Annotated in this window: 59 protein-coding genes (2 of these 59 cut by a window edge); 33 read left to right on the forward strand and 26 right to left on the reverse strand. The window is 45.6% G+C overall.

Going from position 1 to position 57671, the window contains the following annotated elements:
- Both DW694_RS08195 and DW694_RS16885 read right to left on the reverse strand, forming a co-directional pair.
- Positions 1 to 1590 carry the 5' portion of a type I restriction-modification system subunit M gene (locus DW694_RS08195; protein ID WP_118623210.1) on the reverse strand. 18 nt of this gene lie to the left of the window's left edge, so 1590 of the gene's 1608 nt are visible here — the first part of the coding sequence; its start codon is at positions 1588 to 1590; the stop codon falls past the left edge of the window.
- A 111-nt stretch (positions 1591 to 1701) separates the two neighbouring features.
- Positions 1702 to 1872: a hypothetical protein gene (locus DW694_RS16885; protein WP_182465489.1), complete on the reverse strand. Its 171-nt coding sequence runs from the start codon at positions 1870 to 1872 to the stop codon at positions 1702 to 1704.
- Between the two features lie 320 nt (positions 1873 to 2192).
- Between DW694_RS16885 and DW694_RS08200 the strand changes: the two genes are divergently transcribed.
- The 19 genes from DW694_RS08200 to DW694_RS08285 all read left to right on the forward strand — a co-directional run bounded on the left by DW694_RS08200 (position 2193) and on the right by DW694_RS08285 (position 21837).
- A complete protein-coding gene (locus DW694_RS08200; RefSeq protein WP_118142534.1) occupies positions 2193 to 3152 on the forward strand; it encodes a DUF6017 domain-containing protein in 960 nt (319 codons plus the stop codon).
- Between the two features lie 24 nt (positions 3153 to 3176).
- Positions 3177 to 3395: a DUF5348 domain-containing protein gene (locus DW694_RS08205; protein WP_004611927.1), complete on the forward strand. Its 219-nt coding sequence runs from the start codon at positions 3177 to 3179 to the stop codon at positions 3393 to 3395.
- A 93-nt stretch (positions 3396 to 3488) separates the two neighbouring features.
- Entirely contained in the window at positions 3489 to 3971 is a 483-nt protein-coding gene (locus DW694_RS08210) for a PcfB family protein (protein ID WP_118142533.1), read from the forward strand.
- The gene (locus tag DW694_RS08215; protein WP_118142532.1) at positions 3968 to 5758 is read left to right on the forward strand and encodes a VirD4-like conjugal transfer protein, CD1115 family; all 1791 of its coding nucleotides are present in this window, start codon (positions 3968 to 3970) and stop codon (positions 5756 to 5758) included. The genes DW694_RS08210 and DW694_RS08215 overlap by 4 nt, the downstream gene beginning before the upstream one ends.
- Positions 5751 to 5918 carry a hypothetical protein gene (locus DW694_RS16890; protein ID WP_022621600.1) on the forward strand — a complete coding sequence of 56 codons (168 nt, stop codon included), beginning with the start codon at positions 5751 to 5753 and terminating at the stop codon, positions 5916 to 5918. The genes DW694_RS08215 and DW694_RS16890 overlap by 8 nt, the downstream gene beginning before the upstream one ends.
- 203 nt (positions 5919 to 6121) lie before the next feature.
- The gene (locus DW694_RS08220; RefSeq protein WP_009906233.1) at positions 6122 to 6337 is read left to right on the forward strand and encodes a Maff2 family protein; all 216 of its coding nucleotides are present in this window, start codon (positions 6122 to 6124) and stop codon (positions 6335 to 6337) included.
- A gap of 18 nt (positions 6338 to 6355) precedes the next feature.
- On the forward strand, positions 6356 to 7225 hold the full coding sequence (locus DW694_RS08225; RefSeq protein WP_118101080.1) for a VirB6/TrbL-like conjugal transfer protein, CD1112 family: 870 nt from the start codon (positions 6356 to 6358) through the stop codon (positions 7223 to 7225).
- A 21-nt stretch (positions 7226 to 7246) separates the two neighbouring features.
- Positions 7247 to 7651 (forward strand): PrgI family protein, encoded by a 405-nt coding sequence (locus DW694_RS08230; protein ID WP_044477104.1) that lies wholly within the window; start codon positions 7247 to 7249, stop codon positions 7649 to 7651.
- Positions 7599 to 10028 carry a VirB4-like conjugal transfer ATPase, CD1110 family gene (locus tag DW694_RS08235; RefSeq protein ID WP_118142531.1) on the forward strand — a complete coding sequence of 810 codons (2430 nt, stop codon included), beginning with the start codon at positions 7599 to 7601 and terminating at the stop codon, positions 10026 to 10028. Before DW694_RS08230 ends, DW694_RS08235 begins: the two co-directional genes overlap by 53 nt.
- Positions 10025 to 10984 carry a site-specific DNA-methyltransferase gene (locus DW694_RS08240; RefSeq protein WP_118142530.1) on the forward strand — a complete coding sequence of 320 codons (960 nt, stop codon included), beginning with the start codon at positions 10025 to 10027 and terminating at the stop codon, positions 10982 to 10984. Before DW694_RS08235 ends, DW694_RS08240 begins: the two co-directional genes overlap by 4 nt.
- A 26-nt stretch (positions 10985 to 11010) precedes the next feature.
- The gene (locus DW694_RS08245) at positions 11011 to 12942 is read left to right on the forward strand and encodes a CHAP domain-containing protein (RefSeq protein WP_118411222.1); all 1932 of its coding nucleotides are present in this window, start codon (positions 11011 to 11013) and stop codon (positions 12940 to 12942) included.
- Positions 12943 to 12973: 31 nt separating this feature from the next.
- A complete protein-coding gene (locus DW694_RS08250) occupies positions 12974 to 13231 on the forward strand; it encodes a DUF4315 family protein (protein ID WP_118142528.1) in 258 nt (85 codons plus the stop codon).
- Positions 13221 to 13949, forward strand: a complete 729-nt coding sequence (locus DW694_RS08255) for a DUF4366 domain-containing protein (protein ID WP_181984784.1) — start codon at positions 13221 to 13223, stop codon at positions 13947 to 13949. The genes DW694_RS08250 and DW694_RS08255 overlap by 11 nt, the downstream gene beginning before the upstream one ends.
- A complete protein-coding gene (locus DW694_RS08260; protein WP_118142526.1) occupies positions 13946 to 14134 on the forward strand; it encodes a hypothetical protein in 189 nt (62 codons plus the stop codon). Before DW694_RS08255 ends, DW694_RS08260 begins: the two co-directional genes overlap by 4 nt.
- Positions 14135 to 14149: 15 nt before the next feature.
- Entirely contained in the window at positions 14150 to 16240 is a 2091-nt protein-coding gene (locus DW694_RS08265; protein WP_118411221.1) for a DNA topoisomerase 3, read from the forward strand.
- 217 nt (positions 16241 to 16457) lie between these two features.
- Positions 16458 to 20318 (forward strand): antirestriction protein ArdA, encoded by a 3861-nt coding sequence (locus DW694_RS08270; protein WP_118411220.1) that lies wholly within the window; start codon positions 16458 to 16460, stop codon positions 20316 to 20318.
- Between the two features lie 3 nt (positions 20319 to 20321).
- Complete coding sequence (locus DW694_RS08275; RefSeq protein ID WP_118142523.1) at positions 20322 to 21266, forward strand: hypothetical protein; 945 nt, start codon at positions 20322 to 20324, stop codon at positions 21264 to 21266.
- A gap of 2 nt (positions 21267 to 21268) precedes the next feature.
- Positions 21269 to 21475, forward strand: coding sequence for a transposon-transfer assisting family protein (locus DW694_RS08280; RefSeq protein ID WP_015529203.1), 207 nt, complete (start codon positions 21269 to 21271; stop codon positions 21473 to 21475).
- The gene (locus DW694_RS08285; protein ID WP_118142522.1) at positions 21472 to 21837 is read left to right on the forward strand and encodes a cysteine-rich VLP domain-containing protein; all 366 of its coding nucleotides are present in this window, start codon (positions 21472 to 21474) and stop codon (positions 21835 to 21837) included. Before DW694_RS08280 ends, DW694_RS08285 begins: the two co-directional genes overlap by 4 nt.
- Before the next feature lie 144 nt (positions 21838 to 21981).
- Here the strand turns inward: DW694_RS08285 and DW694_RS08290 are convergent, their stop codons facing one another.
- The 5 genes from DW694_RS08290 to DW694_RS08310 form a co-directional block, all read right to left on the reverse strand.
- Positions 21982 to 22275 carry a hypothetical protein gene (locus DW694_RS08290; RefSeq protein ID WP_021423282.1) on the reverse strand — a complete coding sequence of 98 codons (294 nt, stop codon included), beginning with the start codon at positions 22273 to 22275 and terminating at the stop codon, positions 21982 to 21984.
- Between the two features lie 46 nt (positions 22276 to 22321).
- Positions 22322 to 22591 (reverse strand): helix-turn-helix domain-containing protein, encoded by a 270-nt coding sequence (locus DW694_RS08295; protein ID WP_107630390.1) that lies wholly within the window; start codon positions 22589 to 22591, stop codon positions 22322 to 22324.
- A 60-nt stretch (positions 22592 to 22651) separates the two neighbouring features.
- On the reverse strand, positions 22652 to 24001 hold the full coding sequence (locus tag DW694_RS08300; protein ID WP_118752844.1) for a relaxase/mobilization nuclease domain-containing protein: 1350 nt from the start codon (positions 23999 to 24001) through the stop codon (positions 22652 to 22654).
- On the reverse strand, positions 23962 to 24291 hold the full coding sequence (gene mobC / locus DW694_RS08305) for a plasmid mobilization relaxosome protein MobC (RefSeq protein ID WP_025578758.1): 330 nt from the start codon (positions 24289 to 24291) through the stop codon (positions 23962 to 23964). Before mobC ends, DW694_RS08300 begins: the two co-directional genes overlap by 40 nt.
- Before the next feature lie 244 nt (positions 24292 to 24535).
- Positions 24536 to 24907 carry a helix-turn-helix domain-containing protein gene (locus tag DW694_RS08310; protein WP_032509130.1) on the reverse strand — a complete coding sequence of 124 codons (372 nt, stop codon included), beginning with the start codon at positions 24905 to 24907 and terminating at the stop codon, positions 24536 to 24538.
- A 160-nt stretch (positions 24908 to 25067) separates the two neighbouring features.
- On the opposite strand from DW694_RS08310, the gene DW694_RS17195 reads away from it, so the two are divergent.
- The 11 genes from DW694_RS17195 (at position 25068) to DW694_RS08365 (ending at position 33208) form a co-directional block, all read left to right on the forward strand.
- A complete protein-coding gene (locus DW694_RS17195) occupies positions 25068 to 25256 on the forward strand; it encodes a helix-turn-helix domain-containing protein (protein WP_021421430.1) in 189 nt (62 codons plus the stop codon).
- The gene (locus DW694_RS08320; protein WP_118142519.1) at positions 25249 to 25947 is read left to right on the forward strand and encodes a response regulator transcription factor; all 699 of its coding nucleotides are present in this window, start codon (positions 25249 to 25251) and stop codon (positions 25945 to 25947) included. Before DW694_RS17195 ends, DW694_RS08320 begins: the two co-directional genes overlap by 8 nt.
- Position 25948: 1 nt before the next feature.
- A complete protein-coding gene (locus DW694_RS08325) occupies positions 25949 to 26872 on the forward strand; it encodes a HAMP domain-containing sensor histidine kinase (protein WP_021421429.1) in 924 nt (307 codons plus the stop codon).
- Positions 26873 to 26977: 105 nt separating this feature from the next.
- Positions 26978 to 27745, forward strand: coding sequence for an ABC transporter permease (locus DW694_RS08330; RefSeq protein WP_021421428.1), 768 nt, complete (start codon positions 26978 to 26980; stop codon positions 27743 to 27745).
- A gap of 15 nt (positions 27746 to 27760) precedes the next feature.
- Positions 27761 to 28684 carry an ABC transporter ATP-binding protein gene (locus tag DW694_RS08335; protein ID WP_021421427.1) on the forward strand — a complete coding sequence of 308 codons (924 nt, stop codon included), beginning with the start codon at positions 27761 to 27763 and terminating at the stop codon, positions 28682 to 28684.
- Positions 28677 to 29408 (forward strand): ABC transporter permease, encoded by a 732-nt coding sequence (locus tag DW694_RS08340; protein ID WP_118752845.1) that lies wholly within the window; start codon positions 28677 to 28679, stop codon positions 29406 to 29408. The genes DW694_RS08335 and DW694_RS08340 overlap by 8 nt, the downstream gene beginning before the upstream one ends.
- Before the next feature lie 11 nt (positions 29409 to 29419).
- Positions 29420 to 30154 carry an ABC transporter permease gene (locus tag DW694_RS08345; RefSeq protein WP_181984787.1) on the forward strand — a complete coding sequence of 245 codons (735 nt, stop codon included), beginning with the start codon at positions 29420 to 29422 and terminating at the stop codon, positions 30152 to 30154.
- A 463-nt stretch (positions 30155 to 30617) separates the two neighbouring features.
- Positions 30618 to 31058 (forward strand): sigma-70 family RNA polymerase sigma factor, encoded by a 441-nt coding sequence (locus DW694_RS08350; protein WP_021421424.1) that lies wholly within the window; start codon positions 30618 to 30620, stop codon positions 31056 to 31058.
- Entirely contained in the window at positions 31039 to 31299 is a 261-nt protein-coding gene (locus DW694_RS08355; RefSeq protein WP_005933821.1) for a helix-turn-helix domain-containing protein, read from the forward strand. The genes DW694_RS08350 and DW694_RS08355 overlap by 20 nt, the downstream gene beginning before the upstream one ends.
- 432 nt (positions 31300 to 31731) lie before the next feature.
- On the forward strand, positions 31732 to 31935 hold the full coding sequence (locus tag DW694_RS08360; protein ID WP_118142516.1) for an excisionase: 204 nt from the start codon (positions 31732 to 31734) through the stop codon (positions 31933 to 31935).
- Between the two features lie 79 nt (positions 31936 to 32014).
- The gene (locus DW694_RS08365; protein WP_021361572.1) at positions 32015 to 33208 is read left to right on the forward strand and encodes a site-specific integrase; all 1194 of its coding nucleotides are present in this window, start codon (positions 32015 to 32017) and stop codon (positions 33206 to 33208) included.
- 156 nt (positions 33209 to 33364) lie between these two features.
- Here DW694_RS08365 and DW694_RS08370 read toward each other — a convergent pair whose 3' ends face one another.
- The 19 genes from DW694_RS08370 to DW694_RS08460 all read right to left on the reverse strand — a co-directional run bounded on the left by DW694_RS08370 (position 33365) and on the right by DW694_RS08460 (position 52363).
- Complete coding sequence (locus DW694_RS08370) at positions 33365 to 34015, reverse strand: restriction endonuclease (protein ID WP_118752846.1); 651 nt, start codon at positions 34013 to 34015, stop codon at positions 33365 to 33367.
- Positions 34016 to 34351, reverse strand: coding sequence for a hypothetical protein (locus DW694_RS08375; RefSeq protein WP_286186919.1), 336 nt, complete (start codon positions 34349 to 34351; stop codon positions 34016 to 34018).
- Positions 34320 to 35438: a hypothetical protein gene (locus tag DW694_RS08380; protein WP_270426800.1), complete on the reverse strand. Its 1119-nt coding sequence runs from the start codon at positions 35436 to 35438 to the stop codon at positions 34320 to 34322. The genes DW694_RS08375 and DW694_RS08380 overlap by 32 nt, the downstream gene beginning before the upstream one ends.
- Positions 35439 to 35899: 461 nt before the next feature.
- Positions 35900 to 37348 (reverse strand): solute carrier family 23 protein, encoded by a 1449-nt coding sequence (locus DW694_RS08385; RefSeq protein WP_118752848.1) that lies wholly within the window; start codon positions 37346 to 37348, stop codon positions 35900 to 35902.
- Positions 37349 to 37554: 206 nt separating this feature from the next.
- On the reverse strand, positions 37555 to 38931 hold the full coding sequence (locus DW694_RS08390) for a radical SAM protein (RefSeq protein WP_021652466.1): 1377 nt from the start codon (positions 38929 to 38931) through the stop codon (positions 37555 to 37557).
- Between the two features lie 56 nt (positions 38932 to 38987).
- Positions 38988 to 39542, reverse strand: a complete 555-nt coding sequence (locus DW694_RS08395) for a DUF308 domain-containing protein (protein WP_015526279.1) — start codon at positions 39540 to 39542, stop codon at positions 38988 to 38990.
- A 201-nt stretch (positions 39543 to 39743) separates the two neighbouring features.
- A complete protein-coding gene (locus tag DW694_RS08400; RefSeq protein WP_015526280.1) occupies positions 39744 to 40304 on the reverse strand; it encodes a TetR/AcrR family transcriptional regulator C-terminal domain-containing protein in 561 nt (186 codons plus the stop codon).
- A 155-nt stretch (positions 40305 to 40459) separates the two neighbouring features.
- The gene (locus DW694_RS08405; RefSeq protein WP_243269280.1) at positions 40460 to 41788 is read right to left on the reverse strand and encodes a hemolysin family protein; all 1329 of its coding nucleotides are present in this window, start codon (positions 41786 to 41788) and stop codon (positions 40460 to 40462) included.
- A gap of 262 nt (positions 41789 to 42050) precedes the next feature.
- Complete coding sequence (locus tag DW694_RS08410; protein ID WP_330611330.1) at positions 42051 to 43733, reverse strand: ATP-binding protein; 1683 nt, start codon at positions 43731 to 43733, stop codon at positions 42051 to 42053.
- A gap of 186 nt (positions 43734 to 43919) precedes the next feature.
- The gene (gene phoU / locus DW694_RS08415; protein ID WP_022427023.1) at positions 43920 to 44603 is read right to left on the reverse strand and encodes a phosphate signaling complex protein PhoU; all 684 of its coding nucleotides are present in this window, start codon (positions 44601 to 44603) and stop codon (positions 43920 to 43922) included.
- A gap of 4 nt (positions 44604 to 44607) precedes the next feature.
- On the reverse strand, positions 44608 to 45366 hold the full coding sequence (gene pstB, locus DW694_RS08420; protein WP_015526284.1) for a phosphate ABC transporter ATP-binding protein PstB: 759 nt from the start codon (positions 45364 to 45366) through the stop codon (positions 44608 to 44610).
- A gap of 9 nt (positions 45367 to 45375) precedes the next feature.
- On the reverse strand, positions 45376 to 46242 hold the full coding sequence (gene pstA, locus DW694_RS08425) for a phosphate ABC transporter permease PstA (protein WP_059086969.1): 867 nt from the start codon (positions 46240 to 46242) through the stop codon (positions 45376 to 45378).
- A gap of 37 nt (positions 46243 to 46279) precedes the next feature.
- Positions 46280 to 47137: a phosphate ABC transporter permease subunit PstC gene (pstC, locus tag DW694_RS08430; protein ID WP_021652474.1), complete on the reverse strand. Its 858-nt coding sequence runs from the start codon at positions 47135 to 47137 to the stop codon at positions 46280 to 46282.
- A gap of 123 nt (positions 47138 to 47260) precedes the next feature.
- A complete protein-coding gene (locus tag DW694_RS08435; protein WP_021652475.1) occupies positions 47261 to 48124 on the reverse strand; it encodes a substrate-binding domain-containing protein in 864 nt (287 codons plus the stop codon).
- A gap of 154 nt (positions 48125 to 48278) precedes the next feature.
- Positions 48279 to 48713: an RrF2 family transcriptional regulator gene (locus tag DW694_RS08440; protein WP_044962087.1), complete on the reverse strand. Its 435-nt coding sequence runs from the start codon at positions 48711 to 48713 to the stop codon at positions 48279 to 48281.
- Between the two features lie 453 nt (positions 48714 to 49166).
- Positions 49167 to 50099: a cysteine synthase A gene (gene cysK / locus DW694_RS08445; RefSeq protein WP_015526291.1), complete on the reverse strand. Its 933-nt coding sequence runs from the start codon at positions 50097 to 50099 to the stop codon at positions 49167 to 49169.
- Positions 50100 to 50329: 230 nt separating this feature from the next.
- The gene (locus tag DW694_RS08450) at positions 50330 to 51340 is read right to left on the reverse strand and encodes a DUF4097 family beta strand repeat-containing protein (protein ID WP_118752850.1); all 1011 of its coding nucleotides are present in this window, start codon (positions 51338 to 51340) and stop codon (positions 50330 to 50332) included.
- Positions 51333 to 52046, reverse strand: a complete 714-nt coding sequence (locus DW694_RS08455) for a DUF1700 domain-containing protein (protein WP_118752851.1) — start codon at positions 52044 to 52046, stop codon at positions 51333 to 51335. Before DW694_RS08455 ends, DW694_RS08450 begins: the two co-directional genes overlap by 8 nt.
- Entirely contained in the window at positions 52043 to 52363 is a 321-nt protein-coding gene (locus DW694_RS08460; RefSeq protein ID WP_015526294.1) for a PadR family transcriptional regulator, read from the reverse strand. The genes DW694_RS08455 and DW694_RS08460 overlap by 4 nt, the downstream gene beginning before the upstream one ends.
- A 176-nt stretch (positions 52364 to 52539) precedes the next feature.
- Here DW694_RS08460 and DW694_RS08465 point away from each other — a divergent pair, with 176 nt between their 5' ends.
- The 3 genes in view from DW694_RS08465 to DW694_RS08475 are tightly spaced (at most 42 nt apart) and all read left to right on the forward strand, a layout consistent with a single transcriptional unit that may run on beyond the window.
- Positions 52540 to 53565, forward strand: a complete 1026-nt coding sequence (locus DW694_RS08465; protein ID WP_243164942.1) for an N-acetylmuramoyl-L-alanine amidase — start codon at positions 52540 to 52542, stop codon at positions 53563 to 53565.
- Positions 53566 to 53586: 21 nt separating this feature from the next.
- On the forward strand, positions 53587 to 54741 hold the full coding sequence (locus tag DW694_RS08470; protein ID WP_118752852.1) for a serine hydrolase: 1155 nt from the start codon (positions 53587 to 53589) through the stop codon (positions 54739 to 54741).
- A gap of 42 nt (positions 54742 to 54783) precedes the next feature.
- Positions 54784 to 57671, forward strand: the 5' portion of a protein-coding gene (locus DW694_RS08475; RefSeq protein ID WP_118752853.1) for a CAP domain-containing protein. The gene runs 22 nt beyond the window's last position; the window shows 2888 of its 2910 coding nt (coding positions 1-2888); the start codon lies at positions 54784 to 54786; its stop codon lies beyond the right edge, outside the window.

Below are 57671 nucleotides of genomic sequence, written 5' to 3' on the forward strand. Positions count from 1 at the left end.
TTCGATCAGATTGTTTAATGAAGACATTATTTTTTCATCTGGAGATGTCAGTTCCTTTAAAAGAGACATGAACTCTGTCTGTGTCTGCTGCAGTTCTTCATCTGTTTTCTTCATTTTAGATAACAGTTCATTCAGATCTATTTCTTCCTCTTTTTCAAAATTATCTACATAGCGGGGAATGTTCAGGTTAAAATCATTTTTCTCTATGTCATCGAAGCTTGCAAGGAAAGATTCTTTTTCTATTGTTTCACGTTTGCTGTACAGCTCCATAACCTCAGTAATATGCTGATCTGTCATCTCATTCTGTTTCTTTCCTTTGTTGAATTTCTTAGAAGCATCAATAAATAAAACATCCCTCTCCAATAAATCTCTTTGTTTTTTCAGCACGATAATGCAGGTTGGAATGGACGTATTGTAAAACAGGTTTGCCGGAAGTCCGATGACTGCGTAGATATTTCCGGAACGAAGAAGTTTTTCCCTGATTTTTCCTTCTGCTGCCCCACGGAACAGTACGCCATGTGGTAATACGATTGCCATAGTTCCATTACCCTTCAGATGATACAGGCCATGGAGAAGGAATGCATAATCTGCTTTTGATTTCGGTGCCAGTACTCCATAATCACTGAATCTTTCGTCCTGCAAAAATCCGGCTGCTGCACTCCATTTGGCCGAATAAGGAGGATTCATAAGTACCATATTAAAATCTGTTTCTTCTCCTGTTGGCCAGTCTTCATCCAGGGTATCTCCATTGCGGAGGTTCTGATTTTCCGGTGAGATTCCATGAAGAAACATATTCATTCTGGCGAGATTATAGGTAGATGTATTCAGCTCCTGGCCGTAATATTTAATATATTCCGGTTTCTCCGCATATTTTTTTGCATTCAGAAGAAGGGAACCGGATCCCATACAGGGATCATAAACAGACAGACCTCTTTTATCCTCCTGCCCTGCAATAGCAATTTGAGTCAGTATCTTGGATACTGCCTGGGGAGTATAGAATTCTCCTGCTTTCTTTCCTGTCTCTGACGCAAACTGTCCGATCAGGTATTCATAAGCATTTCCAAGAATCTCCGCATCTGTGTTCAACAAGTCTGCTTTATCAATTTCTCTGATCAGACTGGCAATCGTGTCACTCTGTTTCTGATCGCCCGCTCCCAGGCGGTTGGAATACAGATCAATATCCGCAAACAGATCCGCAAATATAGGATCACTCTGTTCAATATTGTTAAATGCCTTTTGTAACTGCTCACGGTTAAATACATTATTTCTGGCTGCATCTGCAAAACAGGTGTACGTAAGTTCCGGCTCAATGATATAATGGCATTCATCCTTCATTTCCTTTATCAGCTCATCGGCATCTTCACCTTGCAATTCTTCCACATAAACGTCTAACGCCTCTTTTAATGATTCCGGTTTATCATCACAGATCATGTCATATACCTTGATCAAAAAAGAATCTGACAAATATTTATAAAAAACAATACCAAGCAAATAATTTTTATATTCATTGGCATCCATTTTGGAACGAAGTATATCCGCCCCACTCCACAATACACTGATCAGATCCTTACTGTTTTCCTGCTCCGCCATGTTATTTATCCTCCAGTTTTCGTAGTCCTCTTATAAAACAAGTATAACATACCTGGGTAAATTATGGCATATATTTCTATTCATTGCCATTCTTGAAAAAAAGAGAAGGGTTTACTGCCCCTTCTCAATAATCATATCTTCTGCTTCATGTCTATCTATATATTGGCGATAATCAATTTCATTCTTTAAAGCAATATATTTCATTAAAATTAGTTGATTGTCTTGAAAAATGCTTGATTTACGGGCATATTCGCAGGGTTGCAGATTGATTTTACTACTCATTTACTACTTTTAACAAATTGAGCCTTGATATGCAAAAAACACCTGCGGGCTGCCGGATAGACCGCTGCACCACCTTACGCGGCACGTCGAAAAGAAAAAATAAAATAAGCACCACCTATAAGGCGGCGTTTCTCACTCCTACACAGGAGAACAGGAACGCTGCTTTTTTTATGCCCTCATGTTACGCAGTAAGGGCAAACAAAGCCTTGATTTATGCGGCTCTTAGCGCGCGGAAATGAGAAGGACAAGGGTTGATACCTTTTCCCTCAAAACCGCGTTTCTACTGCGTAACAAATCCAACGAAAAGGAGTGACGAAGCTATGGCAGTTTTCCGCGTGGAAAAGAACAAAGGTTATACGGTTATGAGCAACCACCATTTACGCAACAAGGAACTTTCCCTAAAGGCAAAGGGCTTGTTGTCGCAAATGCTCTCACTTCCCGAAGATTGGGACTACACCCTTGCAGGACTGTCCCTTATCAACCGGGAAAAAATTGACGCTATCCGGGAAGCAGTACGGGAACTGGAAAATGCCGGATATATACAGCGTTCAAGGGAACGTGATGAGAAAGGACGCTTACGCGGTACAACGTATGTTATCTATGAGCAGCCGCCTAAGTTGGATTTACCTACATTGGAAAAACCAACATTGGATAATCCAACATTGGAAAAACCTACGTTGGAAAATCCAACGCAATTAAATAAAGAACTATTAAAGACTAACTTACCAAAAAAAGAAAAATTAAATACAGATATATCAAGTACCCATTCCATTCCTTTCCGTTCCCTAAATCCCTCTCCCTTAGAGGACGCGGCACAGCCGCCGGAACGGAAGCGAAAGGAAACGGAACCGAGCGCATTTGATATTTATGAGGAAATCATCAAGGACAATATCGAGTATGACATACTCATGCAGGATAACCGCCTTGATAAAGACCTCATCAATGAGATTGTGACCCTCATACTTGAAACGGTCTGCACTAAACGAAAAACTATCCGTATCGCCGGGGACGATTATCCGGCAGGGCTTGTCAAGGCAAGGTTTATGAAACTTGACAGCAGCCACATTGAATTTGTCCTTGCCTGCATGAGCGAGAACACCACCAAAATCCGCAACATCAAACAATACCTGCGGGCAGTGCTTTTCAATGCCCCGTCCACTATGAACAGCTACTATACGTCCCTTGTAGCGCACGACATGGCAAGCGGCGCACTGGCACCGAAGAAGCCGCAGTTTGGCGACCCGGACTATTATTCTTGCAACGAGGGCGAAAGCCTGTAAACCAACCCAAAGGAGGATTTGATTATGACGCAGAAAACAGGAGCTTTGATTTTTGATGAAACCGCTGACCGCTACGACATTCGCTTTGACGTAAACGACTATTACGGGGGCTTGCATTGCGGCGACTGCATGGAAGTCTTTGTGCGGGGCAAGTGGAAGCCGACCCGTATGGAGTACGGGGACAACTGGTATCTTGTGGGTATTCGGGCGGCAGACCTTTCCGGGCTGCGAGTACGGATTTAACAGGGCGGCGTGAAAGCGGACGCTCTTTTTTCATGCCCGCCCCGCTTCCCAGCGGCGGGCATACCACCATAGAACACGAAAGGAGGACACCCATTGCAGGAGGAAACCAACGAAAAGACCATAGCCCTTTACATCAAGACCGGGAAGCTGACCGCGCAGCAGCTCCAAAAGGCTATGAAAGCTCTGCTTGCACAGATGAAAAAGCAGCATGACAAACAGAAAATCCCGCATGGAAAGCAGACCCTAAAGCAGCTTATGAAGCAGAACGCGGGTGTTTCCAACATTGAAATCACAAAGGACAATATCAAAGCCTTTGAGAGTACGGCGAAAAAATACGGGATTGATTTTGCACTAAAGAAAGACAGCACCGAAACCCCACCCCGCTATCTTGTGTTTTTCAAGGGACGGGACGCGGACGCACTGACCGCAGCTTTCAAGGAGTTTTCCGCAAAGAAGCTGACACAGGGACAAAAGCCCTCTATCCGCAAGCTGATTGTTTCCCTCAAAGAAAAGGCGGCGGCTCTGAACGCACAGCGGGACAAAGTAAAAAACAAAGACAGGGGGATTGTAAGATGAACGCTATCAACTGGAAAAAGCTGCTACTTCCCAACATTCCCTATCTGCTCTTTGTGTATCTCTTTGATAAAGTCGGACAGGCGGTACGCCTTGCGCCGGGGGCTGACCTATCCGGCAAGGTGCTGTCGCTTGGGGAGGGCTTTTCTATGGCTTTTGCAACCCCGCTTCCGAGCCTTGCCCCTATGGATTTGCTTATCGGTATTGTGGGGGCTGTCCTTATCCGGCTTATGGTGTACTTCAAAGGCAAGAACGCGAAGAAATATCGAAAAGGTATCGAATACGGTTCAGCCCGTTGGGGCAACGCCGAAGATATAAAGCCCTACACCGACCCGATATTTCAAAATAACGTGCTGCTGACACAGACGGAACAGCTTACCATGAACAGCCGCCCGAAGCAGCCGAAGTATGCAAGGAATAAAAATATCCTTGTTATCGGGGGAAGCGGCAGCGGCAAGACGAGATTTTTTGTGAAGCCCAACTTAATGCAAATGCACTCAAGTTACGTTGTAACCGACCCGAAAGGTACGGTTTTAGTCGAGTGTGGGAAGCTCTTACAGCGCGGCGGGTATCGGATAAAGGTGCTAAACACGATAAACTTCAAAAAAAGTATGAAATACAATCCCTTTGCCTATCTCCGCAGCGAAAAAGACATTTTGAAACTGGTAAATACCTTGATTGCCAACACCAAAGGGGACGGGGAAAAAGCCGGGGAGGATTTTTGGGTAAAATCGGAACGGCTCTTTTACTGCGCCCTTATCGGCTACATTTGGTACGAAGCCCCGGAGGAAGAAAAGAACTTCACGACGCTGCTTGAAATGATAAATGCCAGTGAAGCCCGCGAGGACGACCCGGAATTTCAGTCCCCCGTTGACCTCATGTTTGAACGGTTGGAGGAAAAAGACCCGGAACACTTTGCCGTCCGGCAGTATAAGAAATTCCTGTTATCTGCGGGAAAAACAAGAAGCTCTATCCTCATTTCCTGCGGGGCGCGGCTTGCACCCTTTGACATTAAGGAGCTGCGCGACCTTATGGAAACTGACGAAATGGAGCTTGACACCATAGGCGACCGCAAGACCGCCCTGTTTGTTATCATCAGCGACACCGACGATACTTTTAACTTTGTCGTGAGTATTCTTTACACGCAGCTTTTCAATCTGCTTTGCGACAAGGCAGATGATGAATACGGCGGCAGGCTGCCCGTCCATGTGCGCTGTCTGTTAGACGAGTTTGCAAATATCGGGCAGATACCGAAGTTTGAAAAGCTCATAGCCACCATACGAAGCCGGGAAATCTCCGCGTCGATTATCTTACAGTCGCAAAGCCAGTTAAAGGCAATCTATAAGGACAACGCCGATACCATAGTCGGCAACTGCGACACCACCCTTTTCTTGGGCGGCAAGGAGAAAACCACCCTCAAAGAAATGTCGGAAATCTTGGGGAAAGAAACCATTGACAGCTTCAACACTTCCGAGAACCGGGGGCGCGAGGTATCGCATGGGCTGAACTATCAGAAGTTAGGCAAGCAGCTTATGACGGAAGATGAAATAGCAGTCATGGACGGCGGGAAATGTATTTTACAGCTACGAGGGGTGCGCCCGTTCTTCTCTGATAAGTACGACATTACAAAGCACCCCAACTATAAATATCTTTCCGACTATGACAAGAAAAATACCTTTGATATGGAAAAGCATTTAAGGCGCAGACCCGCCCTTGTGAAGCCGGACGAAGTATTTGACTACTACGAAATCAGCGAAAGCGATTTGCAGGAGGACACCGACCATGAATAGACGTATCAGAAAGAAAAAGGACAAGAAAATCACAGAAGCCATAAACGGACTTATCTCCATTGCCGAGTGGCAGGAAAGACAGCGGCAGGCTGCTATCCAGCAGTTTGTGAAACGGTGTGAAGCCCTGTATGAGCAGCAGCGAAAAGAAAGGAGGAATTGACGCAGTAACAAAATTTATGAGTGGGTGCAGAATACGCGCCCCTACTGGAAAATCCATAACGCCCACACTTAAAAACTGAATACCGCCGCGCGGCAGAATTTTACGCAGCGTGGGGACTTACGACCGCGGCAGTTACAAAACTGACCGCCGTTTTTTATGCCCTTTTTAGGGGGCAAGCCGCATTTGCGGCAGAAAGGAGCTTTATGGAATTTTTTAACTCTGCTATCGACGTATTACAGACCCTTGTTATCGCACTGGGCGCAGGCTTAGGCATTTGGGGCGTTATCAATCTCTTGGAGGGATATGGAAACGACAATCCGGGTGCAAAATCACAGGGCATTAAGCAGCTTATGGCGGGCGGCGGTGTTGCCCTTATCGGCACTATCCTTGTACCTCTGCTTTCCGGTCTGTTCGGATAAGTTTACGGAGGGTAGCCTATGGAGAGCATACTTGACGCGATTAACGAATGGATAAAGGAAATCCTTATCGGCGCGATAAACGGTAATCTGTCAACTATGTTCGGGGACGTAAACGAAAAAGTAGGCACCATTGCAGCGGAGGTAGGCAAGACCCCGCAGGGGTGGAACGCAAACATTTTCAGCATGATACAAAATCTGTCGGAAAATGTGATTGTACCCATTGCGGGGCTTGTCATTACCTATGTCCTCTGTTATGAGCTTATCAGCATGGTAACGGAAAAAAACAATATGCACGACGTTGACACATTCCTATTTTTTAAGTGGTTTTTCAAAGCCTTTGTTGCCGTTTTCCTGGTAACACATACCTTTGATATTACTATGGCGGTGTTTGATATGGCGCAGCATATTGTGTCCGGCGCGGCAGGGGTCATCGGCGGCGATACGAATATCGACGTAACCGAAGCCCTTGCCGCCATGCAGGAGGGACTAAAAGATATGGAAATCCCCGAACTACTGTTACTTGTTATGGAAACGAGCCTTGTAAGCCTTTGTATGAAAATCATGTCCGTACTGATAACCGTTATCCTCTACGGCAGAATGATTGAGATATACGCCTACTGTTCCGTTTCCCCTATCCCTTTTGCCACCATGACAAACCGAGAATGGGGACAGATTGGGAACAACTACCTAAAGGGGCTGTTTGCACTTGGTTTTCAAGGCTTCCTCATTATGATATGCGTCGGCATTTACGCAGTTTTGGTAGGCGAAATGGTCTTAGCGGACAATCTGCACAGCGCGATTTTTTCCCTTGCAGCCTATACCGTTATCCTCTGTTTCTCCCTGTTCAAATCCGGCGCACTGGCAAAATCCATATTCAACGCCCACTAAGGGCAGAAAGGAGGTTTTTTCTTGGCGTATGTACCTGTACCCAAAGACCTTTCCAAAGTCAAAACAAAAGTCGCTTTCAATCTGACAAAGCGGCAAATCCTTTGTTTTTCAGTGGCACTTCTTATAGGACTGCCGCTTTTCTTTTTGCTCAAAGACAGCGCAGGGACGAGCCTTGCGGCAATGGTAATGATTGTCGTCATGCTTCCCTGCTTCTTGGTTGCCATGTATGAAAAGCATGGGCAGCCCCTTGAAGTGGTAATAAAGAACATCATTCAGACAAAATTTACCCGCCCCAAAGTGCGACCATATCAGACAGAAAACCTATATGCACTCTTGGAGAAACAGCGGGCATTAGAAAAGGAGGTATCAGCGATTGTCAAAAGGACAGACAAAAAAGACGCGGGAAGCCGCAGGAAACAGGCGTAAGCTGACCCGCGTGGAAAAGAAACAGATAGCGGCGGTTATCCGGCAGGCAAAGGGGGACGGCAAAGCCCACACCGCACAGCAGACCATTCCCTACCTTGCCATGTACCCGGACGGTATCTGCAAAGTGGCGCAGCGGAAATATTCAAAGAGCATTGCTTTTGAGGACATTAACTATCAGCTTGCACAGGCAGACGATAAGACCGCCATTTTTGAAAACTGGTGCGATTTTCTCAACTACTTTGACGCGAGCGTGAACGTGCAGCTTTCTTTTATCAATCAAGGCTCACAGCAGGAACAGGCAGCGCGGGCAATCCATATCCCGCCGCAAAATGACGATTTTAACTCTATCCGCACCGAGTATTCCGATATGCTGAAAATGCAGCTTGCCAAAGGGAACAACGGGCTTGTAAAGCACAAGTACATCACGTTTTCCATTGAAGCGGACAATCCGGCGGCGGCAAGGGCGCGGCTTTCCCGTATCGAAACGGACGTACTCAACAATTTCAAGGTGCTTGGCGTATCGGCGCACCCCTTATCCGGCTATGAACGCTTAAAGGTGCTGCATGGGGTATTCCACCCGGCAGGCGAGCCGTTCTCATTCTCCTATGACTGGCTGACCCCGACAGGGCTTACCACAAAGGACTTTATCGCCCCGTCCTCTTTCAAGTTTGGGGAGGGACGCTACTTTGCTATGGGGAAAAAGACGGGGGCGGTGTCGTTCCTTGAAATCCTTGCCCCGGAGCTGAACGACCGTATCTTAGCGGATATGTTGGACTTGGAAACAGGGGTTATTGTCAATCTCCACATTAAAAGTATCGACCAGTCGGAAGCAATCAAGACCATTAAGCGCAAAATCACAGACCTTGACAAGATGAAGATTGAGGAACAGAAAAAAGCGGTTAGAAGCGGCTATGACATGGATATAATCCCGTCTGACCTTGCTACTTTTGGGAATGAAGCAAAGAACTTGTTGCAGGATTTACAGAGCCGAAACGAGCGAATGTTTCTCCTTACGTTCCTTGTGGTAAACATGGCAGACACGAAACGGAAACTGGAAAATGACATTTTCGCGGCGGCGGGCATTGCACAGAAATACAACTGCGCCTTGACCCGTCTTGACTATCAGCAGGAAGCGGGGCTAATGTCCTCTATCCCTTTGGGCGAGAACCTTATCCCTATTCAGAGAGGGTTGACGACGAGCAGCACCGCTATTTTTATCCCGTTCATCACGCAGGAGCTATTTCAGACCGGGGCTGCCCTGTATTATGGCTTAAATGCCCTGTCAAACAACATGATACTCTGCGACCGTAAACAGCTTAAAAACCCGAATGGGCTTATCTTGGGAACACCGGGCAGTGGAAAATCCTTTGCAGCAAAGCGGGAAATCACAAATGCCTTTCTCATTACTGACGACGATATTTTTATCTGCGACCCGGAAGCGGAATATTTTGCCCTTGTAAAGCGGCTTGGCGGGCAAGTGATACGGTTATCCCCGACAGGGAAAGGCATGGACGGTACGCCCCAGTATGTGAACCCTATGGATATGAACCTCAATTACAGCGAGGACGACAGCCCCCTTGCACTGAAAAGTGATTTTATCCTTTCCCTCTGCGAGCTTGTCATTGGCGGCAAGGAGGGCTTGCAGCCTGTTGATAAGACCGTCATTGACCGCGCCGTAAGGAATGTGTACCGGGACTATCTTGCTGACCCTGTACCGGAGAAAATGCCTATCTTGGGCGACCTTTACGACGAACTGTTAAAGCAGCCGGAGCCGGAAGCTGCCCGCATTGCGGCAGCATTGGAGCTGTATGTTTCCGGCAGCCTTAATGTATTCAACCACAGAACGAATGTGGAGCTTTCTAACCGCCTTGTCTGCTTTGATATTAAGCAGCTTGGAAAACAGCTCAAAAAGTTAGGTATGCTCATTGTGCAAGACCAGATATGGAACCGCGTTACCATTAACCGGGCAGAGAAAAAATCTACCCGCTACTATATGGACGAATTTCATCTGCTCTTAAAAGAGGAACAGACCGCCGCGTACAGCGTGGAGATTTGGAAGCGTTTCCGTAAATGGGGCGGCATACCCACAGCAATCACGCAGAACATCAAAGACCTTTTGGCAAGCCGCGAGGTGGAAAATATCTTTGAAAACTCTGATTTTGTCCTTATGCTCAATCAGGCACAGGGCGACCGGGCTATCCTTGCAAAGCAGCTAAATATCAGCCCACAGCAGATGAAATACGTTACCCACACCGAAGCGGGCGAGGGACTTATCTTTTACGGAAATGTGGTGCTGCCTTTTGTAGACCATTTCCCGAAAGATACCGAGCTTTACCGCATTATGACGACGAAGCCGGAGGAAGTGAGCAGCCTATGAAAACAGACGTGATTATCAACCGGGACGCGCTTTGTGCTTTGCAGGAATTACCCAGTGAAAGCGTCCATTGCTGCGTTACAAGCCCGCCCTACTTTGCGCTGCGGGACTATGGGCTTGACGCACAAATCGGACAGGAGGACACGCCGGAACAGTATATTGATAGGCTGACCGCTGTTTTTGGCGAGCTTTACCGGGTGCTTAGAAAGGACGGTACGTTATGGCTGAATATCGCAGACACCTATTGCGGTACAGGAAATAAAGGCGGCTATGCTGACCCGAAAAACCCAAAGGGGCGCACCGGACAGCGGATTGCAAGGAACAGCCGCGTTACCGGCTGCAAGCAAAAGGACTTAATCGGTATTCCCTGGCTCCTGGCGTTTTCCCTGCGGGAACAGGGGTGGTATCTGCGCAGCGATATTATATGGCAGAAACAAAATCCTATGCCGGAAAGCTGCAAAGACCGCCCGACCCGCTGCTATGAACATATCTTCCTGCTTTCAAAGGAAAAGAAATATTACTATGACGCTGCCGCCATTGCAGAACCCTTAGCACCTACTACCGCAGAACGGTATCGCAGAGCGCGCAGCACCAACAGCAAATACACACTGGAAATACCCGGACAAGGAAAGGTGCAGGGACTAAACCGACCGCGGGACGGCGGCTACTATGACGACGCGCTCATGCCGACCACGCGGAACAAGCGGGACGTGTGGCTGATTAACACTGTCCCATATAAAGGGGCGCATTTTGCAGCTTTTCCCCCAAAATTAGCGGAAACCTGTATCTTGGCAGGCTGCCCCAAAGGCGGGATTGTCATAGACCCGTTTTTTGGAAGCGGCACCACAGGATTTGCAGCAAAAAGCCTTGACCGCCATTATATCGGGATTGAATTAAATGCAGAGTATTGCGCCCTTGCGAGGGCGCGGATTGGAGGTGCAGGACTATCAAGCAGTTAAAACCACGCGATAAAATCACACAGAAAATGACCCGCGACGGGCTTATTGAGGTAAACGAAACACAGCAGACCGCCGAGCGTATCAGCAGCCGGGAAGCAGACAGCGACTTTTCAAAGCCGGACAGTGCCGCAGCGGAACGCGCCATAGAACATCTTGACGCAGCACATACCCGAAAAACAAACAAAAAGGCAGTCAAAAAAGAGCAGGAAGCTACTGCTTTGCGTACTTCCACTTCCCGCTTACAGTTTACCGACGAGGAACGGGCAACGCCGGAACTGGAAACTTACATCAAAAAATCGGAAAACGCCGCTGACCGACTGGACGCAGTAAAGACAGCAATCCCGAAGCAAAAGAATCTGGTTAAGGAGCGCACCTTTGATGAAGCCGCAGGCAAGGCAAAGACCCGCTTACGCTTTGAAGAACAGGAAAAGCCCATACCCGGCGGCAAAGCCCACAGGAACCCGTTATCCCGCCCCGCGCAGGGAGCGGGTATTTTCGTCCACAACAAGATACATTCCGTTGAAAAGGACAATTCCGGCGTTGAGGGGGCGCATAAATCAGAGGAACTTGCCGAGCGCGGCGCGAAATACGGGGTGAGGAAATTAAAACAGGGCTACCGCAGCCATAAGCTCAAAACCTACCGGGAAGCAGCAAAGGCAGAAAAGGCAGCATTTAAGGCAAACGTCAACTTCCAGTATCACAAGACCCTGCACGACAACCCGCAGCTTACTTCTAACCCTCTTTCCCGTTTCATGCAGAAACAGCAGATAAAACGTCAGTATGCAAAGGCGGCAAAGAAAGGCGGTGCAGCCACCGCCAAAGCTGCCGCCGGAGCGTCCCAAACAGCGGCAAAGAAAGCGGCTGCCTTTGCAGGACGACACCCGGCAGGCGTGATAATCGCTATCGCCGCGCTGCTTCTGTTCATCATGGTATCCGTAGGGCTTTCCTCTTGCGGGGCAATGTTTTCCGGCAGCATGAACAGCGTGTTAGGGACTTCCTACACGTCCGAGGACAGCGACCTTGTGGCAGTTGAAAACAACTATGCCGCATTGGAAAACGGGCTGCAAAGTGAGATTGACGCTATCGAAAGCACCCACCCCGGCTATGATGAATACCGCTATGACCTTGACAGTATCGGGCATAACCCCCACGAATTAGCGTCTTACTTGACCGCCTTCTTGCAGAGCTACACCCCGCAGAGCGCACAGGCAGAGCTTGAACGTATCTTTGCCATGCAATACACCTTGACGCTGACCGAGGAAGTGGAAATACGCTACCGCACCGAAACAAGCACCGACCCGGAAACCGGGGAAACCACCACCGAGGAAGTCCCTTATGAGTATTACATCTTGAATGTGAAACTGACAAACAAGCCGATTTCCGAGCTTGCAGAGGAACTTCTTACGCCACAGCAGCTTGAAATGTTCCATGTGTACTTGGAAACAAGCGGCAACAAACCGCTGATTTTTGGCGGCGGTTCTCCCGACGGAAGCCCGTCCGAGGATTTAAGCGGCGTGGAGTTTGTAAACGGTACGCGCCCCGGAAATCAAGAGCTTATGGAGCTTGCAAAACAGCAAGTCGGAAATGTGGGCGGATACCCTTACTGGTCTTGGTACGGCTTTAACAGCCGCGTGGAATGGTGTGCCTGTTTTGTATCATGGTGCTACAATCAAGCCGGAAAAAGCGAACCCCGATTTGCGGGCTGCGAATGGCAGGGTGTCCCTTGGTTTCAGTCAAGGGGACAATGGGGCGCACGCGGCTATGAGAATATTGCACCGGGCGACGCAATCTTTTTCGATTGGGATTTAGACGGCGTTGCCGACCATGTGGGGCTTGTGCTTGGCAGGGACGAAAGCCGCGTCTATACCGTTGAGGGCAATTCCGGCGACGCCTGCAAGATAAAGAGCTATGACCTTAACTATCAATGTATCAAAGGCTACGGGCTGATGAACTGGTAAAGCAGCCCCAAAAAGAAAGGAGAAATGACCTATGGCAAACAATAAAATCGACCGTATCAATAAGGAAATCGCAAAGACCCGCGAGAAAATCACAGAGTATCAGAACAAGTTAAAAGGACTGGAAGCGCAGAAAACCGAAGCGGAAAACCTTGAAATCGTACAGCTTGTACGAGCTATGCGTCTGACCCCGCAGGAACTGAACGCTATGCTGTCCGGCGGCGGTATTCCCGGCATGACTGCCGCACCCGCAGGAGAAAACGAACAGGAGGAAAATGCAGATGAAGAATAAACTGAAAAAGACCATGACTGCCCTTTGTGCCGCCCTTATCCTTATGGGCGGTTTTTCTGTCCCTGCCTATGCACAGGGCGCAGCCACAGAGCAGCCCGCAGGGGACGCGACCAACGACAGCAACGTAGTTGTGGAGGAAAAAGAGGAAACGCCGCCCCTTACCCCAAAGGGAAACGCAACACTGGTTGACGATTACGGCGGCAATAAGCAGCTTATCACTGTTACCACCAAAAGCGGCAACTATTTCTATATCCTCATTGACCGCGCCGCCGAGGGCGAACAGACCGTACATTTCCTAAATCAAGTGGACGAAGCCGACCTTATGGCACTGACCGAAAACGGTGAAGCTGCCAAAAAGCCGGAAATCTGTAACTGTACGGAAAAATGCGAAGCCGGAAAGGTAAACACGTCCTGCCCGGTATGTGTTACCAGTATGACAGGCTGCACAGGCAAAGAACCCACCCCAACACCAACAGAGCAGTCGGAAGAACCGAAAGAAAAAGGCGGCAATCCCGGTGTGGTGCTTGCCTTAGTCCTCTTTGCCCTGCTTGGTGGCGGCGCAGCGTTCTACTACTTTAAGTTTCTAAAACCGAAGCAGAACGTGAAAGGGAACACTGACCTTGAAGATTTTGAATTTGAGGATTACGACGAGGACGAGCCGGAAACAGATACCGGGGAAACTCCCGAAGATGAAGAAACGGAGGAAGAAACCCTATGACCCTGTTTACCGACAATCCCTTTGAAAAGATGATGATACAGAAACCGGACGGGCGGCGTGATAATGCGCCGCCTGTTCCTTATCCCCCGGCTTGCGCTTCCTGCCCTTACAAGGGACAGTCCACTTGTGTGGGGTACTGTCTGAAACAGGTACAGAAGAAAAAAGAAGCCGAGCCGGAACGCTGAAAGGAGGATTTATCATTGATTTTAGTTATCGCAGAAAAGCCCAGTGTGGCGCAGACAATCGCTGCCGTACTTGGGGCAAAGGAAAAGAAAGACGGATTTCTCACAGGAAGCGGCTATATCGTTTCTTGGTGCGTGGGACATTTGGTAGGGCTTTCCGAAGCTGCCGCCTACGGGGAACAGTATAAAAAGTGGAGCTATGACAGCTTACCGATTTTACCGCAGGAATGGAAGTACACCGTTGCTTCTGACAAAGAAAAACAATTCAAGACCCTAAAAGAGCTTATGCACCGGGCAGATGTTTCCGAAGTCGTCAATGCCTGCGACGCAGGGCGTGAGGGAGAACTCATTTTCCGTTTTGTCTATGAAATGGCGGGCTGCAAGAAACCTATGCGCCGCCTTTGGATTTCTTCTATGGAGGACAGCGCAATCAAAGAGGGCTTTTCCCGTCTGAAGAACGGCGAAGAATACGACGCGCTCTTTGCTTCCGCATTGTGCAGGGCAAAGGCTGACTGGCTTATCGGTATCAACGCCACCCGCCTTTTCTCTGTCCTTTACAATCATACCTTGAACGTGGGACGCGTACAGACCCCGACCTTAAAAATGCTTGTTGACCGGGACGCAGCGATTACCACATTTAAGAAAGAAAAATACTACCATGTGCGCCTTGCCTTATCCGGCGCGGAAGCTGCAAGTGAAAAACTGTCTGACCGTTCCGAAGCTGACAGGCTGAAAGCTGCTTGCGAAGCGTTGCGGGCAGTCTGTACTTCCCTTGTGAAAGAGAAAAAGACCGCAGCCCCGCCGAAGCTCTTTGACCTTACTTCTTTACAAAGGGAAGCAAACCGCCTGTTCGGTTATACCGCAAAGCAGACCCTTGACCTTGCACAAGCCCTGTATGAAAAAAGACTTCTTACTTATCCGAGAACAGACAGCGTATTTCTGACCGACGACATGGGCGACACAGCGGCGGGCATTATCAAGCTGCTTTATAGGAAATTTTCTTTTATGGCGGGAAAAGACTTCACGCCGGAGCTTGGAAAGGTTCTGAACAGTAAAAAGGTATCAGACCACCATGCTATTATACCGACTATGGAGCTTGCAAAGACCGACCTTGCTGCGCTGCCGAAAAGTGAAAGGAATATCCTTACCCTTGCCGGGGCGCGTCTGCTCACGGCGACCGCTGTACCGCATACCTTTGAAGCGGTTACAGCAGTTTTTGAATGTGCCGGACAGTCCTTTACCGCAAGGGGCAAGACCATTCTTTGTGAGGGTTGGAAAGAGATTGACCGAAAATACAGGGCAGCCTTAAAGAACAAGCCCGAAACGGACGACGCAGACAGCGACACAGAAAAGACCCTGCCGCCATTTACCGAGGGACAGACCTTTGAAAAACCGGCGGCAAAGGTAACGGAGCATGACACAACACCGCCAAAACCTCACAACGAAGCGTCGCTGCTCTCTGCTATGGAGCACGCCGGAAGCGAGGACACCGACCCGGACGCAGAACGCAAAGGGCTTGGAACTCCCGCCACCCGCGCCGCCGTCATTGAAAAACTGGTAAAGGGCGGTTTTGTGGAGCGAAAAGGCAAGCAGCTACTTCCCACAAAAGACGGTATCAACCTTGTGTGCGTCCTACCGGACACTTTGACAAGCCCGCAGCTTACCGCAGAATGGGAAAACAATCTGACGCAGATTGCAAAAGGCAAGGCAAACCCCGCCGCATTTATGGAGGGTATCGAGGATATGGCGCGAGAACTGGTAAAGACCTATCCGTTTCTTTCTGATGATAAAGCGCAGATGTTCAAGCCGGAACGGGAAGCGTTGGGAAGCTGCCCCCGCTGCGGTTCTCCTGTCTATGAGGGAAAGAAAAACTACTATTGCAGCAATAAAGAATGTATCTTTACCATGTGGAAAAATGACCGTTTCTTTGAAGAACGAAAAGTAGCCTTTACCACGAAGATTGCCGCCGCGCTCTTAAAATCCGGCAAAGTAAACGTGAAGAAGCTCTATTCCCCAAAGACGGGCAAAACCTACGACGGAACTATCGTATTAGCTGATACGGGCGGGAAATACGTCAACTACCGGGTGGAGCTTCCGAAGAAAAAATAACTGAATAGCAAGCATAGGAAAAGAGTACCCTTTTCCGTAAAATCCCTGCTTTCTCTACCGAGAACGGCGGGGATTTTTGCTTGTTGGGAAGTGTCCCAAACCCTCTGAAATCTTGAAAAAATATCTAAAATTTTTGGCAAAAACGCGGGCGCGGGGTACTGAATGATGAAACCGGAAAATGCAGCGTCCGCGCTGCCGTTTGGAAAGGAGGTTACACATGGAAAGTTTACGGGACACCGTAAAGGACTATCAAGAAGAATTACGGGACGGTATCGCTTGGGTGGCGTTTTGGAAAACGGGACGTTCTTGGAACGCCGAGCATTTTTCCCTTGAAATGGGCGACTACCTTTACCCGGAGGACAGAAGCCGCATGGAGGAAATCAAGCAGGCTGACCCTGCCGCCGTTGTGGTAAACGGCTATTATTCCGGCTATCTTGGCGAGGATATGAGCCTTGACGAGCTGACCGCAGGAGTGCGCCACCATTACGAAAACGGATATAGCAATATCGAGGAATTTATCGAAGCCCACGACGACAGGCTGCCGCCGGAGCTTATCGAGGAAGCAAGAGCCGCCGCCCACGCTGCGGGGCTGCCTTTCTCTGAAAAAGGCTACCGGGACGGCGAAGAACCCGACCCCTATCTATTTGACGGGAGCATGAGCATGGAGGACTACGAACTTATGCACCGCATGATTGAGAAAGAAAGGAGTGAACGCATGGCAGAAACGATTTTAAGCGGGTATCTTTCTAATCTTGGAAAGTACACCGAGGGCAGACCTGCGGGCGAATGGGTATCATTCCCCACGACTGCTAAACATTTGAAAGAAGTCTTTGACCGTATCGGGATTGACGGCAAAAACTACGGGGAGCTGCACATCACAGAATACCAGTCCTCTATTGCGGGACTGGCAGGAAAACTGACCGAGCTTGAAAGCCTTGACGAGCTGAACTATTTAGGCGAGCTTTTGAAAATGCAGTTTGACGACGACCGGAAAAAATTTGCTGCGGCTATCACATACGGCGACCATACAAGGGATTTGCAGGACATCATCAACCTTGCACAAAACCTTGACTGTTACTGGCTTTACCCGTCCGTACAGAGCGAGGAAGATTACGGGCATTATCTGATTGAAGAACTGGACGAGTTGGAGCTACTGGAAGAAGCAAAAAATTATTTCATGTATGAGGAATATGGGCGGGACACTGCTATCAATGACGGGGGCAGATTTACCGAGCAGGGCTATATCTATAACAACCGCAACACCTTTACACAATGGTACGACGGGCGCGACGTGCCGGAGGAATACCGGGTAACGCCGCAGCCGCCAGTACAGGAAAAGGAACAGGCAGACCTTGACGCTTCCGCAGCTATACCGACCACCGCCGCAGAGCAGCCCCCGGTTCTCCCGATTATCCTATCTTCTGAAAAGCCCGCTGACAAAATGAAAGAGATTACCGACCGACTGGAACAGGGGATTTTAGGACTATATGAAAGCGACCGTTACGCCGATTATCTGCGTACCATGTCAAAATTCCATGATTACAGCCTTAACAATACAATCCTTATCGCCATGCAGGGCGGCAATCTTGTAAAAGGCTATAAGCAATGGGAAAAGGAATTTGACCGCCATGTAAAGCCCGGAGAAAAAGCTATCAAGATACTTGCACCGTCCCCGTTTACCGTCAAGAAACAGGTGGAAAAAATAGACCCGGACACCCAAAAGCCTGTTTTCGATAAGGACGGGAAGCCTGTTACCGAGGAAAAGGAAATCAAGATACCCGCTTTTCGTGTGGTATCTGTCTTTGATATTTCACAGACCGAGGGAAAGGAGCTTCCTGCCCTTACTTATGAGCTGACGGGCAACGTGGAACAATACAGGGATTTTTTCGCTGCCCTTGAAAAGACTTCCCCCTTTGCTATGGGATTTGAAGCCCTAAGCGGCGGCGCAAAAGGACGCTGTAATTATGAGGAAAAGCGTATTCTCATCAACGAGGGAATGGACGAATTGCAGAACATCAAGACTGCAATCCATGAAATCGCCCATGCGACGCTCCATGACATAGACAAAGACGCGTCGGAACGCCCCGACCGCCGCACCCGCGAGGTACAGGCAGAAAGCGTCGCCTATGCTGTCTGCCAACATTACGGGCTTGATACGTCGGACTATTCTTTTGGGTATATTGCCGGGTGGAGCAGCGGAAAAGAACTTGCAGAACTGAAAGGCTCTCTTGAAACAATCCGCAGCACTGCCGCAAAGCTGATTGATACCATAGACGGACATTTTGCAGAAATCCAAAAGGCACAGGATAAGGAACAGACCACCGAACAGGCACAGCCCGCACAGGAAACCGCCAAACAGCCCGAAGAAGAAACCGCCGCGCCGGAGCTTCCCGAAGAAACAGCCCCGGCACTGGAAAAAGAAGCACAGACAGAGCCGGAAGCTGATACAGGCGCAAGCAGCGAAGCACCACAGCCCACACAGCCGGAACAGGCTGCACCCGCCGCACCTTATTACACAATCAACGAAGCTGCCGCCAAACGTGCAAAGGACGCAAACAGCTTTTCCGATTATAAGCAAGGCAGCGTAACAGCGGAATACAGGCATTATGTAGATGAAGCCGTACAGCTTGCAGAACAGCAGAAACGCCGGGTAGACCCGATGTACCATGAGAAAATCGACAGCCTGCTTGACACTTACGCCCGAAAACTGGCGGCGAACATGAACAAAGGCTATGAGATTGACGCGCGTGTTCCCTCTATCCTCATTGCAGGCGGCTCTAACTTCCCCACAAGGAAGAAAGAAAAGCAGAACGCAGCCCGCGGCAGCAATTACCGGGAATGGCAGGACATACAAGGACTTCTTGATAAAATCCGCAGCACCGGCATGGGCGGTATCAGCGCAGACGACCCGCAGGCAGTACAGAAGTTGGAAAAGAAACTGGAAAGCCTTGAAAAATCGCAGGAAACCATGAAAGCCGTAAACGCCTATTACCGCAAACATAAGACCCTTGACGGCTGCCCGCATTTACCGCCGGAACAGCTTGAAAAACTGAAATCAGACATGTCGAGCAGTTGGCATTTGGAGGACAAGCCCTTTGCGACTTGGGCGTTATCCAACAACAGCGCAGAAATCCGGCGCGTGAAAGACCGTATCAAATCCCTTTCACAGCAAAAAGAAATCGGTTTTGTGGGTTGGGAATTTGACGGCGGCAAGGTGGAAGCAAACACCGAAGCGAACCGCCTGCAAATCTTCTTTGAGGATAAGCCGGACGAAGCCACGCGGGAAGCCTTAAAAAGTAATGGCTTCCGTTGGTCGCCAAAAGCAGGGGCATGGCAGCGGCAGCTTACCAGTAACGCCTACTATGCGGCTGATTATGTCAAGGCGATTGCACCTCTTACCGGGGAAAAGCCTACCGAGTTACAGCGGGCGCATATCCGGCAGCAAAAGGTAGCTGCACAGGAACAGGAAGCCCCACAGGACAAAGACACCTTTTCCATTTATCAGATAAAAGACGGGAACGAAACAAGGGACTTGCGCTTTGAACCTTATGACCGTCTGACTACCACAGGACAGCGGGTAGACCCGAAAAACTATGCGCTTGTCTATTCCGCACCTCTTACGCAGGGGACTTCCCTTGAAGATATTTACACCCGCTTTAATATCGACCACCCGAAAGATTTTAAGGGACACAGCCTTTCCGTTTCCGACGTGGTGGTGCTTCATCAGAACGGGCAGGACACCGCCCACTATGTAGACAGCTTCGGCTATAAGGACGTGTCGGAGTTTTTGCAACCGGAAAACTATCTGAAAGCTGCCGAGCAGACCACCGAGCAAAATTACAATATGATTGACGGGCAGATAAACAACACCCCGACCGCTGCGGAACTGGAGGAAAAGGCGAAAGCCGGGGAACAGATTTCCCTTGCAGAATACGCCAAAGCATTGAAAACCGATAAGGAACGCGGCAAGTCTGCCAAACAGGAAAAGCCCTCTATCCGGGCGCAGCTTAAAGCAGCGAAAGAACAGACGACGAAGAAACAGGCAAGACAGAAAACACAGGATTTGGAAAGGAGCTGACCTATGAAGTTACAAAAATTTGAAAATGTGGACGTTATCGCTTCCCTTGAAGCCATAATGAAACAGAATACCGCTTTTTATCAGAGCGATTTTGACATAGACAAACAGATTTTACAGAAAGCGGCGGTAAGCCCTGTCCCGGAGGACAAACGGCTTTTGTGGTTTTCCCGCCCGTCCGGGACGTGCTGCTTCCGGGAACGGGACGTTTTTCTAAAGGATACAAGGCAGCATAATACATGGCGGTTTTACGGGGAACAGACCCGCGATACTATCCTTGCCTATGCGGTGGAACTGACAGGCACAGAGCAGGGAAAAATCAAGGGCAATCTTTATGAACTGGATTATTTGCAGCATTTCCGGGAAGTAATCGAAAAATCAATCCCTGCCGACAACTACACGCTGATTTATGAGCATGGGGAGCTGACAAAGCCTGCCGGACAATATTTTGACGGGGACACTGACCCGCAACTTGGAAAGTTTATACGTTTTGAAGCACAGCCAAACGACCCGGAAGCCTTAAAAAGCCTTTTGAGGGAACAGCAGAAAAAACGAACACCGCATACGCAGAGGGATTTTCAGTTACATATCGCCGCCCTGCATGACAGACGGATTGAAGCAGAAGCCCGCCGGATTGTGGAAAATGTAAAAGGGCTTGGGGAACCGGACAGCCCCGAAAAGACCCATTGTGCGGTAGAACTTTCTCCCTACTTTGTTCCACTGGCAACGGATAAGGATATGGAACGGCTGCTTTCCATGCTCCCTTACAAAAGCCTTTCCTTATCTACGTTGGAGGGCAGGCATGGCGTTTATGCGCTGATAGATAAAAGCGAGAGGAATAAAGAGATGAAACAGTCCCCTCCCTCTGTCCGGGCGCAGTTACAAACAGAAAAATCCCAAAAAGTCCCGAAAAAGACAGCAAAAACAAAACATCACGAATTGGAGGTATGAGCATGATTAGACTGACCGTTGAAGAAATGAACCTGTTGAGTATTTACCATGAGGGAAGCAAAGCACAGCTTATGGAAAATATGACGGCTGCGCTGCCGTTCATGGACGAGGATATGCGCCCCTTTGCAGAACGCACCTTACAGAAAATTTCCCCACTAACAGAAAACGAGTATGCGGAGCTTGCCATTTTCGCCGCTGATGAAGTATGACCAGGAGTAAGCGGCTCACGCCGCCACAGAGCCGGAAAGTCAACAGCCTTGTAAAAAAGGAGTGCTGCAACTGCGAGCGCGGACACTGTATCTTACTGGACGACGGGGAGGAATGTGTCTGCCCGCAGCTTATTTCCTGTTCGCTTTTATGCAAGTGGTTTCAGATTGCCGTACTTCCTCTTGATAAGCTGCTGTATGCAGAGCTTTTCAAAACCGAGGACAAAAAGCGTTGTACCGAGTGCGGCACATTTTTTGTATCAAAATCAAATAGCGTCAAATACTGCCCGGATTGCCGGAAACGCATTACCCGCAGACAGGCAGCGGAGCGCATGAGGAAACGACGTGCGGCGGTTACGCAATAAGGGCGAAAAAAGCCTTGATTTACAGGGCATAAACGGCGTGAAACTGGCATAGGCGATACAGAATACCTTTTCCCTTGAAATCAGGGTTCTACTGCGTAACAATTTAAAATTAGTACCTATAAAAGAACAGGGTGCGGGAGGTCATTACTGGCTTCCTGCGCCCTGTTCTTTTTGTGTCTGACTGTCTTTATCCTGCATTTCCGGCTTCGGCTGTAATTCTTTTTCTATCCGGTTCCGGTAATGGGTTTTCCTGCGGTAAAAATATTTTGTTACTTCCTGTTCCGGCAGCCATATCCCCGCAGCTTCTATCCGTTCCATAACAGCGGCAACGATTTCCCGGTTGTTGCGTTTATGCGGCTCCTGTCCCTTTTCTATCCAAAGGCGGCGGTATTCTTCATAAAGCCATGTACTGATAGTTTCTTTTTGCCGTTGTTTCAAATGTCGAAACTGCTTATCTGTCCGCAGCAGCTTCCCGTCTACCTTTTTATGATTTTTTGTCCCGATTTCTTTTTTCCTCTCTTTCCATTTCTTCAAGGGGAAATTGGGGGAGGGCTTCTATCAGCTTCATTGTGATATACTGGCGCATATCTTCATCAATTTCCAGTTTGAATGTTCCGTCCGGTTGACGTTTCTTTACAGTTGCCTGCCTGTCGATTTCGTCCTTGTAGCACATAAGCACCTTTTCCACCGCCCATGTTTCTCCGGTAACGGCGGCGCGTATGGTTTCATAATCGGGTATCGTTTGGTCTGCCATGTTTTCACGCTCCTGTCTATATTGGAATACCTTTATCCTACCACGCTTTTATAGATATTTCTACTGTAAGCGTTCGGTTTCCCTGCCCCGTTCCGGTTCTTTTTCCAGTCTTAAAATACTGTCTATGTTCTGTTTGATAACGTCGTATTCCTTGACCTGTTTTTTCAACTTGCCATAATCAGTGTAAAGGGCTTCTTTCTGCGCTTGGAGCTTCCCGTATTCTTCCTGCATGGCGGCAAGATTGGGGAGCTTGGTAACACCCGCCGCTTTCAATGCCTTTGCCGCCGCTTCATGGAGTATCAGACTGCTTTCCTGCTTTGCCCGGTATGTGTCCTTATCCTTTGCCCTGCGGTATGCTTCATAGACGTTTTTTGTTTTTTGGTAGGTGGTAACGTGCTTCATCAGCACCGCCATATCCGCAAGACGCTTCTCCACACCCTTTAATGCGTCTGCTGTCTTTTCATTTTCCGCATTTACGTCCTCAATCCGACTGACTAAATCTGCATACTGCTCAATCTTATGTTCCGTCAAGAAATTCATAGTCTTTGCAGCCAGTTTCAGATTATGGATTTTCGCCCACTGTTCATAGCCCCGGCTCTCTTGTGCCTTGATACTACTTTCAATGTCGATAAGCAGCGATACGCCGCGCTGCTCTTTGGGAGCTTTCGCTGCCTTTGTGCGCTTGCCTGCAATCCGTTCTTTGATTGCTTCCTCTGTATAATCTGCACCGAGGGTTTTTAAGCGGGTAAAGCGTTCCTGTCCGGGAGCGCGGCAGGAGATATATTTTCCCGGCTTTATCTCATAGCCCGCCGCCTGTAACCGCTGCAATAATTCTTCAAAACTTGCTACTTGGGGGATAAGTGTATCAACGGCAATTTTTAGCTTGCCTTTCCAACTTGTTCCCGTCTTTTCCGCTTGATATTCTGCATAGCTTTTTCCCTTACTGCCTTTACCCGGAATGACAACGGACAGCCCGTTTTCCCTGCACAGCTTATCGCTCATGTTCCGTATGCCGTAGTAACTGCGCTTATTGGAATTGTACTTATGGTAGTCAACAAAGTTGACCGCGCAAAAAATGATGTGGTTATGGATATGCCCCTTGTCTATGTGGGTAGTTAGGACGTATTCGTGCTGTCCCTTTGTTACTGCGTCGGCAAGCTGCTTTCCGATTGCATGGGCTTTCTCACAGTCCACCTCTCCCGGTTCAAACGATTGTATCAGATGAAAGGCTAAGTTGTTCCCTTTCTGCCGAGCCTGCGACAAAGTATATTCAAACTCAATATCTGCCGTTTCATAGCTGCACCCAAAAGAGGACACAAGTGTTTTCCCGTCTGTCTTATCCGGGTTTTGGATATAATCAAGGGCTTTGCTCAACGTGCTTTTAATAGGCTTAATCTTTGTAACCGCCATATCTCCGCAAGCACCCCCTTTATTTCCTCTATGTCCTCTTGGTAGACGCTGCCTGTCGCATTGACGCGCTTTGCAATCTGATTGATGTTGACCCCGATTTTCTGTATCTCCGCTGTCATGGCTTTTATATCGCTATGGTCTGTCTGAATGATATAGCCGTCAATGGCAATCTTGCGAAGATACGCCGCCATGTTTTGGGTAGGAACGAGCTTCATTTTCTGCTCAATCAACGCCCGTTCTTCCTCTGTTACATAGAATTTGATTTGTACTTTTCTTTTGCGTCCGTTCATGCAATCGCTCCTTTCCGCTTTGAGGGTTTGGGACACTTCCCAACAAGCAATTTTCAACCGACGCACCGCAGGGCAAGAGGGCGAAAATACGGAAAAGGGTACTCTTTTCCTATGCTTGCTAAGAAAGTTTTTATCTTTTATGCCCTTATTTCCCTCTACGAAGAAAAAGCCATTTTGCCGAACTTATACAAAAGAAAAACGCTGTAATCTCAAAAAAGATTACAACGCTTCCGAAAATCCATATTCAATTTTGCCGGACGTTTTTATTGTCCTCTTTTTCGACTTCTGAAATTTCCTTTGCGGTTGCTGTTACAATCCGTATGCCGTTATCGCTCATATCATCAAGGAGAGCGTCGAGCTGCCGCCGCTTTGTATCTTTTCCGGCGGGCGTATCTAAAAGAAACTGGTCTACGGATATATTGTAACGGAGCATAAGCTCAAAAAAGATTTGCAGACTGGGGTGTTGTCCTTTATTTTCAATATTCGCAAGGTAGCGAGGGGAAATATACATTTCATCACTTACCTGTTTACGGCTTTCCTTGCGTCCCGTCCGCGCAGCTTTTATTGCTTCTCCAAATGCTTTGAAGTCATATTTTTCTACTGGTCTTTTTGCCATATTTATTCACCCAGTTACATTTTACTGTTCCCCTTTCTTCTTGGATATGTCTATACAGTTCCGCTAATTAGCCATAATAATTCATATCTGTATACTTGCTATTGTTCGTGTATCCGACTATAATTATACTGATATGATTTGTAGAAAGGACTTTAGTGTTATGGAATATATGTCTTGCCCCGAAGCAGCGAAGAAATGGGGGATTTCTGAACGACGTGTACAGATACTTTGCAGAGATAACCGCATACCGGGTGTTTCAAAGCTTGGGTATATGTGGTTGATACCAAAAGACGCAGAAAAACCGATTGATGGGAGAACAAAACAAGGAAAGGAGCTGCACCATGAATAAAGTTTTGATTATAGATGATGATAAAGAGCTTTGCGCTCTTATGAAAAAGTGTATAGAGCAGGAAAAATTATCAGCCGTAACTGTATATAACGGTATTGAGGGGGTTCGTCTAATTGATGAAAATAAAGATAGCTATTCCCTTATTATTTTGGACGTAATGCTGCCGGATATAGACGGGTTTCAGATTCTCCAAAAAATTAGAGATAAAAGCAATATCCCGGTGCTTATGCTTACTGCAAAAAGCAGCGAAGAAGATAAGGTTTTCGGTCTGCGACTGGGAGCAGACGACTACTTGACAAAGCCATTTGGTATTAACGAGCTTTTGGCGCGTGTCAATTCCCTTATCCGGCGATATACCACCTTAAACCCCTTTACGGCAGACATAGACAGCATATCGTTGAAAGATATGGTAATTGACAAATTAAATCGTACAGTTACGGTCAAAGATATTCCCGTTTTGCTTACAGGAAAAGAATTTGATTTACTTCTCTTTCTTGCTTCCAACAAAGGACGAGTATTTACCAAAAAACAAATTTATTCACAGGTATGGGAGGAAGAATACGCTTTTGATGATAGCAATATTATGTCTTTTATTAGCAAATTAAGGAAAAAGATTGAGCCAGACCCCGACCACCCCTTTTACATTTTAACTGTCCGGGGTGTCGGCTACCGTTTTAACAAGGAGGCGTAACATGGATATAAATGTTTATCTTTTCATAGTGATAGCCCTTATGCTGCTTATTATTATGTATCTCCTTTTTGTCTTACGGCGTGTGCGGACACAGCTTGCGCTGATAAAAGACGCCTTAGAGGATATAAAGGGCGGGAATTTGAACCGACGTATTTTAGCAGGCGAAAACGATATGACAAAAACAATTTGCTATGACATTAACAAAATAGCAGTAAACAGTCAGGCGCAGCTTATACGGCAAAGACAATCTGAACAGGCATATAAACGGCTGATGACAAGTCTTTCACATGATGTAAAGACCCCGCTTGCTTCTCTTGTAGGTTATCTGGAAGCGGTTGAAAACAAAATTGTTATTGGAGAGGAAAAGGACGAATATATCCATGTCGCACATGAAAAAGCCCACTATATGAAATCCTTTGTAGAAAATTTGTTTGAATGGGTAAAACTGGATTCCGGAGAGCAGATTTTTCATTTTGAAAAATTTGACCTTAACGAGTTATCCCGCAACATTATAGCGGATTGGATTCCCGTCTTAGAAAGCAATCATTTTGAATATGAGTTTGTCATACCCGAAACAGAGTATTTTATTCGCATAGATGTAAACGCATATACCCGCGTACTTAACAATCTTTTTCAAAATATTATTATCCATAGTGCGGGAGATAAAATGGCACTGCATATTTGTGAAGATATACAACAAGCTAAAATTATAATTTCAGATAATGGAAAAGGAATAGCTCCCGACAAGCTGCCACATATTTTTGAAAGAATGTACCAGTGCGACCAGTCGCGGTCTGCAAAGGGAAATGGTTTAGGACTGGCGATTGCGAAAGAGCTTATCAGTGTTCACAAAGGAACCATTACCGCTGAAAACAGCTCTGATAAAGGGACTGTATTTACTATATTGCTTCCCAAAGCCCTGTAAATAATGCGGGGCTTTCCTGTTATAAAACAAGAAAAAAGCAAGGTTTCGGCAAGGTTATGGCAAGGTTGATACTATATAATGGGAGGTAGAAAGGAGGAAAAGACAATGACTATCATTTCTACTGAAATGCTGAAATGGAAACGCAATAAGACAGTCTTAGGTATCTTTATTCTAACTGCAATTTTAGGAATATTCGCAGTTGAACGTGCTTTCAGTATATCAAGAAGTAGCTCACTAATGAATAGTTTTAGTGATTTATACACATTGGCATTTAAGAACCTTACAAGTTTGTTTCTGCCTATTGTGTTGAGTATGTTTGCAACCACATTGTTCTTTGATGAACAGAAAAATGATACCTTAAAAGGACTTCTGATTATTCCGATTTCCAAAACGCAACTTTATTTTTCAAAGATAGCAGTGGTAATTTTTATGTCATTAGCACTATGTCTGCTTACTTTTGCAATCTGTATTCTTGGCGGCTTTCTTGCAGGCGGCTTTACAGATTTGAATACGGAAACAATTTTACAGGCGGGATTATTATTTTTAGCCGGTGGCGTGTTAGTTCCACTTGCAATGCTCCCCGTTATTTTTTTAGCAACATTGGCAAAGGGATATGTTCTACCGATTGGGGCTGCATTACTTTATCTTGTGCCTGTCGTGCTTATTCCGTCGGGGATTATGGGACTGCACCCACTGGCGAGTGTTATGGGAATTTATCCCTATATTTCATCTGACGCAGCAGAAATGGTTAAGAAATGGGCGGGAGGAATAGAAATAACTATATCTCCGAATATCTGTTTAATTTCTCTTTTGGTAATTGGAAGTATTTCAGCCATTGTTTCCGTACTTGCATTGCGGAAACAGACCTATTGAAAGTGAGGATATATGATGAATAAATATGTAATTGAAACAAAACAACTGACAAAAACTTATGGAGAGCAAACGGTAGTCAATTCTGTTAATATCCATGTGAAACAAGGACAGATATATGGGCTGTTGGGGCGTAATGGGGCGGGTAAAACCACAATTATGAAAATGATTTTGGGGTTGACCGATATTACTTCCGGCGAAGTAGACGTATTCGGTCAAAATATCAAAGGGAGGGAAAAAAGAGTATATCCCCGGATTGGTGCTATTATTGAAACACCCGGCTTTTATCCGAATTTAACAGGTACGGAAAACTTGGAGATATTTGCAAAACTGCGCGGTACTGCTGCGCCAAATGCAGTAAAAAACGCCTTGGAGATTGTCGGTCTGCCTTATCGGGATAAAAAATTGTTTAGCAAGTATTCTCTTGGAATGAAGCAGCGTCTTGGAATAGCAAATGCTATTTTACATGACCCGGAACTGCTAATCTTAGATGAACCTACAAACGGTCTTGACCCGATAGGCATTGCAGAAGTAAGGGACTTTATTAAGACTTTAAGTATCGAGCGTGGAAAAACAATTCTTATTTCCAGTCATATTCTGTCCGAAATTGCACTACTGGCTGATGACATCGGCATTATTGACCATGGTGTACTACTGGAAGAAAACAGCATGAATGAGCTGCAAAAGAAAAACAGTAAGTATATACTTCTGCAAGTTTCTGATATACCGAAAACTTCTCTTGTTTTGGAAAGGCAGTTTGGGGTTACCGAATATTCCGTACAGGACGAACACACCCTGCGGATTTATGACACTTCGTTGGATATGGCTGCTGTCAATAAAGCTCTTGTGGTACAGGATATAGCTGTTATCAGTTCTCAGCTATGCAATGATACATTAGAGGACTATTTCAAAAAAATCACAGGAGGAGAAGGAATTGCTTAGGCTGATACAGGCAGAGTTTCTTAAACTGCGTCGAAAAAAATTTATTGTGTTAATGCTGTTATCCGCTCTTTTCATGCCACTTCTTGCAGTCTTTTATTTCAGAAGTGCTGATAAAACAGTTATTGAATCATTACAATTTTATAAGTGGACTACATTCAGCTATACAGCTTGGATTATACTTCCTGTTGTATTAGGTTTGGTTTCTACTATGCTCATGTATGACGAAAATCAAAACGATATGCTCAAACAGTTGTGGATTATACCGATTAGCAAGACAGGATATTTTTTTAGCAAATTTATTGTTGTACTGTCTTATTCCGTTTGTTTTATGTTGCTTACAGCCATAGCGTCTGTATTTTTCGGTATGCTTCCCGGTTATATAACCTTTGAATGGAATAGTATCAGTTATCTATTTAAGAAATGTATTGAAATCGCCATACTTACCGCATTTTCCATATTACCACTTTTAGCGGTTGCAGCTGCCGGGAAGAACTATATACTTCCTGTATGTGTGACACTGGTTTACACCTTTCTTAGCTTTATTTTGCTTATGGTTAATATGTACCTACACCCTCTATCCAGTGCAACAGCAATTATCATGCGAGATATTCCCGGTGTTATTTTGGCACAGGAAGTCAATATTCCGGCTGCACTTTTTTGTATCGGTATATGGACTATTGTTTCTATCGTATTTGCGTACATTTCCTTAAAGCATAGAAAGTGAGTGATTGAATGATGAAAGAATTGATTTGGGCAGAACATCAAAAACTCCGACGTTCAAAAATTGTGTTGGTCGCCATATTCGCAGTTATTATGGTTGCAATTATTGTTTTTACTCAAGGGCAGTTTTCTTTTGGGGAAAAACGCTATATAGATGACGCAGGGTGGTTTATGAACGCAGCACAGTCTTTAGCAACTTTTTTTGTTCTTCCTGCGGTTATTGCACTTTTTGGGAGCTATATGATTTGTCGTGAGGAACAAGAAGATACTATTAAATCATTACGTTTAATTCCTATAAGTGAAGCTAAAATGACGATTGCAAAATTACTTATTACTTTTGCATTTAGCGTACTCTTTTATTTGCTGCTTTTCGGCATTACATTTTTAGTTGAAGTTATTTTGCATTTTAGGGGCTTGTCTATCAAAATGATTTTAAGTTTTTTCAAAATCTATTTACTTGACGGCATTGGAATTTTCTTTGCTATTGCACCTGTTATTGCGGTTGTATCAAGAATAAAGAAAGGCTATTGGCTTGCTTTGATTTTTACAGTAATTTATTCTTTTGCAGGATTATTCACAAGTATATCCGATGTTCTTTCGGCTTGCTATCCTATTACTGCTACATTCAATATTTCCGGCTATTATTCTGCCACCTTTGGAGAAATCATTATTAGCCTTATGAGTTTGTTCTTTTGTGGATTGTTTTCTGTCTTGATTTTAACATCTAAAAAAACAATCAAAAATAAGTAATGATACAACCAACATCTGCCGGACGACGGCAAAGAAAAAAAGCCGTCGCAGAGCAGCCATATTTTCACGCGCCTATTCTATTTCGGCGGCTTTGATTTTCAGAGCCGCCGTTTCTTTTTGTCTGTACGACGACCCTTAACCATGTAGACATGGCGGCTTTAGGAGGTAGCCGCCATGAGTTATAAACCACATCAACAAATTCTTACATTCTTTGATTTATCAAAAAAAGCCCGACCGCCACCGGGGATATTCCTACCCTTAGATATGAACTATTAAATCATCTAAATACTTTTTATTGTTCCTATGCGCCTGTCCGCGTTTTTTTGCGGACGGGCGCATTTTGTATGCTTAAAAAAATTTTTGAAAAAATTTCCGAAAATATTTGGCATTTTTTCAAGGCTCCGTATTACCCCGCGAAAAGGGGGAAGCACCACCAACTTTCAACAAGAAAGGAGGTGAGAATGTGGAACCTAATAGCAGGGAGTTTTATAAGCAATGTTCTTTTCAGAAGTATTGCAATGCGGTATTGCACAATGAAGCGTGCGACGCTCATAGAGAGCTTCGTACACATAAGGCAAAGGAAGTAACCTTTTCCGACATGACCTTAGATGAAGCGCGACAGCTACATACCTTTGATGAATATTTCAAACGGGAAACTGCTGAAACCGTCTTTGAAAAAGCCGGAAAGAAAATCACGCCGAAGCTGCTTCTTGAAGCAATCCGTACTTTGCCGGAAGAAAAGCGCAAAGCCATATTGCTGTATTATTTCGAGGGAATGAGCGATACAGAAATTGCAGAGTTGCTCAATACACCGAGAAGCACAATACAGTACAGACGGACAAGCTCTTTTGAACAATTAAGAAAATATTTGGAGGAAAATGCTGATGAATGGGACGAATGGTAATCAACCCGGCTACCCGGAAAATGCCCTTGTTCCTTATCCTGTCATTGTGGCAGCGACAAAGGGCGACCCGGACGCTATGAAAATGGTCTTGCAGCATTTCAGCGGTTACATAGCCCGTTTATCCATGCGAAAGTTATATGACGAGCGTGGAAATGTTTATTTTGGTATAGACAACGACATTCGGGAACGGCTGCAAGCCAAACTGATGATGGCTGTCCTCAATTTTAGAACAGAGAAATAACCGCAATCGGCAGTGGAACGTCTTTACTCCCCCTTTTCCGTTCCGCTGCTAATGCGGCAGCACAGCCATTTTGAACCTTGACAAAGAAAGCGGCGCAAGAAAACGGCGGCGCAGCATAAGGCAAATCGGATACGTTCCTTTTGTGCCGAGCCATACGGCGGGTGCGCCATGACCTTTCTCCTACGGGAAAAGCGAGCGAACAACACCACCGCTGCAAAGCAAGTGTAGCAACTTGCGGGCGATAACGCACAGAATACATAATGATACTTCCTTACAGCCATAGTCCGAGCGTTAGAAGCGTCGCAGGCAATGGGTAGGGCTTCGGCAGACCGCCGGAGGGGTGCAAGTCCCATGAGGTTACGCTAATAGCCGTCCGATTAAAGCCTATGTTACAAATTGACTTTTGACCCATTAAGAAAGGGGGACGACAAATTGAACAATAACGACGTGCCGATTTGGGAAAAGTACACGCTTACCATAGAAGAAGCAGCAAAATATTTCCGTATCGGAGAAAGCAAGCTGCGGAAACTGGCAGAAGAAAATCCCGTCCCGGACTGGGTAATGATGAACGGAAACCGTATTCAGATTAAGCGTAAGCAGTTTGAAAAAATGATTGATATGGTGGACGCAATCTGATAGTGAAATCGAGCCTTGAATGTGGTACAATGTAGTCAAGCATATCAAGGCTCTTTCCATTATGGAAAGGAGCATAACGATGTCGGAAAAAAGACGGGATAATAAAAATCGTATTCTCCGCACCGGAGAGAGCCAGAGAAAAGACGGGAGATATGCCTACAAATATATAGATACCTTTGGAAAACCGCAGTTTGTGTATTCTTGGAAGTTAGTACCTACGGACAAAACCCCGGCAGGAAAACGCGACGATATAGCGTTGAGGGAAAAAGAGAAAGAAATCCAAAAAGACCTTGACGACGGTATCGACCATATCGGAAAGAAAATGACGGTCTGCCAACTCTACGCAAAGCAGATACGCCACCGGGCAAATGTGCGGCATGGTACAAAGCAGGGGCGAAAACAGCTCATGCGGATTTTGCAGGAGGATAAACTTGGAGCCTGCCGGATTGAAAATGTGAAGCTCTCCGACGCAAAGGAATGGGCGTTACGCATGAAAGAAAAAGGTTACGGCTTCAAAACTATCAATAACCACAAGCGTTCCTTAAAGGCTGCTTTTTACACAGCTATACAGGACGATTGTATTCGTAAAAATCCGTTTGACTTCCAGTTGAACACAGTCCTTGAAGATGATACGGAACCAAAGGAACCTCTATCCCCTACGCAGGAAGCGGCTTTTCTGTCCTTTGTGCAGCATGATAAAGTCTATCAGAAATACTACGACGAGATTATCATACTGTTAGGGACAGGACTTCGCATTTCGGAACTCTGCGGACTGACGGAAGCTGACATTGACTTAGACAAACAGCTTATCAATGTAGACCACCAACTTTTGAAGATTGCAGACGTGGGCTACTATGTGGAAACGCCTAAGACGAAAAGCGGCAACCGGGTTATTCCTATGAGTGAAAAAGTGTTGGAAGCATTTCAACGGGTGCTGAACAAACGGAAATATGCACAGCCTGTTATTTTGGAGGGCTACACAAAGTTTCTGTTCCTTAACCGGAACGGCTTGCCAAAAGTGGCAGTCAACTATGAAAGTATGTTTCGGGGGCTTGTAAGGAAATACAACAAAACGCAAAAGGTAGCATTGCCAAAGGTAATGACACCGCATACCTTACGCCACACATTCTGCACCACGTTAGCAAATGCAGGAATGAACCCAAAGGCATTACAGTACATTATGGGACATTCTAATATCAACATGACACTGAACTATTACGCGCATACGACTTCCGAAACGTCGATAACAGAAATGAAGCGGCTGATTGCATAAGTAGTAAACGGAGAATTTACTACTCCACATACTACTTTTGAACACCAAAACATACGGGGATATAAGAAGATTTGAGAATATCTTCCATAACGAAAAATGCCGGAAAAGCCTGTAACAATAGGCTATACCGGCATATAAGAACTTTTAAAAAGATAGTCAAAAATTACTTTGTGATTTATCATAAATAACAGAAAATACACTTTCTTCTTTTTTATATATTTTTTCCAAATCATCTTTATCCAGAACTATAATATACCGCTTTTCACGCAAAGCAATTTTTTTAATTAAGCCTTGTGAATCGCTCCATTTATTTCTTCCTGTTATTCCCTCCCATGAGATCATAATTCCAAAATTTGTATTAGCAGCAGACATTAGTGAACTAAATTTACCTACATATGTTACATTTACTGGTCCATCATAATTCTTACATTCACATAAAAATGAGTCACCAAAACATGGAAAAGCGGCTTGAATCCCTGATAATCTCGCTCTCTCAGTCCAACGTATCAGCAAATCAATTTCATTCGTACTTGTTCTGCAATTTCTATATACATCTAATAAAGAACCTGCACTTTTTTGAAACAGTATCGTTGATAATTCTTCAAGCTTTTTACCTTTTTCCCCTTTGGATAATCCTCCTGTTGCAATATCAGCATATAATTTTTGATATGCCCTGAGCTCATCATCTGGCAGCATTAATAAAGTAGATTTATAACGGCTAGAATCTCTTAGAAACTCAGCCAGTGTGTACCCCGACTGATTTAATAAGTTTTCTGCATCTCTGAATCTTTTCTCTTCTAAATCCAATTACAATACCTTATAAATAATTATCGCATGCTGAAGCGGATTTTCAATCTCAGAATCACAATGTACACAGTTAACAAACTCTGGGATCTCTAATACTGTTTTGAAAATGTTTCCAGTAAATCTCTGACATACTGGGCAATAAATCTGTAAATATTGTTCAACCAGCCCTTTATCAACACATACTTCCAAAATACCATAAATTTCCTTAATTGCAATTCCAAGCTCTCTATGAACTGCATCCGGATAAATCCATTCATTGGAATGATACTGACCCATATAGTTTAAGAATGCGTCAAAATCGATATTAAATTTCTTCTCCTTTAACAAAGGAACCACTGACTGAAAGATATTCAATTGCATCATTCATTCGCCCCATTCCTAAATCTTTACAACTTCCCGTAATATGCTGTAATAATGTGTATCTATTGTTGAAATAATCAAAAGTAATTTTTACAATATAGCTCTGTGTTTCTACTGGTTTTACCCATTTTACATATATGTATGGATAGCTTGCAGTTGCTTCTTTTTCATTGAGATATTGCAATAAAAGTTGTTTTACTTCATCCGCTTCACTAAACAGGTCTTCATTTTCATCAATCAGTTCCCTGATTTCTCCAATAAATGGTAATACATAATCACCATTTTCAGCAGCTGTTAATTCAGCAGAACCGCCTGATTTCATTTCCATCATTTGTTTATACATTCGTACTTCTGTATTCTGAATATTATTAATAATCCGAATAGTTTCTGTATGTTCACAAGCAAACAGTTTAAGACCCAACGTATCTTTTATCCATTCTACACAGTACATCACAATTTTAGAATATGCATCCTTGTCAACCTGTTCATTGTAACTATATCTCATTGAATCATATCGTATTTCTAATACATTTATCAATGGATCAATATAAATCACCACCGGATATCTGTAATTTATCTGCTCAAATGTCTCCGAATGTAAATACGCTTTTTGTAAGACAAATTTTATGAAATATTTTTTGTCCTCCCTGAAAGCTCTGGGAATTGCTTCACTTAATACTCTATCAATGACTAAATCCGGTTCGTATGTTTTACCGTCAAATATAGAAATCTGTTTTTCTTTTAATATATCCTCTATTGTTCTTTCCCCTGTTTCATAAAAAAATGGAACTGAATATTTATATAACTTTTTATACTCCATTTCTTCATAGAAACTTGAAAACGCTCTTGATGTCGCTGTCTTTGTAATAATTCCCTTAAAATCCTTTTTTGATTCAAAAAACAGTGTCTCGTCACTATCACTCAATTTTCTCTGTTCTTCAAATGTGATTTTATTATCCAATTCGAGCTTTTTGCATATAAAACGCTGAAAATTATTAGATCCACAAAGAAGAGTATTTTTATAAAATTCTAAAAATGTTGCTTCATCCATAGGTGTACGCATAAAATCACCTGCTTTCAATAGATATATATCATATTACTACAATCCAAGCTGAATTTCTATTATCTTTCTTATCCTTTACAAATAAATTATTTCAATCCTATTTGATGAATATAATTTCAGTCTAGCACAATATGGGCGAAATCACAAGAAGATTATTTCGACATTTTACCTCCCAACAGAGCGGCACAGCCTCCCCTCCTCAACACCCCCGAATCCTGCACCCTGTCAGAACATTCACGCCCACCACAACGCAGAACAGCGGCGTGGCCAGGAGGGGAAGAGCGCGAGAAGGGGAGACGGCCTTCGCAACTACGAGTGCTTCCCCTTCTCGCAAATTACCGCCTTCCAAAAAGCCGAACCTTTATCCCAAAAACAAAAAATAAAAACATATAAAAAAAAGGCCGTCAGACCAATAAGGTCCAACAGCCTTAAAAAAGAAAAAACTCTTTTTATTCTTACACTTATTTATTCTTAACTTTCTCCAGCATCTCCTCAGCTCTCTCAATCTCACTCTTCTCATCCTTCGGAAGAACAATATTAAGAATAATCGCAAATACCGCTGCCGGAACAATACCGGAACCGCCGAAGATCAGGCTGATCGCCTGTGGCAGATGCACCAGGATCGCTGTATTGGAGCCAAGTCCATAACCAAGACCAAGTGCTACGGAAACGATCGTAACATTTCTCGGTCCGATCGGCCACTTGGTAATTAACTGGATACCGCTGACAACAATAGATGAGAACATCATAACAGCAGCGCCGCCAAGAACACTCTGCGGCATGATGGAGATCAGTGCAGCAAGCTTCGGGAACAGTCCGCATGCGATCAGGAAGATTCCTCCTGTAGCGATACAGAAACGGTTTACAACCTTATTCATTGCAACCAGACCAACGTTCTGGCTGAAGGATGTGTTCGGAAGCACACCGAACAGTGCTGCGAAGGAAGATCCAAGTCCGTCACACATAACACCACCGGAAAGCTCTTTGTCTGTAGCCTCTCTTCCAAGACCACCCTCTGTGATTCCGGAAATATCACCAACTGTTTCAACTGCAGTTACAATAAACATGATCAGGATCGGCACGATCGCACGTGCGTCAAACACCCATTTTACAGGCATCAGTGCCGGTACCGCAAACCATTTTGCCTGAGCAACCTTGTCCCAGTTGAGAACCCAGGCCTTTGTAGCCTCCACAGTAGCACCTGTGTCATCTACATATGTAAATGTTGTAGGAAGTACCATAGCCATGATACTTACCAGAATGTATCCCACGATAATACCGATGAGGATTGAAGAAAAGCTTGTGAAGCCTTTTGTTCCATGCTTCAGTACAATGATCACGATCAGAACTACAAAGCCTACGAAAAGGTTTTCAAGAGAACCGTAATCCTTTGCGGAGCTTCCGCCACCGAAAGAGCTGATTCCCACACCGATCAGTGAAAGACCGATTGAAAGTACAACCGTACCTGTTACAACAGATGGGAAAAATTTTCTCAAGGGCTTCAGAAAGCTTCCCAGAACAGTCTCAAAAAGACCGCCGATAAAGCAGGCTGCCATGATTGAACCATAGGCAACGATACCATTTCCCATGACTCCGGCAACGCTCTGACATACGCCGATGAAGCCTGAACTTGTTCCCATAACGATAGGAAGCTTGCCACCGACCGGTCCGATCGTAAAGACCTGTACAAGTGTAACAATTCCTGCGATCAGCATTGCATTCTGAAGTAATGCAACCTGAAGATCCCCTCCTGCTTCGATCCCGCAGGCAGCTGTGATGATCAGAAGCGGGGTAAGATTACCCACAAACATGGCAAGCACGTGCTGCAGTCCAAGGGGAATTGCCACCTTAAGAGGTGGGCGTCCGTCCAGCTCATAAGGGCTGGCTGTGTTTTTCTCCTGTTTTTCCATAATGAATCCATCCTTTCTTTCCCTATGTCCTGACGATAACATAAAAAAGAAGGCAGTTATACCCACTGCTGAATATAACCGCCCTGTTATCTGTCAGTACACGTATCGTGTCTCTTCTGTTTCGACACTCTTATCTGAACTGTTATTTCAGACTCCTGAAAAACGGGTTCATTATACAGTATCCCAACATCTATATCAAGTGTTAATTAACAAGTTGTTGATTTTTTTGCAGCTTTTTTTGCCTGGCTCTCACTCCAGAGCTCATCGGCCTGTTTCTTCCATACCTCTGCATAGTGATCACATTTTGCACAGAGATGCTCCGCTGTTTCCGGAGACTGAAGATCTGTAGATTTCGCTCCTGCACGCTCAACCATCTTGCGGAGAAGCTCAGGATTTTCAAGCATCGGACATGGACGAAGCATGTTTTTGTTGAACGGCTGACCTTTGTGATACTCCATAAAGATCGGGCTCTTCAGCGCCTCAAGGAGTGTACATTCTTTAATGTTCGCATTGGAGAAATGAATGAATACGCAAGGATCCACGTCTCCGTTTGCATTGATATGGAGGTAACGACGGCCACCTGCGATACATCCGCCTACATACTCTGCATCGTTCTGGAAGTCCATAGTGAAGAGAGATTTTGTGGCACGGAATCTGCGGACGCTGTCGTACATTTTGATTCTCTGCTCCGGTGTGGGGAGGAGATCTGCTGCTGCATCATTTCCAACCGGCATATAGTGGAAGAACCATGCAAAATAAGCTCCGCACTCGATCAGATGATCAAAATACTCCTCACTGCTTACTGCATCTACGTTTGCGGATGTGTAGCATGTGGAAACACCGAACGGAAGGCCGTGGCTCTTCAGAAGCTCCATGGCGTGCATAACCTTCTGATATACACCATCACCACGACGTCCGTCTGTAGTTGCCTCTGTTCCCTCAAGGCTGATAGCCGGAACGAAGTTTTTCACACGGAGCATTTCCTGACAGAATTCTTCGTCAATAAGAGTTCCGTTTGTGAAGGAAAGGAACTCGCAGTCCGGATTCATCTCACAGATCTTAATGAGATCCTTTTTGCGGACCAGTGGCTCACCGCCTGTGTAGATGTACATATAGGTTCCCAGTTCTTTACCCTGTTTTACGATAGAATCGATGGTCTCAAGATCCAGGTTCAGCTTGTGTCCATACTCTGCTGCCCAGCATCCTGTGCAATGAAGGTTACATGCGCTGGTAGGATCAAGAAGAATTGCCCACGGTACATTGCAGTCATTCTCTTCTGATACCTTTTCCTGCGTTGCACTTCCCTTAAGACTGGCATTTACAATAAAGTTGCGGAAAAATGTCTGGCGTACGCCGGCATCCAGCTGATACATACGAAGGATCAGCTGATACCAGTTGTCCTTTGCCTCGATGGAGTGACGGATCGCATTTCTCTGTCCTGCATACCAGCCATCCGGTGTTACTTTATCAACCATTTCCATGATCTTCGGTATGTTTGTCTCCGGATCCTTCTCAAGATAATCCAGTGCTTTTGTTACGGTAGCTGCGATCGCTGCCTGTTTTGCTTTGTCTACGATTCCCATACTCTATTTCCTCCTATGTTATTATCTAAAGTGATTGGTTATTTTTATGTTTATGTTTAAAGCCGACTCTTGATGATCTTGATCGTCAGGATCCCGACCCATAGATTGAGGATCCCTTCCAGTAAAATGGAAAATCCTACCAACACCATCATCATAGCTGCTGCTTCAAATGGTCTGATAAAAACCAGAACTCCGATCACTCCGGTGACCAGTGCGATCAGCAGGATCTGCCACCACAACGCCAGACCGAATCTCTTCGCATCTACAGACATCTGGATCTTAAACAGGGCATCTGCCAGGATCAGGATTCCGAACACGGAAAAAATAAGATCCACTGCGAAATTTTTTCTGGCTATCAGGATCACTCCCACTGCCATCAGCAGGATCCCGAAAGCCAGATCAAACTGAAATGCCAGACAGAAAGCATCTCTCGTGAAATATCCACTGATCTTAATAGCTCCGTACAGAATCAGCATGATTCCCATGAGCACGCACAGCATTTTTACAGAGCTTTTGGGCCTTGCCATCAGAAAAATACCCAGCACACAGAACAGTAATGACATGACGATGTAGATGTTTTTTACAAGCTTCAGCTGTTTCAGGTCATCCATACGTTCCCTCCTTGATAATTTTTTCTCATTTATTGTACTGAATTATACATCCCTGTGTCGTTTAAAAAAACAGACAAAAAAGAGCCAGTGCCTAAATTTCAGACACCAGCTCAAAATTAACCGTTTCTATACCTTAATAAAATTCGAGGACATTCCTGTTCTACAGCTAAATGGATATTTTTAATCTTCATTTAGTTGAAATCATAGCTTTTCTTTCAGATTTTTGTACTGACTCTCAAGGCTCTTCTCGTAAATATACTCCAGCTTATGCATATCTGACAGGATATCATAATCCATATCATGCCGCAGCCAGTCCAGGATCACTCCCACAAATACGCATTTATAATACCGGCTTATAAGATGCCTATCTTCCTGATCCATTTCAAAGTCTCCGACCGCCCTGTTGATCAGCTCCTCCACCACACGCTCTGCGGCATGATCCAGATAATCGGCAAATACATCCCTCTGGATCGAGCGGTACAGATGTATCATGGCTTTTTTGTTCTTCTGAACTGCGTTGACAAGGATTTCCATACAGTCGCTGACTGATTCCGGTACTTTCTGATCCTTCAGAATGTCATTCAGCTCTTCCTTTACCATTGCTTCCACTGCATCCGGAATATCCCTGAAATGGTAGTAAAATGTATTCCTGTTTACTCCACAGCGTTCCACGATGTCCTTTACCGTGATCTTGGACAATGGTTTTTCGTTCATAAGTTCCGTCAGTGTATGCAGTATGATCTGTCTTGTAAAACCTGGCATTTTTTCTCCCCCATCACAAGCTTTCCTCGGGTTATTTCCTTATTATGTCATAAAAATAACATACTTTCAAGCAACAACATGTTCGAAAATGTCCATAAATCCCCGGAGATCTTTCTCCCGATAACTGTCCCATGACCTGGCTGAACAAGGTTTTGTCAGATCTCTTCTTTCTGTTCCTGCACTTTTTTCTCTGGCTGAACATGAACGATTCCCTCCACAACGGTATGGTTTCTGACCTGATTTACCACAATATCCAGGTTTTTCCAGCTGCATCGGAACTGTTCTCCGTCCTCCGGTACACGTTCCAGAACTCCGCAGACAAAGCCGCTGAAAGTATCATATTTTTCTACAGGAAGCTCCACATTTATGACCTCTGCCACATCATCCAGGATCGCTCCTCCCTGTATTTTCCAGATATGTTCTCCTGTCTTCTCAATATCATCCGGCTTCGGCAGATCTGTCCTGTCGTCAATATCTCCCACCAGCGTCTCCACAAGATCATGCAGAGTGACAATTCCCACAAAGCAGCCGTATTCATCCAGCACTACTGCAAAATAATCCCGTTTTTCCCTCATTTCCCGGAAGATCAGGTTGGCACGCATGGATTCCGGTACAAAAAAAGGTGAATAACAGGCATGCTGCAGAACAGCTTCTCTGGATCTGTCATCCAGGCGGAAATAATCTCTGGTGTCCAGAATATGGATAATATCATCTTGGTCTTCCCCGCATACCGGATAAAAGGTGTGACGGTTCTCTCTGATGATCCGTTCCCATTCCTCATCGGAGTCTTCCATATAGAGGACAACCACATCTCTTCTGTGTGTACAGATCTCATCTGCCGCAGTATCATCCAGGTCAAAAACATTCTGGATCATCTCGCTTTCTTCCTGCTGGATGCTGCCCTGTTCATTTCCCTCTGTAAGCAGCATACGGATCTCTTCCTCTGTGGCCTGCTCCTCTTTTTCTTCCGGTTTGATCCCCATCAGATACAGCACACCATTGGCAGTTACTGTCAGAAGTGCAGTAGCCGGCCAGACTGCGATCATCGCGATCTTAAGAAGTCCTGCCAGACGCAGAGACAGCTCATCCGGATTTTTCATTCCCAGACGTCTTGGCACCAGTTCTCCGAACAGAAGACTTACATAGGAAAGCAGTATGGTCACAATGATCATGCATACGATCTTCAGAACATTCTGTGGTACATCTATCCCTGTCTTTATCAGTGCCTCTGTCATCGGCTGTGCAAAATATTCTGCCGCAAAAGCGCTCTGCAGAAATCCTGCCGTAGTTACCGTTACACGGATCGCTGTCATAAAATGTGCCGGCTGTTCTGTAAGCTTTATCAAAATCTGCGCCCGGTGATCTCCCTCTTCCGACAGCTCCTTCATCTTCGCTTCATTCATGGACAGAACCGCCATTTCCGCACCTGCGAAAACAGAATTCAGAAAGATCAGGAACACCAGTAAAACAATTGCCTGTATCATATTTTTATTCCCCTCAGTATAGTCGTCCGGAATTATCCCGAACCAATTATAATACAGAAAGCGGACCGTTATCATCCGCTTTCCTGTTGCTTACTCTGATTATTATTACATAAGATAGCATAACCCTTCCGGTCTGTCAAACCATCAACCTCCAACCAGCAATATACTATGATATAAAAAGCAGCAGATACATACAACAGAACGGCCTTTCATCTTCCACTCTGCTGCATGCCTATGAACATCATCGCTGCACGACCTATGTTCACTCTGCTGCTTCCTTTTCCATATGATGTTTCGGAAATTCCATAATGATCTCGGTTCCCTGTCCCGGTTCACTGTTAAGCCACAGCCTGCCGTTCAGAGTTTTTACCCCGTGCTTCACAATGGAAAGGCCAAGGCCGGTTCCGCCGATTTCCTTGGAATGGCTTTTGTCCACCCGATAAAAGCGTTCAAAAATGCGTTCCTGATCTTCCTTCGGAATACCGATCCCTGTATCCCGCACATTCACGCGAACTGCATCCTCGCCATCCTTCAGTCTCACAAAGATCTCTCCACCCCGGTGGTTATATTTGACAGCATTATCGCAGACATTATAGAGAACCTCTTCCATGATCGTCGGCACTGTATCCAGCACTGTACTTCCGCCTTCCATATACATATGCACTTCCTGCTTTTCGGCAGCTTCATGTAAGGTAGAAAAAATATCATGAGTCAGACTGTAAAGATCCAGTTTTTCCCACTGATACGGCAATCCGCCCTCATCCAGACGGGAGATCCGGATCACATCCCCAACCAGACGGATCAGTCTCTGCGCTTCCTTATAGATGCGTCCTGCAAAAACCTTCACATCCTCATCCTTCACAAATCCGTCCTGCATGATCTCAGCAAATCCGGAAATGGAAGTCAGCGGCGTTTTCAGCTCATGAGAAACATTTGCGGAAAATTCTCTTCGCAGCTGTTCCCGTTCTACTTTTTCGGTCACATCCACCAAAAGGATCACCGCACCCTCTGTCTTATTTTCTCTTGTGACAGGATTGGCGATCACCTGAATCTCATTGCCATCCAAACGAAGGATCTTGTTCTCATGCTTTCCTTCAAGGACCTGCCCAACGACACCTCGAAACTCCTCCGAGCGGTTCAGAAGATATACACTTTCTCCTGTTTTGATCTCCTTTACCTTAAGAAGCTTTCCCACACTGGAGTTGACAGAAAGTACCATGGTATAACGGTCGATCACAAGAAGTCCCTCCTGCATGTTCTCCGTGATAATAGAAAATTCTTTCTGCTGTCTTCTGGCTGCCTCAAGCTGCAGACGGATCTGCCGGCTCTGTCTGCTGATCTTGCTGAGAAGCGGCTGTACCTCATCATAGGCATCATTCTCATCCGGATGCTCCAGATCAAGCCCATTAAGAGGTTCCACAACCTTCCCGGAAAGCCTGGATGCAAATACGCCGGACAGGAGCAGCATAAGTATCAGAACTGCAGCAAAAGGCGGAAGCAGCTGCAGGAGCAGCATCCATACAGAAGCCTGGTTACTGGAAACTCTCAGCACATTGCCATTTTCAAGGCGTACTGCATAATACATTGTTTTTTCGGAAAGCGTGGATGACATTCTTTCATCCGCACCTTCTCCGTTGATCTCTGCTTCACGGATCTCCTTGCGATGTCCGTGATTATCCATGCTTTCCACATTTGCCTCATTGTCGTAGATAACTTTTCCACTTTCATCCACATAAGTGATCCTGGAACCCTCATCATTCAGCTTCTTCAGATAATCTGTCCCGGCACTTTCCACACCTCTGGAAATATACACGGCTTCTTTCTTCAGCTCCCCCATCAGCTGTCCCTGAAAATAGTGATAAAGGATCCCCACGACAAATGCCAGTCCCAGTACTGTGATCAGTGATGAAACCAGCATGATATACTTAAATATTTTTTTACTCAAAGCTCAGCCCTTTCCTTTCTCCGAAATCTATATAGCATTTTACAAAAGCAATGTAAAAACAATCATCTGAAAAAAGTTAAATCCTTGTAAATTTCATCACATTATAAAAAGTGCTGTGATATCCTTTCAATACCACAGCACTTTTTTACAATAATGCAACTCTTTGCAATCTGCTCTTACTTATTTCTATTCCTCAACAAAATAGTTATCTGTATGACTGGAACCGCTTCTGTGGTTTCCTGTGATGGAATATTCCACCCACTCTGCAATGTTCACAGCGTGATCACCGATACGCTCGAAATATTTTGCAGCCATAAGGATATCCAGACCGATGCTTGCATCCGGTTTTCCGTTATTCAGAACCTCGGCCAGCTTTTCCTTAATATCATTGAAGGCATCGTCCACCTTATCATCATCGTCAATAACCTTTCTGCAAAGCTCAAGATCACCCTTTACAAAGGCATCGATGCTTTCTGTAACCATCCGGACAGTATCCTCTGCCATCTTCCGGATATTAATGATATCTCCGGTAACTGCTTTGTCCTCGATATGCTTGGAAAGATCCGCAATATCTGCTGCCTGATCACCGATGCGTTCCATATCGGAGATCATCTTCAGCGCTGCGGAAATGGATCGCAGATCTCCGGCTACCGGATGCTCATGAAGAAGAAGCTTCATGCAGAGATTTTCAATCTCTTTTTCCTGTGCATCGATCTCTTTTTCCGTCTCAAAGATCTTGCCAATGAGAGTCATCCCGCCTTCACCCTGAATAGCTTTGGCAGAAAGTGAAATTGCTTTTTCGCAGAGACTTCCCATGGTGATCAGTTCCACGTGAAGCTCTTCCAGCTGTCTTACAAAACGTTCTGACATAATATCAACCAAACCTTCCTGTAATATAATCCTCTGTACGCTTATCCGCCGGCATGGAGAACAGCTTGTCTGTATCCGCAAATTCCACAACCTCACCAAGAAGGAAAAATGCTGTCTTGTCGGAGATACGGGTTGCCTGCTGCATGTTATGTGTGACCATGACAATGGTGTAATCCTTTTTAAGCTCTACTGCCAGATCCTCGATCTTGGAAGTGGAGATCGGGTCCAGGGCAGATGTAGGCTCATCCATAAGAAGTACCTCCGGCTGTACTGCCAGGGCACGGGCAATACAGAGACGCTGCTGCTGTCCGCCTGACATTCCAAGAGCACTTTTTTTCAGGCGGTCCTTGACCTCATCCCAGATTGCCGCATCACGGAGAGATTTTTCCACGATCTCATCCAGCTTTGCCTTGGAACGGATACCGTGTGTTCTCGGACCGTATGCAATATTATCATAAATGCTCATCGGGAACGGATTGGGCTTCTGGAATACCATTCCCACACGTTTACGCAGAAGATTCACGTCCATATCTCCGTAAATATCTTCCCCGTCAAGCTCTACCTTTCCTGTGATGGTACAGCCTTCCACAAGGTCATTCATACGGTTTAAGGATTTCAGAAGTGTGGATTTACCGCAGCCGCTTGGTCCGATAAATGCTGTGATCTCCTTTTCCGGGATCTCCATATTGATTCCCTTCAGGGCATGAAAGCTTCCGTAATGGAGATTCATATTGTCAATTGAAATTTTTGTATTTTCACTCATGATCGATCATTATCCTTTCGCAATTTTTCTGGCTACCAGACCGGACAGTCCGTTGATAACAAGTACAAATGCCAGAATGACTACTGCTGTTGCAGATGCCTGGTTTACATGAAGTCCCTCACTGGAAAGCACATACATGTGAAGTGCCAGGGTACGTCCGGAACCCATCAGGCTGTTTGGAACTGCCGCAACAGTACCGGAGGTATAAAGAAGTGCTGCAGTCTCACCTACCACACGTCCGATGGCCAGGATCACACCTGCCAGGATTCCAGGAACTGCGGAGGGAAGTACAATCGTAAAAATAGTACGGAGCTTGCCTGCTCCAAGTCCGAAGCTTGCCTCACGGTAAGAATCCGGAACAGATTTCAGTGCTTCCTCAGCGGTACGCATGATCAGGGGAAGTACCATGATCACCATGGTCAGGGCACCGGAAAGAAGAGACATGCCCCAGTGCAATGCAGTTACAAAGAACAGCATACCGAACAGACCATATACGATGGATGGAATACCGGAAAGTGTCTCTGCGGTAATACGGATCAGCTTTACAAAACGGCTGCCTTTTTTTGCATATTCCACAAGGAAGATCGCTGCAAAGATTCCTACCGGAGCGGCAATCGCCAGAGATACCAGTGTCATGATCAGGGTATTGATCAGTGACGGGAGAAGGGAAACGTTCTCTGAGGTATAGGTAAGGCTGAACAGACTTGCATTCAGATAGGGAATACCTTTTACAAGCACATAGCCGATCAGGAAGAACAGCAGTGCAAACGTGATCACTGCTCCCAGCAGTGTGAGAAATGCCAGGATTCCTGCACCAGGATGTCTTGCATAAGACTTCAGCTGGTCTCCTATGGTAAGTGTATTTCTTTTTTTCATGGTTGTTTCTGCCGCAGGATCTGCAGTTACTGATACGTTAGTTTGCATACTCCGCCCTCCTGTTCAGCAGTGAAAGACTTAAGTTGATGATCAGGATAAATACAAAGAGTACAACTCCTGTTGCGATCAGTGCTTCTCTGTGAAGTCCTGATGCATATCCCATCTCTGTTACGATGTTTGCAGTCATGGTACGGACACCCTGAAGAAGTCCCTTCGGCATACGTGGCTGGTTTCCGGCTACCATGATCACGGCCATGGTCTCACCGATGGCACGTCCGATTCCAAGGACAACGCCTGCCAGGATTCCGGATTTTGCTGCCGGAAGCATAACAAAGAAAATGCTTCTTTCTTTTGTTGCGCCAAGCGCAAGTGAGCCTTCATAGTAGCTTTCCGGAACGCTTCGTACTGCCGATTCCGTAACTCCGATGATCGTCGGAAGGATCATGATTCCCAGAAGGATACATGCTGCCAGCATACTGCTTCCGGTTCCTCCGAACAGCTGGCGGATCAGCGGTACCAGGAGAACCAGACCAAAATAGCCATATACGATGGATGGAACGCCTGCCATAAGCTCAATACCGGATTTCAGTGGTTTATAGATTTTTTTCGGGCAATATCTTGCCATAAATACGGATGTAAAAAGTGCGATCGGAACTCCGATAAGGATTGCTCCTGCAGTTACATAAATACTTGCCACGATCATTGGCAGGATTCCGAATTTATCGTTTGTTGGTCTCCATTCTGTTCCGAAGAGGAATTTTAAGGGACCGATCTTTCCCATTGCAGGAAGGCCGTTTGCAAAAAGGAACACACAAATAAGAAATACTGCGAGAACCGATGCACAGGCCGCAATGAGAAAAACGACCTTCATGGCCTTTTCTCCTAAATGATTCATAAGACACCTTTCTCTCTGTTCCAGTGGATATCCACTGTGCTGATATATAACGGAGCGGCTTTCCTGACCTTGTCATGATCGCCGCTCTTTGTAAGATACTTCAATCGTTTTTTATCCGGGAATTTATTTGGTCACGTCTTCCCAGTCTGTGATATCACCTGTGAAGATGGATTTTACCTGGTCACTTGAAAGCTCCTCAAGGTCATTGTCGTTATTTACGATGACTGCGATACCATCTTTTGCGATCTCTGTAGCTTTAACACCTTTCTCTGTTTCCTCGTCCTTCAGCTCACGGGATGCCATTCCGATATCACATACACCCTCTGTTGCGCTATTGATTCCTGTTGTGGAGTCGCTGACCTGAACTTCTACTGTGATGTTTTTGTTTGTTTTCTGATATGCCTCTGCAAGCTTCTCCATTACAGGTCCTACGGAAGAAGATCCCATAACTACGACTTTGCCTTTTGCATCTCCGGCTTTGTATGCCTCTGCTTTTTCATCTACTTTGATGTAGCCTTCTTTTTCGATGATGTCCTGTCCGTCAGAGCTCATGATGTAGTTGATGAAATCCTGTGCTGCATCACTGAGCTTGTCGCCTGTTACGATGTTGAACGGACGTGCTACCTTGTATGTATCATCTGCAACGTTCTCTGCTGTTGCCTCTGCTCCGTCGATCTTTACTGCTTTTACTGTATCGTTGAGGGAACCAAGGGATACGTATCCGATAGAGTTCTCATCGCCTGCTACTGTGGTAAGCATTACATCTGTGTTGTTTGTGATGCTTGCTTCCTGTGTTGTCATATCTACTTTCTCGCCGTCTTTTTCTTCTTCGATCCCAAACAGCTCTACGAATGCTCCACGTGTTCCGGATCCGTCCTCACGGGAAATTACGTCGATCGCTCCGGATGGTGCTGCCATTACAACGGTTCCCATTACTGTAGTTCCGATAAGTGCTGCTGTTAAGATACCTGCGATTCTTTTTTTCATGATTTTTTTCTCCTCATTTCTATGATCATTTTTACTTGCTTACTGCTTAAATACAGGTGTTATTATAGGAATGGAAGGTAAAATATAAAATCGCGGTTTTGTAAAATGTTAGTAAAAAAATGTGATATAAAAAAAGCTGCTTGCGCAGCTTTTTTTATATGATATATTCGTCCGCCTTCACGGCTTGCCAGTTCATCAGGTCTTCCAGTGTTATATGATCTACCACACCTTTGATGGCGTCGTCCAGCTTTTTCCAGAGGATCTGGGTGACGCAGTTCTCCTCACGGTCACAGATGGCTCCGTTGTCGTCCAGACATTCCACAGGGGAAAGGCTTCCTTCTGTGAGGCGGAGGATCATTCCGACCGTGTATTTATCCGGAGTCTGCTGCAGTGCATAGCCACCCTGAGGGCCACGGACACTGCGGACAAAGCCTGCTTTGTTCAGAATGGAGATGATCTGCTCCAGATATTTATCGGAGATCTCCTGGCGCTTCGCCACATCCTTCAGGCGGATCGGTTTTCCTGTATAATTTGTAGCAAGATCCAACATCAGTCTCAGCGCATATCTTCCTCTTGTAGAAATCCTCATGTAATATTTACCTCCAATATTTCAGTATTCTTCTGATTTATAGCCTTTTGCTCTTTCTGTTATTGTGTAGCTGTTCAGCCGGAAATATTCCTCTGTATTCCATAACCGGCACCCTTCTCTGTGATGCACAGGCAGCTTCCTGTATCTTCTTTCATAGGAAGCAGAATCTGCTTTGCAGACTTTATTCTTTATATTGTTAATAGGTTTTGTTTGTTTTCTCTATTATACCTGAAAAAGCTACAAGATACAAGCAAGTCCCCACACACTGCTTATTGCTTTTCGCGGGACCTTACCAGTGAACAGTAACCACAGCCCCACAGAGGGCTTACTTAATTCGATGAAATCAAGAATAAAACCGGCGCTCCGGCAGCCTGCTTGAACAGGCATTCAGGAGCGCCGTAAATAATCCCGCAGAATCACGCTTCGGGGCAAAAGAAGCGGTCTTCGGATCGATTATTTTGTAAACAGTGGTGTGGAGTAGTAACGGTCTCCACTGTCCGGAAGAAGTGCTACAATCACTTTCCCCTTGTTCTCAGGGCGTTTTGCAAGCTGGATCGCAGCATAGAGAGCTGCACCGGAGGAAATTCCTGTAAGGATTCCCTCTTTCTTGGTAAGGAGTTTGGATGTTTCAAATGCATCCTCGTTCTCTACCGGAATGATCTCGTCATAAACCTTGGTGTCAAGTGTGTCCGGAACAAAACCTGCGCCGATACCCTGGATCTTATGCGGGCCTGCTTTTCCCTCAGAAAGTACAGGAGAAGTTGCAGGCTCAACAGCAACTACCTTCACATTCGGGTTCTGGCTCTTCAGGTACTCACCTGTACCGGTGATCGTTCCGCCTGTGCCGACACCTGCTACGAAAATGTCTACCTTTCCGTCTGTGTCATTCCAGATCTCAGGACCTGTTGTTGCTGCATGTGCCTTCGGGTTAGCCGGGTTCTCAAACTGTCCCGGGATGAAGCTTCCCGGAATCTCCTTGGCGAGCTCTTCTGCCTTGGCAATGGCACCCTTCATTCCCTTGGCTCCGTCTGTGAGAACTACCTCTGCACCATATGCCTTCAGGATGTTTCTTCTCTCAACACTCATGGTCTCCGGCATGGTGAGGATCGTCTTATAGCCCTTGGCAGCTGCGATGGCTGCAAGTCCGATTCCTGTATTGCCGGATGTTGGCTCAATAATGGTTGCGCCTGGTTTCAGAACGCCTTTCTGCTCTGCATCCTCGATCATTGCCTTACCGATTCTGTCCTTAACGCTTCCTGCCGGGTTAAAATACTCAAGCTTGGCAAGTACTGTAGCCTCAAGTCCCTCAGACTTCTCTACGTTCTTAACCTCTACAAGCGGTGTGTTTCCGATCAGTTCCAGTGCGCTTCCGTAAATTTTACCCATGATGATATCCTCCTTATTTCCTTTATGTCCATTTCCTTATTTCCTAGTAACTATATATGCTTTCTGTGATTTGATTGAATTATATCATAGTACAGGGATTTGTCAATACATTTCAGCCAAAAAACGCAGGAATTTTTCTCCGGAAAAACCCCTGCGCTTCATATAATTTCATTTATTCTTTTTTAGGATTTTTACAAGCAGATGCATAGCCAGACGGATATTCATATTCTTTATTTTTCAGATTCTGTTAATGTAATATCCCCATCGCTGCATTCCACATTTAAAGTCGGTGCTGAAGCACCGGCCTTGTTCTCATAAACAGAGGGGTCTTCCTCATTGTCGGTTTTTCCCCTGGAAAGCCCCTCCGTGTCCACATCTCCGTCTGCAGCTTTCAGATAAATATTGGTTTTCTCTGCACTGCCGTTCTTCATTTCTACAGAAACATCACCGCAGGAGCTATTGATCTTCATATCTCCATTAAAGCTGCTGTTGTCTATCTGAATATCTCCGTCGCTGAGAGCTATCTGCCCATCTGCAAGCTCTGCCTTTTTTATGGTCACATCTCCGTTTCCGGATTTCAGCTGCATGTTATCTGTACACTGAAGTTCTTTTACATTCAGATCCCCGTCGGAAAGCTTTGCATCAAACTTTTCGAACTCGCCCTTATCCAGCATCAGATCTCCACTGAGAAGTTCCAGGGTCATTTCTTTACACAAAAGCTGATCGGCAGCAAGATCCCCGTCGGAAAGCTGAAGCTCCGCTTCGGAAAGCTGTGCCTTCTCCGGAATATAAAGAACCACCGTATTCAATGCATCTTTCTTTTCTGTCAGATCCGCATGTGTAGAGAATATCCCCAGATCATAGGTTATATAATAACTTCCACTGCCGCCTGCAGGCTCCTCAAGCGTGAGCTCTCCATCCTTATCCTTCCAGGTCAGAGGATTTTTCCTCCCGTTTTTCTCAAGCTTATATTCCATATAATAATGGTCATCATCTGAGGTACGGATATCCAGATCAAAATCCTCAAAATCCACATTCAGCTTCGTAAAATCATCAATCTGTTCTTTTTTCATTACTGTAAGATTTTTACGACTGGAAGAATTTCCTCCGGATACATACATATGATCTGAAGTATATGTGAAATCTTTTCCCCCTGCAAAATATCCTGCTGTGGAAAGAACAACTCCCGTTACACAGAGTGCTGTACCTGTCATTAGCACTGTTTTTGCAATCTTATTCATTTTTATGCACCTTCTTTCTTGCAAGTCTGTTAACCAGACGGCCGATTCCCATTGCACACCATTTACATATATATATGGTAAGTACTCCAACGAGGATTCCCGCACCTGCCATCAGAAATCCACTGCCGACCATCATGCAGGCTGCTGCCAGAGATCTTACGATCAATGTCACGCCGAAACCTGTGAGCACGATACCTCCGGCAATTGCTGATACACCTGTAACTGCCATGGAAAAGATCACTGCTGCGATGACAATCACCACTGCTGCCAGTACTGCAAGGCCTGCAAACAGCAGCGCAATGCTCACCGGCGATGCACAGATCACCAGAAATGCGAGAAGAATGATCTTTCCGGGGGAACGCTTCTTTCCTGCGGATGTACTGTACCCTGTTGTACTCAGGTTTCCTGAATCTGTCCGGCTATGTGCATGGGAGCTCTCTCCGTAATATGAACCTGCTGCCGGCAAAGCTGCTGTTTTTTTCTCGGTGATGTCTTTACTGTCACCAACACTCTCCTGTAAAAGGTTCAGAAGCAGTTCCCTTGCCGCCTCTTTAGGCTGTCCCAGTTCTTCCATAACCTGCTGTTCATTCTCAGGTCCAGCCTCATCGAAGTATTCCGAAAAATACTCAATGGCATTGTCATAATCTTCTTTTGGAAGCCGCTTCAGATATTTCTTCAGCTGCTCCATATACTCTTTTCTTGTCATTTTCGAAGTCTCCCTTCCACAATATCGTCTATAGTATCGCGGTATTCTCTCCACTCTTTCCTCAAATATTCCAGCTGCTTCCGTCCGTCTTCTGTGATGGAATAATATTTACGTTTCCGTCCCTGAAATTCCTCTGAATAAGTTGTCAGATAACCATCCGTCTCCAGTCTGCGAAGGATCGGATACAATGTGGATTCCTTGATAGAAGCTACCATCTTCACTGTCTGGCTGATCTCATATCCGTAAGAATCCTGCTGCTCTACAACAGAAAGGATCAGGCATTCCGTCAGCACTGCAGACACCGGATAATAATACATAGGCACACCTCTTTATATAATTATTTTATATATAAAATTTTTATATATAATTATTTTACATATATAGTACCACACTTTTTCCTGTTGTCAAGCACAATTTCGCAATTGCTTTTTCCAGACTCCTTCTTTATAATATTTACAAATACAAAATACTCACCCAGAAAGGACTTGAGCTTATGGAAAAAAAGCCCCATCTGATGGCGATCGTCCTGTTTTTAACGGGTCTTATCTGTATTGGATTACTTTTTGGACTCAGCTATAAAACCTACCGGAAGATCGATGCCGTTGACCAGAAAATGGCCTCTGTGATCAAACCGGTCCAGAAAAAGCAGAAATCCATGAAAGAGGATATCGAACTTTATACAGCTAAGATCGAAAAGAAACAGGCAACCGACAAATACCTGCAGCAGCGGGCACAGACAGAAAAAGCTGTCAAAAACAACACCGGTGAACATGAACGGGCACCGGAAGCTGAAAACAGTCAGAAAACGACCAAACCCTCTGTTTTCAATGAAGCCGGTGGTGAGGGATTCACCGATGGCGGTAATGATACCTCTTCTGCTTCCAACAACGGCCATATCGTCGGGATCGATCCCGGACATCAGGGCGAAAATGTTGATATGAGTGCCACAGAGCCGAACGGCCCCGGTTCCTCCACCATGAAGGCCAAGGCTTCCACCGGAACCAGAGGTTCCTTCAGCGGTCTCCCGGAGTATCAGCTGAACCTGGATGTTTCTCTTCTGCTTAAGGATATCCTGGAACAACGTGGATACCAGGTAGTAATGACAAGAACAGACAATGATACCGCTATCAGCAACAAGGAGCGTGCAGAGCTGGTCGCTTCCCAGGGTGCGGAGATCTGTGTCCGTATCCATGCAAACGGAGATGATTCTGCAGATGTCTCCGGTGCTCTGACCATGTGTCCATCCCAGCAGAATCCTTATGTTTCCAGTCTCTATGACAGTTCCAACAAACTATCCAAATGCATTGTGGATTCCTACTGCGCAGCTACCGGCTTCCAGAACCGCGGGATCATCTACACAGATTCCATGACAGGTATTAACTGGAGCACGATCCCGGTGACGATTGTGGAAATGGGATTTATGACCAACCAGAGCGATGATCTGAAAATGGCGGATTCCTCCTTCCAACAGACTATGGCAGAAGGGATCGCCAATGGAATCGATGCTTATTTCCAATAATAAAAAGGAGTTTGTTTATATATGAAAAAAAATACATTTCTGTATATTGTGATCGCAGTGCTTGTCATCGCACTGGCAGGACTTGGGGCACTGAATGTCCGCTCCCTGGACAAGCTTGCATCTCTCCAGACAAAAGTTAACAAGCTGCAGAAAAGTGTGCAGGAGGTTTCTGATTCTGCCGCTGAGCTCAGCAGCAAAGCCGATCAGCTGGATGCTCTTTATCCTGATGATCCTACCGTTTCCAGCGCTGCTGCCGCAGCATCTTCAGCTGAGGTCCAGGGTCCTTCCGCACAGGAAGAATCCACAGATACATCTGCAGCCTCCGATTCTTCCGAAGCTTCTGGCAGCAAGGACAGTTCTTCTTCCACTCAGGAAGAAGGAACTCTTTCTCCATCCAGCGGAAGCACTTTCACAGACAATTCGGATTCCAGCATGGACAACCTTCTGAACCAGGTACAGTCTCTTCTTCCTACCGATAACGGAACCTGGTCCGTATATGTATGCAATCTTGCAAAAAATACCGAAGGTACCATCAACGATCAGCAGATGCAGGCTGCCAGCCTGATCAAGCTCTATATCATGGGTGCCGTATATGAAGATTATGACAGTCTTTCCTCCAAATACAGCAAGGATCAGCTGGACAATGCACTGAACTCCATGATCACAGTCAGCGACAATGATGCTGCCAATACACTTGTCAATTATCTTGGCGGCGGGGATGACGCAGCCGGAATGGCCCGTGTGAATAAATTCTGTCAGGATCACGGATACACCAGCACTTCCATGGGACGTCTTCTTCTTGCAGATAATTCCAATGAGGATAACTACACTTCCGCAAAGGATTGTGGAAAATTTCTGAAGACCATCTATCAGATCGACAAGGGTACTGCTACCGATAACAACGATACTCTGGCAGGAGCCGAATATATGTATCGTCTTCTGAAAATGCAGACCAGGAAAAACAAGATCCCGGCTCAGATGCCTTCCGAGGTAAAGGTTGCCAACAAAACCGGTGAACTGGATCACGTAGAAAACGATGTCGGCATCATCTATGACACTGCAAAGGGGATCGACCTGGTAGTCTGCTTTATGTCACAGGATCTTAACGATACCTCTGCTGCACAGAACACCATCGCACAGGACAGCCGTGCGATCTATGGATACTACAACGAATAACAAAAGAAACTATCTTCATTTTATATTGGGAAGGAAAACATCATGAACCAGACAAAAGAGAAAAAAACAAGATACTTATTATGGCCTGCGCTACTGCTTCTGCTTCTTCTGCTGGCGCCGGGCAACATTGTCCGTGTGCAGGCTGCCTCTGACCAGACTGCTGTCCAGCTGAAACTCAGTCAGGGTATCCGCCGCTATGATTATGCTTACCAGGTCCTTGATCTGGTAAATCAGGAACGTGCCAAAAAGAACCGGAATCCTGTCACTATGGATAAGAACCTTCTGGAATGCGCCATGACCAGAGCAGAAGAACTGACCGTTTGCGCCAGTCATACCCGTCCCAATGGTTCCATCTGTTTTTCAGCCTTTCCTTATTTTGAGGATCCAAGTGAAAATCTTGCGATCAACCAGGGAACTCCTGAAGAAGTTATGGAATCATGGATCGAATCTTCCGGACATTACACGAACATCATGAATTCCAAAAATGTTTCTGCCGGAATCGGCTGCTACTCACAGAACGGTCATCTCTACTGGATCCAGTGCTTTTCTTCTCACGCAACAGAAGCCTGCACACAGCCTGCCAATCAGACTGTGTCACCTGTTATTTCCGTGCTTCCAAAGCTGATAAATATCCATTTCAACGAAGCTTCTCCGATCACATTCACAGAAGAACAGAAAACACTGGCTATCTATATAACCTGTAATGGATTCAGCTATATGAGTTCCAGCCTTGACCCAGCTTCTTTCACATGGTCAACCGGAGATCCTTCCATTGCCACTGTGGATCAGAGCGGTGTTATCCGACTGAAAAGCAGAGGAACCACTACGGTTTCTGCCACACTGAAATCCTGCCCGGACAAAACACTGTCTGCAGATCTCAATGCATACTATGATCTGGAAAATTCCAGAGAGACTTCTCTGCGCTATACAAGTTCCTGGAACTATACCGGAAGTCCCATTACTTTTTCTCCTGAACTAAAATTCCATGGTCGTACGCTGACTGAGGGAAAAGATTATACGATTTCTTTCTCCCACAATCAGAACAGCGGTGTGGGAACTTTCACGATCACAGGTCTTGGCCTTTATTCCGGAACTCTGACGAATAATTTCGGTATCTGGCAGATCAATCTCTCTCAGGCAGAGATTGATTTTTCCCAGTCCTCCTATCTGTATACCGGAACTCCACTAACTCCGAAGCCCACTGTCACCTGGAATGGTATAACCCTGACAGAAAATGTAGATTATACACTCTCCTGGCATAACAATGCCCAGCAGGGAAACGCTTATGTTACTGTTTCCGGTAAGGGAAATTTCACCGGTGAAAATAATAAATATTTCTACATCGACCTTACCCCGATCACGGAAGCTGAGATTGGTGATATCCCGGATTATGAATATGCTCCTGGCAAAGAATTCAAGCCGGAGCCAACGGTCACATTAAATGGTGTTACTTTAAAGAAAGATGTTGATTATACCCTTTCTTATTATGATAACACCATGGCAAGTTCCAGAACCAACAGACCTCGTGTCCATATAACCGGTATCGGCATTTACAGAAGCGGTTTTTCCAAATACTTCACCATCAATCCACTGAAGCTCTCCGGTGAGACCATCCAACTGGCAGATCCAAACTGCAAAAGTGAAAGTGTAACCTCTTATCTGCGAAATAACCTGGTCATCACCTATAATGGCACACAACTGACCTCTGATGATTTTCGCATTACTTCTGTATACTATTCCTCCAGCAATGAGATCCTGGATTTTTCACTTTCCTATAAGCAGAATTATTCCGGTTCAAGGCATATGACATCTGTAAAGCTTTGCGATCTTTCGGATATTCCGGAACAGATCTTCAACGGCAATGCAGTAACTCCGAAGCCTACTGTAAAATACGGCTCGGACACGCTTCAGGAAGGCACGGATTATATCCTTACCTGGAAAGATAACGCCAAAACCGGCACTGGCTCCGTAACGGTTACAGGAATCAACAATTATTTTTCAAGTCAGTCCCTGACCTTTAAAATATCTGCTCCGGCACCAACGAGCACTCCAACTCCGAAACCCACTGCTACCCCAACTCCGAAGCCTACTGCCACTCCAACGCCGAAGCCTACTGCTACCCCAACGCCGAAGCCTACTGCTACCCCGACTCCGAAGCCTACTGCCACTCCAACGCCGAAGCCTACTGCTACTCCAACGCCGAAGCCTACTGCTACCCCGACTCCGAAGCCTACTGCCACTCCAAAACCGAAGCCTACTGCTACTCCAACTCCGAAGCCTACTGCCACTCCAGTTCCGAAGCCATCCACTCCCCCGGCTCCAATGCCATCTGGCACTCCAGCTCCGAAGCCATCCACTACCCCGGCTCCAATGCCATCTGGCACTCCGGCTCCTGTGATCACGAAATTAACTGCACCGTCAATTAAGGCCTCTGCCTCCTGGAACAGCTGTACGCTCCGCTGGAACCGTATAAGCAATGCCCGGAACTATATTCTCTACAGAAAAACAAATTCCGGAAAATACACAAAGATCAAAACTTTAAACGCAAATACTACTTCATACAAAGACACAAAGATCACTATCGGAAATAAATATTCTTACGTGATCCGTGCAAGCAAAAAAACATCCTCCGGTTATATCTACAGTCCAGCTTCCAAAGCAGTGACTGTGAAACCGAATCTGCTCCGTCCGTCCACAAAGCTTAAAACCCTCAAAGGAAAACAGACACTTTCCTGGAAAAAGATTTCCGGAGCAACCGGCTATGTCATCTATCAGAAAAAAGAAAATGGTTCCTTCAAAAAAGTAAAAACTATTTCTTACAAAAATACCAGCTATACATTTAAGACAGCAAAAAATGTTACATATAGCTACAGACTGGTTCCATACCGCACAGTAAACAGGAAGGTAAAAACCGGACCTGCAAGTGCGGT

The organism is Ruminococcus sp. AM26-12LB (genome assembly GCF_003480785.1).
Classification (GTDB): Bacteria; Bacillota; Clostridia; order Lachnospirales; family Lachnospiraceae; genus Blautia_A; species Blautia_A fusiformis.

Bases quoted from the DNA above. Each gene is read 5' to 3' on its own strand.
- DW694_RS16885 (WP_182465489.1), bottom strand. From the start codon at position 1,872: ATGAGTAGTAAAATCAATCTGCAACCCTGCGAATATGCCCGTAAATCA.
- DW694_RS08200 (WP_118142534.1), top strand. From the start codon at position 2,193: ATGGCAGTTTTCCGCGTGGAAAAGAACAAAGGTTATACGGTTATGAGC.
- DW694_RS08205 (WP_004611927.1), top strand. From the start codon at position 3,177: ATGACGCAGAAAACAGGAGCTTTGATTTTTGATGAAACCGCTGACCGC.
- DW694_RS08215 (WP_118142532.1), top strand. From the start codon at position 3,968: ATGAACGCTATCAACTGGAAAAAGCTGCTACTTCCCAACATTCCCTAT.
- DW694_RS16890 (WP_022621600.1), top strand. From the start codon at position 5,751: ATGAATAGACGTATCAGAAAGAAAAAGGACAAGAAAATCACAGAAGCC.
- DW694_RS08220 (WP_009906233.1), top strand. From the start codon at position 6,122: ATGGAATTTTTTAACTCTGCTATCGACGTATTACAGACCCTTGTTATC.
- DW694_RS08225 (WP_118101080.1), top strand. From the start codon at position 6,356: ATGGAGAGCATACTTGACGCGATTAACGAATGGATAAAGGAAATCCTT.
- DW694_RS08240 (WP_118142530.1), top strand. From the start codon at position 10,025: ATGAAAACAGACGTGATTATCAACCGGGACGCGCTTTGTGCTTTGCAG.
- DW694_RS08245 (WP_118411222.1), top strand. From the start codon at position 11,011: ATGACCCGCGACGGGCTTATTGAGGTAAACGAAACACAGCAGACCGCC.
- DW694_RS08250 (WP_118142528.1), top strand. From the start codon at position 12,974: ATGGCAAACAATAAAATCGACCGTATCAATAAGGAAATCGCAAAGACC.
- DW694_RS08255 (WP_181984784.1), top strand. From the start codon at position 13,221: ATGAAGAATAAACTGAAAAAGACCATGACTGCCCTTTGTGCCGCCCTT.
- DW694_RS08260 (WP_118142526.1), top strand. From the start codon at position 13,946: ATGACCCTGTTTACCGACAATCCCTTTGAAAAGATGATGATACAGAAA.
- DW694_RS08270 (WP_118411220.1), top strand. From the start codon at position 16,458: ATGGAAAGTTTACGGGACACCGTAAAGGACTATCAAGAAGAATTACGG.
- DW694_RS08275 (WP_118142523.1), top strand. From the start codon at position 20,322: ATGAAGTTACAAAAATTTGAAAATGTGGACGTTATCGCTTCCCTTGAA.
- DW694_RS08280 (WP_015529203.1), top strand. From the start codon at position 21,269: ATGATTAGACTGACCGTTGAAGAAATGAACCTGTTGAGTATTTACCAT.
- DW694_RS08285 (WP_118142522.1), top strand. From the start codon at position 21,472: ATGACCAGGAGTAAGCGGCTCACGCCGCCACAGAGCCGGAAAGTCAAC.
- DW694_RS08295 (WP_107630390.1), bottom strand. From the start codon at position 22,591: ATGGCAGACCAAACGATACCCGATTATGAAACCATACGCGCCGCCGTT.
- DW694_RS08300 (WP_118752844.1), bottom strand. From the start codon at position 24,001: ATGGCGGTTACAAAGATTAAGCCTATTAAAAGCACGTTGAGCAAAGCC.
- mobC (WP_025578758.1), bottom strand. From the start codon at position 24,291: ATGAACGGACGCAAAAGAAAAGTACAAATCAAATTCTATGTAACAGAG.
- DW694_RS08310 (WP_032509130.1), bottom strand. From the start codon at position 24,907: ATGGCAAAAAGACCAGTAGAAAAATATGACTTCAAAGCATTTGGAGAA.
- DW694_RS17195 (WP_021421430.1), top strand. From the start codon at position 25,068: ATGGAATATATGTCTTGCCCCGAAGCAGCGAAGAAATGGGGGATTTCT.
- DW694_RS08320 (WP_118142519.1), top strand. From the start codon at position 25,249: ATGAATAAAGTTTTGATTATAGATGATGATAAAGAGCTTTGCGCTCTT.
- DW694_RS08325 (WP_021421429.1), top strand. From the start codon at position 25,949: ATGGATATAAATGTTTATCTTTTCATAGTGATAGCCCTTATGCTGCTT.
- DW694_RS08330 (WP_021421428.1), top strand. From the start codon at position 26,978: ATGACTATCATTTCTACTGAAATGCTGAAATGGAAACGCAATAAGACA.
- DW694_RS08335 (WP_021421427.1), top strand. From the start codon at position 27,761: ATGAATAAATATGTAATTGAAACAAAACAACTGACAAAAACTTATGGA.
- DW694_RS08345 (WP_181984787.1), top strand. From the start codon at position 29,420: ATGAAAGAATTGATTTGGGCAGAACATCAAAAACTCCGACGTTCAAAA.
- DW694_RS08355 (WP_005933821.1), top strand. From the start codon at position 31,039: ATGAATGGGACGAATGGTAATCAACCCGGCTACCCGGAAAATGCCCTT.
- DW694_RS08365 (WP_021361572.1), top strand. From the start codon at position 32,015: ATGTCGGAAAAAAGACGGGATAATAAAAATCGTATTCTCCGCACCGGA.
- DW694_RS08380 (WP_270426800.1), bottom strand. From the start codon at position 35,438: ATGCGTACACCTATGGATGAAGCAACATTTTTAGAATTTTATAAAAAT.
- DW694_RS08385 (WP_118752848.1), bottom strand. From the start codon at position 37,348: ATGGAAAAACAGGAGAAAAACACAGCCAGCCCTTATGAGCTGGACGGA.
- DW694_RS08390 (WP_021652466.1), bottom strand. From the start codon at position 38,931: ATGGGAATCGTAGACAAAGCAAAACAGGCAGCGATCGCAGCTACCGTA.
- DW694_RS08395 (WP_015526279.1), bottom strand. From the start codon at position 39,542: ATGGATGACCTGAAACAGCTGAAGCTTGTAAAAAACATCTACATCGTC.
- DW694_RS08400 (WP_015526280.1), bottom strand. From the start codon at position 40,304: ATGCCAGGTTTTACAAGACAGATCATACTGCATACACTGACGGAACTT.
- DW694_RS08405 (WP_243269280.1), bottom strand. From the start codon at position 41,788: ATGATACAGGCAATTGTTTTACTGGTGTTCCTGATCTTTCTGAATTCT.
- phoU (WP_022427023.1), bottom strand. From the start codon at position 44,603: ATGTCAGAACGTTTTGTAAGACAGCTGGAAGAGCTTCACGTGGAACTG.
- pstB (WP_015526284.1), bottom strand. From the start codon at position 45,366: ATGAGTGAAAATACAAAAATTTCAATTGACAATATGAATCTCCATTAC.
- pstA (WP_059086969.1), bottom strand. From the start codon at position 46,242: ATGAAAAAAAGAAATACACTTACCATAGGAGACCAGCTGAAGTCTTAT.
- pstC (WP_021652474.1), bottom strand. From the start codon at position 47,137: ATGAATCATTTAGGAGAAAAGGCCATGAAGGTCGTTTTTCTCATTGCG.
- DW694_RS08435 (WP_021652475.1), bottom strand. From the start codon at position 48,124: ATGAAAAAAAGAATCGCAGGTATCTTAACAGCAGCACTTATCGGAACT.
- DW694_RS08440 (WP_044962087.1), bottom strand. From the start codon at position 48,713: ATGAGGATTTCTACAAGAGGAAGATATGCGCTGAGACTGATGTTGGAT.
- cysK (WP_015526291.1), bottom strand. From the start codon at position 50,099: ATGGGTAAAATTTACGGAAGCGCACTGGAACTGATCGGAAACACACCG.
- DW694_RS08450 (WP_118752850.1), bottom strand. From the start codon at position 51,340: ATGAATAAGATTGCAAAAACAGTGCTAATGACAGGTACAGCACTCTGT.
- DW694_RS08455 (WP_118752851.1), bottom strand. From the start codon at position 52,046: ATGACAAGAAAAGAGTATATGGAGCAGCTGAAGAAATATCTGAAGCGG.
- DW694_RS08460 (WP_015526294.1), bottom strand. From the start codon at position 52,363: ATGTATTATTATCCGGTGTCTGCAGTGCTGACGGAATGCCTGATCCTT.
- DW694_RS08465 (WP_243164942.1), top strand. From the start codon at position 52,540: ATGGAAAAAAAGCCCCATCTGATGGCGATCGTCCTGTTTTTAACGGGT.
- DW694_RS08470 (WP_118752852.1), top strand. From the start codon at position 53,587: ATGAAAAAAAATACATTTCTGTATATTGTGATCGCAGTGCTTGTCATC.